Origin of the sequence: Neobacillus canaveralius (genome assembly GCF_047237705.1) — a bacterium.
Lineage (GTDB): Bacteria > Bacillota > Bacilli > Bacillales > Cytobacillaceae > Neobacillus > Neobacillus niacini_K.
The window spans coordinates 3139730-3195278 of sequence record NZ_JBDFLL010000001.1 but is presented as its reverse complement, the minus strand read 5'-3'; the positions used below and the strand labels follow the sequence as shown (position 1 = coordinate 3195278).

Here is a 55549-nt window from a genome sequence, read left to right as displayed (position 1 = left end):
GATATCCAGCGGATTGCCGAAGCAATACCCTCCCATCAGCAAACCATCCTATTGGGCAGTAGAGAATTCGTAGGATCTGTTCCATTAAAAAGTTTAATAGGTAACACCGTAACGAGAAAAATATTTTCTTTTGTTTCCGGTTATAAAATCAATGATACCCAGACGGGGCTTAGAGGTTTTTGAGTAGAGATGCTGCCATGGCTGCTTCAATTAAAGGGAAATAGGTATGAATATGAAATGAATCAGCTTTTAGAAGCTAAATCTTCTGGGTATGATGTTTGTAGTATTCCGATCAAAACGATCTATGAAAATAATAATAAAGGCAGTCATTTCCGCCCAATCTTAGATTCGATTCGAATCTATCTTCCAATTATAAAATTTAGTTTGTCTTCCGTCTCTTGTGGGATCATGGATCTCATTGTCTTTTTTCTACTAAATTGGTTAACAGGGAATTTAATTGTTTCGGTCATAGGTGCAAGAATCATTAGTTCCGTCAGTAACTACCTGATGAATAAGAATCTTGTATTTAAAGCCAAGAACTATCTACAATCAAAAACGTTAGTAAAATATTATGGTTTAGCTGCTCTAATCATCATTAGTAATTATTTCTTACTTGAGTTCTTTACTAATACAAGCAATTTATCACTCTTTACGAGCAAAATTTTCACTGAAGGAATCCTTTTTATTTTTAGTTTTTATACTCAGCGACATTATATTTTTTAAAACAAAGTAGGTTCCTAGTTTTTATGTAGAATATACGAATATATGTTCTTGTTTTATGTGGTTTTGTGATATACTAGAAAGGCATAGAATAGGGGTCTCAATGGTGCCGGCATGCTCCCAATAGGAAGGGGGTGTTGCTGTTTGACAATTTTTGAAACGTTGATGATTATGTTCGGCTTTGCTAGTTTAGTCATTGCCATTCTGACGTTTAATCAAAAAAAATAACCCACCCATGAGTTTGGAAGCCTCGGGTGGATTATTTATACTCATACTAGCCGATCCTATTGAGAGACCGTCTATTGCAGGACCGACATGTTGCACCATGTTCGGTCTTTTTAGTTTATGTTCATGTCTATCTATATTATAACGAAAAATAGGAAAAAAGAAACATATAAGATAGGTAATCTAATAAACAAATAATAGTAGTAAGCGTTTACATTCTAATCAAGAAATAATACCCCTTCTAAAAAGTTCACTTACTGCATGAGAACGATTATGTGCACCAAGCTTTTTGATCGCTGACTTCACATATTGCTTTACTGTTAATTCACTTATATCCATCGCAGCAGCCATTTCCTTCATGCTTTCTCCCCAAGAAATCTTCCTCATTACCTCTAATTCCCGTTTACTTAAGTTTGGTGTTTCATCTAGGTTGTTGGTCTTTTCCATGTACTTTCCAACTATTCGCCCGTAATCAGTAAGAGAAGAAAGCGTCCGTTCATCAATTACAGCAGTATCGGAGAATTCAGTTGTACATATGTAGCCAATAACCACTTTATCAAAGCAAATCGGGATCACAGCCATAGAATTTACGTTGGAAGTAACGATATATTTGCTGCTTGTTTGTTTTAAGAATTCAATTCCAGAGCAGTACTTGGCTCTTCTTTCTAAGATGGCGGAGTAAATGAAGGGCAGGGTGCGAACATTGTCGCGGATTTCGTTTATGTAGACGATGCCAGTTGAATTTAACATGATGATTCCTTCACCTAAATAACCTAAAGGTGAAAAACGGAATAAATACGAATTCCGTACAGGGTAGATTGACATGTATACCTCTAAAATTTTATACAGTTTCTCCTCATGACTAGACGTTTCCTCTAGCTGTACAATCTTTTCCATCAAGGTACGCTGTGATGCCAAATTATCATCTCCTTTTGGGGGATTTAGTATATATAAAATTGGGAATATTCAAATTATACAAAATATTTTACTATTTAGATAGTACTTACTATGCATATACAGAAAAAGGTGAAAAACTTTTATTACGAAAGGAAGATGACAATGGCAAATTTAAAACCACAATCACTAATCTATCTAGAGGCATTTAAGCAAATGCCGCCAATCGCTTCATTAGAGCCGCAAACAGTAAGAGATATGTTTGCGATGGCACCGCCAGTAGAGGTAGAACTTGCTCCACTTGCAAAGATTGAAGATCGTCTTGTACCTGTTCAAGATGGAGAAATTAATGTCAGAATTTATACACCAGAAGGTCAAGGTCCTTTCCCGGTATTTGTATATTACCACGGCGGCGGCTGGGTATTAGGCGATATTCCTACATCTGATGCCAGCTGCAGAATGCTAGCAAATAAGACACAAAGAATAGTTGTCTCAGTTGATTATCGACTGGCTCCTGAGTATAAATTTCCTGTACCGGTGGAAGATTCTTATGCTGCTTTACAATGGGTAAGTGAAAATGCTGCGCCGCTAAATGCAAACGCTTCCAATATTGTCGTAGGCGGTGATAGTGCCGGGGGCAATCTGGCTGCTGCCATGACCTTAAAGTCACGCGAGGAAAACGGACCTGCTATCGCTGGTCAAGTCCTGATTTACCCTGTAACAGCCTTAAGCTATGATACTCCATCCTATGATCAATTTAAAGAAGGATTTGGGTTGGACCGAGACCTGATGATATGGTTCGGTAATTATTATATCCGCAATGACGAGGATGCGAAAAATGTACTCGTTGCACCAATTCTCGAAGAAAATTTACGCAACCTTCCGCCAGCCTATGTACTGACAGCAGAGTATGATGTGCTGCGAGATGAAGGTGAAGCCTATGCAGAACGGCTTAGAGACGCTGGAGTTTATGTAGAAACCTCAAGGGAAGAAGGCTTAATCCATGGTTTCTTCACGAATATGGCGGTCTTCCCTGAAGATATTAAAGGGGCAATTGACAAATTTGCTTCTTTTTTAGCAAAGGTAGATCAAGAAGTAAGTAGAGTCTAATTAGTATAGAAGCTATATCTGAACCTAATTTTAGGGAGGGAAATGCTAATGGCAACGAAAAAAGAGGGAAATCAAACAAGTTTTGATGCGGTTGTAATTGGTGCAGGCTTTTCAGGTATGTATATGCTTTATCGCTTACGTGAGGCAGGTTTATCGACTCGAGTATACGAGGCTGCCGATGGTGTTGGAGGTACATGGTACTGGAACCGTTATCCTGGGGCACGCTGTGACTCAGAAAGTATCTACTATAACTATACCTTTTCAGAGGAGCTTTATCGTGAGTGGACTTGGTCTTCTCGCTATCCGGAGCAGCCTGAGATATTAAAATATCTTAACTTTGTTGCTGATAAATTCAATTTGAGACCTGATATTCAATTTGAAACCCGGGTACAGTCAGCACAATATGATGAAGAGAAAAAGCAGTGGCAAATCTCTCTAAACGATGGTACTTGTGTTTCAGCGAAGTATTTTATCACGGGTGTCGGTTGTCTTTCCGCTTCAAACCTTCCTAAATTTAATGGCTTAGAAAACTTTAAGGGTGATTGGTACCACACTGGTCATTGGCCGCACACAAAGGTTGATTTTACAGGAAAACGAGTAGGAATTGTTGGGACTGGATCGAGCGGCGTTCAGGCGATTCCTGTCATTGCTGCAGAAGCAGATCAGCTGACCGTTTTCCAACGAACACCGCAATATAGTGCACCAGCAAGAAATCACCCTTATGATCCTGAATATATCCGAAATGCCAAGGAGAATTTTCACGAAATTAAGCGCCAAATTCGTGAATCCTCAGGCGGTGCACCTGGAGAAGTGCCGACGAAATCCGCGCTCGAGGTAACGCCTGAAGAACGCTTGGCTAAATTTGAGGAAGCATGGGAGGTTGGTGGTCAAGGTATATTCACCTCGTACTATGACATTACCATTAATCCAGAGGCAAATGAGCTGGCAGCCGAATTCATCCGTTCTAAAATCCGCTCCATTGTGACAAAACCAGAAGTCGCCGAAACGCTTCTGCCTTCCTATTTTTACGGAACGAAGCGCCCAATTATCGACACCGATTACTATGAGACCTATAACCGGGATAATGTTTCGTTAGTCGATGTGAAGAAAAATCCAATTGTAGAAATTACGGAGAAGGGAATCCGTACTACTGAGGGAGAATTTGAGCTTGATGCCATTGTGTTCGCAACCGGCTTTGATGGCATGACTGGCCCACTGTTAAAAATGGATATTCGCGGTAAAGATGGTGTGTCATTGAAGGAAAAATGGAATGGGGGAGAAAATACACGAACCTACCTCGGCGTTGCGAATGCCGGATTCCCTAATTTCTTCATGATAACTGGACCAGAAAGTCCATCGGTTCTTAGTAATATGCCGGCATCCATTGAGCAGCATGTAGAATGGGTCTCGGATTGCATCGAATATATGGAGGCAAATCACTTAGAGACGGTTGAAGCAAATCTGGATGCGGAAGAAGCATGGAGCAAGCATTGCGGTGAAGTTGCGGATGCCACATTGTTTACAAAAGCAGACTCCTGGTACACTGGTGCCAATATTCCTGGGAAAACGCGCAGATTTTTAATCTATCTAGGCGGTGTCGGAGCATACCGTCAAAAATGTACAGAAATTGCTGAGAATGGATATGAAGGATTTACGTTTGAAAAGTCAACAGCGCCTATTCAGGGTAGTATAAAATAAATCGTTTTTACGCAAATTGTCCCTAGACATTCGTCTAGGGACTTTTGTATAGAACGAGCAAAATGGAAAAGTGGGGTCATGGAGCCTAAAATCATCAGTAATTTTAGAAAAGTGGTATCATGAAGGGTTCATGAAGCCCGAAAGTATCAATGATTTTATTATTTTAATTTACTTCCGTAACTCCACCTTCATAAAAAATCTCAAAATATCGATTAACACTATTGCCGGATTCATTAGTGGCGGTTATTCGATATGAGCGATAATTTGGAGTTGATCCATCAAAATGAATAATTTTTTCAAATGAACTTGGTAACTGTTCTGTAATCTCCTCGTCTGTAAAAATGATACTAGTGGCATCCGAGCATCCTTTAAAAGTTACATCATGTTCTCCTGCAGGTAAGTGTGTAACAAGCTGGGTAGGGCTTTCAATATTTAGTTTTGGGAGTGTAGTATCAGGAGCTTCCTTAAACGTAAGGCCATTTAAGATAAAATCATAGGAAAGCAGGGACGGGTCTTCCGGTGATTCTGCTGGATTAGAGGTTATCACTAGCATATAATCACCTGCTGGCAAAACATCGCCATTTCCATACATGGCCGACCAGTTTTTATCAGTGATGATATAATCGGATCCAAGTGTATCGGGTCCCCAACTGATGTCAATGGTACCTTTCTTTGAGGTTGAAAATAGGTAATAATGTGTTTCAAGATCACGATAAATCCTGCCTTTATATTCAACCGGCATTTTGACTTTTTCCTTTTGTTTTTTCTCTGTTTTCACCTGTTCTGCAGATACATGGTCTGGTAATGGAGAAAACACTCTTGGTGTAAATAACAGAAGGAACACCAAAAATCCGACCCATAAATACTGTAATTTCTTTGATTGAAACATAACAATCATCCTTTCTTGATAACAATTAAATTATTGAATTTAGACCAGTGCTTGATTGTATGCTGCAACTCTTATCTCTATAAAGTAGACGATATCATATGAGTATGGTTACACTTGTTTCTGAGAAGATAAGGATTATTTTCAATTTTGATCGGCCCATTTTTAACAAAGGTTTCATGGAGAATTTTTAATCCGTTTGTATTGTTCCCATCCTTATAAACTAATAATATGGTTATATACAAATCTAAACATTTTTTACATTCATTGTTAGAAACGGAGTTGGTTTGAACATGTTGTGGGATAAACCAAAATGTATGGTTTGTGAGAAACAATTTAAGGAAGATGAGATCGTCTTTGTGAAAATGAAATATCCTAAACGTAAAGGTTTTACGGAAATCAAAGCCTATTTAAGAAACGAAGGAAAATTTGTTTGTAAAGACTGCATTACACTTAAAAAATAGGAATAGTAAGTCCAGTAAAATATAATCTATGAGGTGTGGTCGATGTTAAAAAATAAAATGACACAGCTATTAAAAATTGAGTATCCGATCATTCAAGCTCCCATGGCGGGAGGAATAACGACTTCAAACTTAGTAGCGGAGGTTTCTAATGCTGGTGGCCTTGGAATGATTGGCGCTGGCTATATGACTCCAAATCAAATCAGAGAACAAATCAAGGAAATAAAGCAGTACACATCCAAGCCCTTTGGAATAAATTTATTTATCCCAAACGAATTTGCTTATACAGATAGTGAAGTGAAATTAGCCAATCAGGTATTAAAGCCCATTCGTAATCAATTACATATAAACGAAGATCCTAACCTAGACATCCCAACTTGTGATCAAGTATTTGAAACATTTAACGAACAAATCAAAGTTATCATAGAAGAACGAATCCCAGTTTGTTCCTTTACATTTGGTATTCCTTCTGAGGCAGTTATTTCGGAATTAAAACAAAATAATATTTTTGTGATTGGAACAGCTACAACAGTGGAAGAAGCCGTTGAAGTTGAAAAATCAGGTATGGATATAGTTGTGGTGCAAGGTAGTGAAGCAGGGGGGCACCGCGGTAACTTTATCAGTCCATCACAAGATAGTTTAATAGGGTTAATGTCACTGATTCCACAAGTTGTCGATCATGTCAGTATTCCAGTTATTGCTGCTGGAGGAATAATGGATGCTAGAGGTTTAATGGCTTCTTTATGCTTAGGTGCATTGGGAGTACAAATGGGCACTGCTTTCTTAACATGTATCGAAAGCGGTGCACAAAAGGTATACAAAGAAGCGATTATGCATGCGAAAGAAGACCAAATTGTTTTAACTCGGGCGTTTTCCGGAAAATGGGCGAGAGGAATTAAAAATAAATTTATAGCAGAAATGGAGAAACACGAAGATTTATTACCAGATTTCCCAGTTCAAAATGCACTTACTCAACCTTTAAGAAAAGCTTCCTCTGCTCAACAAAACGCAGATTACCTCTCACTTTGGTCCGGTCAAAGTCCCAGATTAGCAAAAAATCAAACAGTGGAATCGTTAATGAAAAGTATTATAACTGAAGCAAAAAATATCAATAACTCTTTTTTTAGATATTAGAGACCAGTAATAAGAGAATAAATCATCTATAAAATAAATCAAAACCCTGCCTAAATTCAGTTTGGCAGGGTTTTGATTTATCTTACTGGTTCAAAGCAGTTTGAATGACATCTATATTTTTTCTCATGATGCTTAAGTAGTCTTCCTGCTCCTTAATATTTTCGTCTGTTAAAGCCTCTAGATTGTGTAGTGTCAGCGATTTTGCGCCAATTTCTTTCTGAATAATTTCTGATACTCTAGGTGAGACATTTTGTTCAAAGATCACATATTTAATTCCGTGTTCGGTTGATTCTTCAATAATTTCCGCTAATTCTTTTTGAGAAGGTTCCTGTGTAGGGGAAAGTCCATTTATCGCAATGGTTTCCAGACCATATCGTTTCTCCCAATAGCCGTAGGCATCATGAGAGACTAACAGGTGTTTGGTTGTTGAGTTGTCAACGACTGTCTTAAACTCTTGATCTAGTTTTTCTAAGTCACCTTTCAGCTGGAGAAAATTTGTTTCAAATTCATCTGCGTGCTCTGGCTTTAAATCCGTTAATGCTAGTTTAATATTATTAGCCAAGTCAATTGCTAATACAGGATCCATCCAAACATGCGGATCAACATCTCCATGGTCATGCTCTTCATCCTCATGTGCATTTTCTTCGGCAAGTTCATGCTCTTCATCTTCATGAGCAGTTTCTTCGGCAGACTCATGCTCATGACTATGGGAGGATTCTAACAGTTCTATTCCGTCAACTGCCTCCACTATGGTGACGTCTTCTTTTTCTAAGGTTTCAACAGCTTTATCAGCAAAACCCTCGATTCCCGCTCCGGTGTATATGAATAAATCAGATTCAGCAAGAGAGATCATGTCCTTTGTAGTAGGTTCAAATGTATGGGCATCGACACCAGGAGGGTAAATACTCTGCACTTCAACAAAGTTACCGCCGATTTTTTTTGCAAAATCCTCAAGAGGGTAAATGGTAGTGGAAACTTTTAACACATCATTCTTTGTTGTTTCATCGCTTGTTTGAGTTTCTTTTGCGCCGCAGGCGGTTAACAATAGAACAGAAATCATAATGGTTGAAAAAATAAATTTAGTTATTTTCATTTCTAAACTCCAATCAAATATTTATTTTGTGTAAATCGTAGTTATTACGTTTTGTATTATATTATTAAATTATGATTCTGTAAATGATTTTAGGAATCATTTCGAATTAGAAATTAAGAATACTTATTTTTTCTGGAGAAAACCATGGATATCAATTTAATTATCTTTTAATTTATAGGGGAGTTATTCTAAGAAGAAAAAGAAGAATTTACAAACATAGGTAGCGTATAATGGGTACTACATATTACTGCAAAAAAACGGGAGGATATATGGCGATCAAGAAAATTGTATTTACCGGCGGGGGTTCAGCAGGGCATGTAACGCCAAATATAGCTATTATTAATGAGCTTAGCAACGATTGGGATGTTTTCTATATTGGCTCTAAAAAAGGAATTGAAAAAGAATTAATTCAAAAAATAAACATTCCTTACTTTGGTATAAACAGTGGGAAACTTAGAAGATATATAGACTTTGAGAATTTCGTGGATATATTTCGAGTAGTAAAAGGATGTTTTGAAGCAAGAAGGATTCTAAAACAATTGAAACCCGATTTAATCTTTTCTAAAGGTGGATTTGTTTCAGTGCCTGTTATTTTAGCGGCAAAGTCCTTAAGAATCCCTATTTTTATACATGAAAGTGATTTGACACCAGGATTAGCGAATAAAATTTCTCAAAGATTTTCAACAAAGATTTTTACTTCGTTTGAAGAAACAAAAAAATTCTTCCCTGAGCATAAAACAACCGTCATCGGTTCTCCGATTAGAAAAGAAATAATGAACGGGTCCACAGAAAAGGGGAGAAAGTTACTTGGATTTGATAAGCATACTCCAATTTTAACGATAATGGGTGGAAGTTTAGGAGCAAAAAAAATAAATGAGGTTGTCCGAGAAACGCTAGAACAACTAACTTTACATTACCAGATTGTTCATATTTGCGGGAAAAATAACATGGATCCTCATTTGTTTAACCGACCAAAGTATAAGCAATATGAATATGTTTATGATGAGTTATCAGACATTTTAGCTGCTACGGATATCGTAATTACTAGGGGTGGCTCAAATGCCATTTTTGAATTTCTTGCCTTAAATATACCAATGCTTATTATCCCACTAGGTTTAAATCAGAGCAGAGGGGACCAAATTTTAAATGCGAAAGTTTTCCAAAATAAAGGCTATTCACTTACCCTAGAGGAAGAAAACCTCACTAGTAAAACGTTGATGGAAAATTTAAATACTGTCTATAAAAACAGGGAAATGTACCAGAAAAACATGAAAGAATCTTATAATGGTGACGCCTTACAAACTCTTGTAATAGAAATTAATAATGTGAATACCAGCAGATAAAACTTTGTAGGATTTGGCTGCAATAAATGCGGCCTTTTAAGCAGAACCATTTATGTATCTCCACAATCTAGTAAACTATTCCAAACAATGGGATCATTTGATTGATATAACTAAGAAATAACTCGCCAATAGTAAACTCCAGCCTAATGGACTTTTTGCTATTTGGCGAGTTTTCATTTTATACAGCTAACAAATTATTACAAGAAACAATTATCAACATGCGCACCAAATTATTATTAACAGGATAAATAGCACAACAATTAAATGAAACCCAAACCCAACTTCATATTCATTACTCATTTGAAATACCTCCTTATTTCTGGGAAGAATACATCTTATGATATTCGCCTAGAGATTGACACTAAAACCGAATATTAATAAAAAAAGACAGTGACTCAAATAAACAATTTAGCGGACTTTATTTATTTAAAATGGGATAAATATAGTATGATTAAGAATAATTCCAGTCTTTTTATTTAGAGGTGACTATTGAAATGACTTTTTCAGAAAAGTATGTAAGAACTTGCCCCAATGGACACAAGTATCATAAAAGTAGTGATTGTCCAACCTGTCCGACTTGTGAGCAAGAACGGAAACCCATAAGCGGATTTCTTTCACAGCTCTCCGCACCAGCAAGACGGGCATTGGAGAACAATGGGATCACATCATTACAGGAACTATCAACCTATAGTGAAAAAGAAGTTTTGAAATTGCACGGAATGGGACCTGCTTCTTTACCTAAACTTAGGTCAGCATTATATGAAGTAGGCCTGCAGTTTAAATTATAACTACCCATATTGTTAAGCATTTTTCATGATAATGGTTTCTAATGTATTGGCTACGGACTGACAGAAGTCTGCAATGTTTTCTAGTTCTTCATAGATTTCCTTATATTGAATGATACGGATCGGGTCTTTTTCATTTACAAAAAGACTTTTTATCGATTCCCTTAAGATTCCATCACATTTGGATTCTAAATCTTTGATTTTTATTGCATGTTCTCTCATGTCCTGTAATTTCTTTGTTCCCAGAATTTCAATTGCTGTTTCAATTTCAGATGCACAACTTCTAATTGCGTCAACAAACCTAAGCATATAATCATCTGCATTTACTATCGAATACATTTCAAATAGAGCGGCTGTATGCTCTAAGCCATCTAAAACATCGTCCATACTCATCGTAAGAGTTAAAATATCCTCACGTTCAATAAAAGTAATAAAAGCATTATGTAAATCCTTAAACACTTCATGAACCATGGTATCGCCCTTTGATTCGTACTCCTTCATTTTTTCTGAAAAAATCTTAAGGTCGCTAACATTCTTTAATTTATATTCCGCAAAATAATTGGCACTTTCCTTTAAATTTGAAGCGATATTTCCCAAATAAACCGCAAATTTGTCTTTTTTCTTAGCCATGCTGATACCTCACTATTATCCAATTATTGTAGTACTAGTTATTTACTTTTACTATTTCCTGATTGGAATATCCAATACATATATCAACATAAGTGAAATGAAGGTTTCAGTAAACTAAGAAGGATTCCTTCTCTATTTGTTGAAATAGTCTTTAGAAAAAGAGGGAAAATCTAAAGGGAGAGTTTCTAATGAAAAGTTACGATATAGAGTTGGAAGGGAAAAAGGAATTGCTCAATTAAGGAAGGATATAAAAAACGTTGCAATCATTTCAATAGATGATGCCGGTCATATTATACAATGGGACCAACCAGAGGAAGTAAGTGCTGAAATTGTAAGGTGGATTCATACTAATGAAGTTAGACATCTGAAACAATGAACGTAACCCCCAAAGCATTTGCTAAGGGGGTTCTCAATTTTTAACCTTCTTCAGGATATTTAGGGCCGTTTAGGTCTAATTGATAAAAAGCCAAATCCAGCCATGTTTCGAATTTATAGCCTGCATTTTTAATTGTCCCTGAATGGACGAAGCCAAACTTCTCATGCATGGCAATGCTTTTTTCATTTGCTGCATCAATTCCTGCAATTAAGGTCTTATACTCTCGTTCATTTGCAATGGAAATTATTTCTTTTAATAAAGAAGTAGCAATTCCTTTTCTTCGATAATTGTTATCTACATAGATAGAATGTTCGATAGAATATTTGTAAGCGGGCCACGGTCTAAAGGGACCAAAAGTTGCAAAACCAACTACCTTATTATCTAACTCATATACGATAACAGGATAACCTTCATCCATTTTTTGTTTAAACCAAATTCTTCGACTTTCAAGTGTTTGTGCTTTATAGGTATATACAGCAGTAGTATGAAGGACAGCATCATTATATATATCTAAAATGTCCTGTAAATCCTTTTCTTGTGCAGATCTTATCACGTTAGACACCCCTAAAATACAATATGGCGTCTATTATAACAGTGAAAGTCTAGTATGAAAATAACTTAATACAAACTTTTGTTGGGTGCCATAGAATATTCATTATTTAATTCATATTGTAATAACAACTTTCCCTTGTGCGTGACCATGTTCAAAGTATTTGAATGCTTCGCGTACGTCACTTAGCTTATATTGTCGATCAATAACAGGTTTAACTTTGCCGGTTTCCAGAAGCTCTTTCAAGAATACGAGATCATTTTGATTGGCTCTTTGTAAGAAGGTGCCCATATTTTTACCCGAAGTCTTTGATATCCATGCTCCCACGGTCATAGCTTGGAACATTTGTGCCCCGGAACCTCCAACATGAACAAAAATACCATTTGGTTTTAATGCACTCTTATAATCTGAAAGAGGTTGGTGACCATTAACACCAAGAATTAAATCATAACTCTGATTGTTTTCGGTAAACTTTTGCTTTGAATAATCAATGACATGATCGGCCCCAAGCGTTTGCAAAATATCTACATTTCTCGTACTACACACTCCAGTTACCTCTGCTCCAAAGGATTTGGCAATCTGTACTGCGAATGTGCCAACACCCCCAGAGGCACCATTAATCAATACCTTCTGTCCCGCTTGAATCCTGCCCTTATCCCGCAGACTCTGTAAGGCGGTCACAGCTGCCATTGGAACTGCCGCAGCTTCCTCGAAGGAAAGGTTGGCTGGTTTTAAAGCTACTGTATTTTCTGGTACAGCTGCATATTCCGCATAACCACCCCAACCACATCCTGATAGATCTCCGAATACGTCATCACCTGGTTGAAATTGGGTAACATCTTTCCCCACTGCTTCTACCGTGCCAGCAATATCTCCTCCAGGTATAGAGTACCTTGGTTTAAAAAGTCCGAATGCAAATCTTGCTAAGAAAGGTTCTCCTTTTAAAAGGACGAGGTTTCCAAAATTCACGGAAGAGGCATGAACTTTTACCAATATTTCATTATCCTTAGGAATCGGTTTTTCAACTTCTGTAACTTCAAGAACATCAGGTGGACCATATTTTTTATATACTATCGCTTTCATAAATGCCCCCTATAAATGTATTTACTACTCAGAAATATCTATAAAAATAATAAACTTATAGGTAAATAGATATTCCGCTTAGAGGTTTTTCAATACTTAAATTCACTAGTATAAATGCTGTTAGTTACAATTAATAGAAAAGAAAAAGTAGTTATTATGATGAAAATAGTTAATGTTATCTGATAAAATTAAACTTATATGGAATATTTAGGAGGAGGTAGTCGAAAGCAATGAACAAGAAGATATCGCTCATTCATTCTAACCATTTAGCTCAAGTTGATTATGCATATGCTAGTCGGGTTCCAGCGGGAATGGATTTATTATTTTTAGCGGGAGCCTGCCCACTAACGAAAGAGGGAATCGTACCTGCATCAAGTGATTATGAGATACAGGCTAACCTTTGTGTGGAGAATTTGAAAGCGGCATTAAAAGAATGTGGTGCTACTTTAGAAGATATCGTTTATACAAGAATTCTCGTGGCAAGTCAAAACCGGGCTGACTTGGTCACAACATGGCAAACAATCAGAAGAGAATTCGGTAACCATGATGTCCCGAGCACCTTATCAGGGGTAACTATATTAGGCTATACTAATCAGTTAGTGGAAATCGAGGCTGTAGCTGCAGTTAATAACCATACAAAATAGTGTGAGGGGACTCAATTTTTTGAGTCTTATTTTTATTAGTGGGGTCTTTTATTTTCTAATTATTCTCTATTATTTTCCTATTCCGCCTATTTTGTAAGCGCTTTAATGTGAATAGATTCACATGTATAATAAGAATATAAGAAATCCATTAACCTTAACTGGAGGAAATCAAGATGTTTACAGAACTTTTTCTTGAATTCAAAAATTGGTGGTTTGGCGAGTCAATGTATAATGAAGAGATAGAAGAGTTTGAACGGATTGAATCCAAGCATACAAGAGTTCATCATGATGAAGATGTTTTTGAAATAATTCGAGTACATTAAACCTAAATTAATTTGCATTCCAAAGAAGACATCTAGTTGAGAAGTCTTCTTTTTTTATATTCTGAGATTGATAAAATTCATAATCTGTTTGAATTTAAACGGCTTGATGTCACTATTTCTATGCTATCCTTATTCACAAAGTACTATTTTTATGGAGGGTTACAAAATGAGCTGTGGTTGTTCATCACATATTAGAGATGGAAAAGATATCGTTGATCATGTTAAAAGTAAAGGGAAAGAAAACTTTGCACCTGCAGTGGCGCACGAAATTAGCTGTGAGTGTGGCGAAACATTTACGTTAGAAACTGTTGTTATGAATTGCCCCAAATGTGAAATGACTTATGCCGTAACACCATGTGGGTCTAGTGATATTAGTAATATCAAACTTGCAGGCATAAAATACGCTTAAGAAAAAACTATTATCCTGAAGTTAAGGTTGCTGCACGCAACCTTTTTTATTTTCAAAAAATCGAGTAGAAGGTGTGAAAAACAGAAGAACATTAATTTATTTGTTATTCTGTTTTTTTATAATTGTTAACCAATCAAAGCTAGAGGCAATGACAATTCCTGTTGTATAGCGAATTAAATCCACAGTAAGGAATCCTTTCCCTAATATCAACGCTCCCAGCAGAGTTCCTCGAATCTGATTAATCCATTCTTCTTGATACAACTGACTGAATTCGATACCGAAACTAAACAAAAAACTAAGAAACATGGCTGTCACCATGCTTTTTTTCAAAAGGAAGAACCGGAATCCGAAATAGACCATCATTGCCCATAGGACATCTCCAGCATTCTCTGCTAAAGTAGAGAATAATAGATGGCAGAATTTTCTGGATGCCAGTCCCAGAACAATTGAGATCACAACAGCTATAAAATAAGTTCTTCTTAGTTGATTATGAGATTCGTTTTTAGAAATCATTGGCATCACCTTATTTCCAAAGTATAATCATCTTTATATTAACACTATTTTGAGAATACAATCGATATCTGCATACTTACTGATATATCTTCAAATTCTACAGATAGAGGTGTTTAATGTGCTAAAAATTGAAGAAGTTAAAGACATTGAGATCTATATAGGAACACTTTCTGAACTTTTGGTACAAGTGGTAGACGACGGTGCGTCCATTGGGTTTTTACCGCCTATGAAGCTATCAGCTGCGAGACAATATTGGCAAACTGTATTAAATCCAGATGTCCTTTTATTTATTGCGAAACTAAATAATGAAATTGTTGGAACCATTCAAGTTCATTTATGTACCAAGCAGAACGGTCTCCATCGAGCTGAAATTGCAAAGCTAATGACAGGACCCAATGCTAGACGCAAAGGGGTAGCTCGTGCATTGATGAAAGTTGCGGAGGAGCGAGCTGTAAGTGAAGGAAGAACGTTACTTGTCCTTGATACAAGAGAAGGGGATCCCTCAAATCATCTCTATGAATCAATTGGTTTTATTCCCGCCGGGAAAATTCCGAACTTTGCTCTGTCTCAAACAGGTGAATTAGATACCACTGTTATTTATTATAAAAATATATAAATGAGCTGAAAGCGGGATTGTTAATGAGAGTGATAGGCATTGATTTATCGGGACCTAGTAATCATAAAGATACGGTTATGGCGGTCTTTGAATTGCTAGATGGTGAATTAAAGTTTCTCAAACTAAAGAAAAATATTCGAGACCTAGAAATTTTGGAGGAAATCCAGACTCAAAGTCAAATAGATGAAGTTGTTATTGGTATGGATGCTCCTTTGTCTTACGAGGATGGCGGAGGGGACAGGCACGGTGATAAACAACTGAGACAGTTTATTCTTTCTCTAGGGATGAAGCCTGGCTCCATCATGCCTCCTACATTTAATCGAATGGTCTATTTAACATTGAGAGGAATTAAGCTTACTAGAGAAATAGAAAATCTCCTGAGTAAAAACCCTATATCCATTGTGGAAGTACATCCTGGTGCCGTTATAGGATCAAGAATTTCTCAAAAAGACTTAGGACATGTATTGAGCTATAAGCAAGAAATAACTTCGAGAATTTTTATAAAAAAATGGCTGGGAGAGCAACAATTAATAGAGCTGCCTGCATTTATAGCAGAAGAAAGTCATACAATTGATGCGTGTGCTGCGGCACTAGGAGCTTGGCATTGGAAGGACCCATTGTTTGCTACAAAATGGCTGCTTCCTGCAAATCCTCCTCTTCATCCATATGACTATTGTTGTTAATTAAGTAAAGTAAGGAGGAAATTAAGATGAAGTATTATATTGTGGATGTGTTTGCCGAAAACAAATATGAGGGAAATCAATTGGCAGTTTTCATTCCAGAGAGAAAAATGGAAAAAAACGAATTGCAAAAAATTGCCAGAGAAATGAATTTTTCGGAAACAACCTTTATTATGTCGGGCTTACAGGATAATGGTGGTTATGATGTTAAAATATTCTCTCCTGATTCAGAATTACCTTTTGCAGGACATCCAACCCTCGGAACTGCTTATATTATTAAATTCTTATTTGACCGGTCAGAAGGTAGTGAAATTAAACTAAATCTGCCTGTTGGGCAAATACCAGTTGTTTTTGAAGATCAATACGCCTGGATGACCCAAAACCAACCTGAATTTGGCGCTAATGTGGAGATTGATAGAATTGCAGCAGTACTACAAATAAATCGAGAAGATATCAATACTAATTTTCCGCTACAAGTCGTGTCAACTGGATTACCAAGTGTAATAGTCCATTTGAATTCATTGGATGCTGTAAGTCGATGTAAAATTAATCATCGAGCCTATGCAGACCTATTGAAGGATAAGGGAGATATTAATTTACTGGTCTTTGCAACTGAAACTGCAAACCCAGAAAACGATTTAAATGTAAGATTATTCATGCCAATACCGGGATATCTAGAAGATCCAGCAACAGGAAGTGCTAATGGAAATTTAGCAGCATATTTATTGGAACATAACTTTTTTAATTCTAACGAAATAAACTATCGTGTCGAACAAGGGGCTTTTATTGGCAGACCATCGTTACTAAAAATAAATGCCAAAAAGAGTGATGACCACTATCTAATCCAAGTCGGCGGACGTGTTATTGTCATTTCAGAAGGTAAGTGGTATTAAGAATCAAGTGAAGGGAAATATACTATGCAAACATTGCCACAAACACAACCGGTAAAGAAATACATACCACTTTCATTTTTTGTGATTTTTCTAGGATACCTTGTATTTGGGTTATCAGAGAATATCAAGGGACCTGCGATTCCACAAATGCAAATCGATTATGGGATCGATGAGCTGCAGGTTGGTTTTCTATTAGCCATTAATTCGATTGGTTTTTTAATCGCTTGCAGCTTTACTGGCGTATTTTCATCTAAAGTCGGCATTAAGCTTACGAGTCTGATAGCATTTGGTGTGATGGCGTTATCTGGAGTATTTATTTATTTTTCAAGTAACTTTGCAATCTTTTCCGTTTCCTATTTCGTTATGTATTTAGGAAATGGGATGTTAGAAATTGCGTTGGCGATTTTGGCTGCAAGAATTTTTACAAAAAATACTGGCTTTATGATGAACCTATCTCATTTCTTTTATGGACTTAGTTCTACGGCTGCTCCTTTGATGGCTGCGGGCTTAATGGGCGTGACATTTTTGGGGGGTAGTGAGCTAGGCTGGCAGGGAATGTATTTAATCATGCTTTCATTATGTATCATCCCTATGATCCCAGCATTTTTCAGTACACTTCCAGTTGATAAAACAACCTCTCACGAACGCCTGCCTATTAAGATGTTCTTAAAGGATCGGGTAGCATGGTTCATTATTATCATTCTTTCTTTTGGTGTTATCGTGGAGCTTTCAATTGCTGGCTGGCTTGTTAACTTTCTAGAGAGATCTTTTCAATGGAGTTCAACAGAAGCCTCTGGTATGTTATCAATCTTTTTTCTCTGTTTTATGGTAGGAAGGTTACTTCTGGGATTTGTAACCGATAAAATTGGATTTATGATTTCTATCATTGTTTTTTCCGGTCTTGCTGGAATTACGACCATTTTGGCTACATTATTCGGACCATCAGGTGTATGGTTATATGCGGCGGCTGGATTTGGGATTGCACCCGTCTATCCAACTGTAATGGCGCTGCTTGCTAAAAGATATCCTAATGGAATCGACGCTGCGATTACCGTGACCGTAACCATTATGGGTATCGTGGTGGTTATTAGCAATTTATTCTTAGGAGCGCTCATTGAGTTTTTTAAAAGATGGTTCACAAGTCTTCTGGGAGCTGAAATCGGGCTAATGAGAGGATTTCAGGCAGGATTTATTTTTATTGGCGTCTGCGGGGTTTTATGTTCTGTTTTTAGTATTATTTTGTATCGTTATTTAAAGAAGCGTAATGAAGTTATGTAAACAAAGTGACCAATCCAAATTGAAAAATAAATTGTAAAAGCATATATCGGAATTCCGATATATGCTTTTTTGTTTTTGGCTGTGTTAAAGGAGACTGTTGATTTTAGAACCTGTTGATTGGAGCGGAGGGCGCTTGACTCCTGCGGGATGAACGAGCTTAGTGAGACCCCGCAGGTCGTACGACCGAGGAGGCTCACTAGCGAGCCCGCGGAAAGCATAGCGCCTGGAGCGCAAATCAACAGCCAAATTTAACACAGTCTTGTTTTTAAATGTGTAATTTCACTAAGTTTTCACCAACCGTGTTTATAGTAAGAGCATAAGAAGCGGAAATCACGTTGCAACTATATTAAATTCAAGATGTATTGGAGGAATTTTAGAAATGGACAAAAAAGTAAAATGGACGATAATTGCAGTAAGTACAGCAACGGCATTAGGCTTCGGGGGATTGGTATTGAATAATCAAAATCCCTCAAGTACAACGAATAGCACAGCTGAAAATAATACTAATCAAGAGAACTCAACAGCATATAATCAAACTCAAGAACAGCAAGACCGTTTTTCTCGTGGGAATCATCCGCAAGGTGATAGTGAACAAGCTTCTGTACCATCTGCTTCTAATGATGAAGGCAGCATTAGCCAAAGTTCACCTGACCAAGGATCTTCTTGGGGACAGGATCAATTCCAACAGGCTCCAAGCAGCGGGTTTGAACAAGGAAATGGAAGTTCAGGTGCAACACGATGAATAGGACAGAATTTAGAGCAATGAATTGCACGATTAAGTTAGACGGAATGGACAGGGAAGTTCAATTAGAAATCAAACAAATGATTCGTGAATTTGAGCAAACTACAAGCAGATTTATTCCTGACAATTATCTTTCCTACCTGAACAGCAGGGCACAAAATGTTCCGATTCTGTTAGATGACACATTTGCTAATCTGCTTGACCAATCGCTGACACTAACAAGGAAGACCGACTATTATGTTCATCCATTCATGGGTGATTACATGAGAGAGATTGGCTATACTTCTTCTTTCCATGAGAATTACGAACCTATTTTCGAAGAAGGGGAGTTCGCTATAAAAGAATTTAGAGAGGAACCGATTGAACGATTATCGGAAAAGTGGTTGATTAAGAAGCGGGACTTCTCCTTTGATTTTGGCGGATTTGGAAAAGGTTATATTATTGACCAAGTAAAAAAACAGCTTCTTCAAAAACGTTCTAATAATGCTCTGATCAATGCAGGAGGGGATTTAACAGTAATTGGATCTTACGAAGTTGGCATTGAACATCCGATTTTAATGGGAAAAGATATGATGAGGTTTGTCATTAAGGATTGTGCATTGGCGACTTCTGGTAAAAATTATCGGAAGTGGGAGAAGGACCAATCCTCCTATCACCACATTTTAAATGGCCGAACAGGTGAACCCGCTCAGAATGGAGTTTTACAAGCAAGCGTTATTGCTGACAACGTAATGGAGGCAGAAACGGCTGCAAAACTCTTTTGCATCCTTCCCTTTGAGGAGGCAAAAGCATTGCTATCGGTGAGGTTTCCTAAGATTGCTTATTTTATTTATTTTGAAAATAATCAAATCGCCATTGGTGGTGATAAAGGACTATATGAAAGACTGGAGGTAGCACAATGAATTGGATATGGATCATCATTAGGGTCACCGGTTTGGCTGGTTATTTTTTGCTGACATTGTCATTACTGGCGGGAATCTATCGACATATTCCACGCAAAAAGGGTAACATTCTCGCTTTTCACCAAATAATTGGTCAGGTGGCATTATTATTTATCGGCGTACATGCTTGTTTACTTTTGTATGATACGTATCAGCCTTATACGTTAAAGTCCATTCTCATACCGTTCACTTCTGCCAATGACCCAATCTTAACGGGGATTGGTACAATAGCAACTTATCTATTAATAATTGTTATTTTTACATCTGATTTCATGAAAGCATTTGGACGTTCATTATGGAAAAAAACGCATTATCTAGTTTTTCCGCTTTGGGTGCTTTCTGCGATTCATGGATTATTCCTTGGAACGGATTCACAAACAATATGGGCGGAGGTTCTTTATGTAAGTACCACGTTAATGGTTGTTTTATCGACACTATATCTTGTTATTAAGATGAATAATAAGAAACAAGGGAATGTAAGGGTTAATTAGACATATAGTCTCAGTAACTCTAATTACAGAGTAGTGTTTTAATTCCCATTAAGGATAAAAAGCACGTTGACCGGGAATCAAAGCGGACTTTTGATCCCCTTAAAGGATAAAAACCAGGTGTTACGGGAACCAAAACGGACTTTTGATTCCCCTAAAGGATAATAACCAGGTATAACGGGAACCAAAGAACTTTGCCTGTATCAAAAAGGGGAGTGACAAGTATATTATCTTTGGAGCATTTTAGATAAAAAATCCCAAGTGACTTGCCATCACTTGGGATCTTTTTTATAGATAAGGACTTTCATGCTTCGCCTTAAGCATATTCCAACGGCGATCAACCTCTTTATCAAACATCTCCAGCATGTCTTTGCTGTTTTCATTGAGCAAATGTTTCGTTTTACCCATCAGCTTCAGCCATTCGGATACAGCTAACCGTTTATTTTTCTCCTCAGGATTATAGGTAACCGTGGTAATTCCATGCTCAACCTCATAAAGAGGGAAGAAGCATGAGTTAACAGCTGCCTCTACAATTGTCTGTCCTAACTCATCCTTTGATTTCCAATTCAATGGACAGGTAATTAAGATTTTGCCATATACCAAACCTTCATTATTGGCATACCACTGTGCCTTTGCCGCTTTCTTTAATAGATCCCTATCAAAAGCTTCAGTACCGGTAAATACATATGGAATATGAGTAGCCGCCATAATTTGAGCAGTATCTTTATGATGGAACGGCTTTCCGTTTTGGAATCCTCCAATATTGGATGTACTTGTCATATGACCCATTGGAGTAGAGTAGGACAGCTGGCTGCCTGTATTCATATATCCTTCATTATCATACTCAAGGATAATCATTTTATGGTTTCTTAATGCCGTTCCAATCGCAGGACCCATACCAATGTCCATACCACCGTCACCAGTCACCATTACAAAAGTAAAGTCATCACTCAAACCAAGTTCAGCTAACTCACCACGTCTCTTTCTTTCATGGAACATTTCTACTAGACCTGAAAGGGTAGCAGAACCATTTTGGAAAAGGTTATGAATGTAGGTGGCTTTATGAGAGCTATATGGGAAACCAGTGGTTACAACCATTGCACATCCAGTGTGGAATAATGCAACGATATCACCTTCAATACCTTTAAAGAACAATTCCAACCCAGAAAAGATGCCGCAGCCTGGACATGCCCCATGACCAGATGCAAGGCGCTTTGGCTTCTTCGTTAAACTCCGCATTGGCGGGATTTTCACTTTGAGTTCGCCCGTTTTTTCATCAGGAGTTACAGTGATTAGACCGGTATTTAAGTCTTCTTTTTTCATTGGATTCAGAACACGTTTAGGAGCAAACTCAGCCTTACCAGGATTATGCCCGAAATAGTCAAACGGCTTTTCTGCAAATCCTTTTTCGGCAGCTTCTACAGCTAACTCGAAAAAGTGTTCAGCATCGTCTGCATAAAAGTCTTTTCCGCCCAATCCGTAAATTCGGTTAATAACCTTTGTATGCGCATTTCCCACCGTTTGTAGTGCAGCTCTTAATTCAAGGGCCATGTTCCCGCCATGTGCCCCGTAAGAATCAGCACGGTCACCAACTGTCACAGCTTTTACGTTTTTCAAAGCTTCCGCTATTTGTTTTTGAGGGAAGGGCCGTATCATATTCGGTGAAATGACGCCCGCTTTGATTCCTTTTGAGCGGAGGCGGTCGACCACGTCTTTACAAACCTCAGCAGCAGAATTCAACATAAATACTGCCACCTCGGCGTCCTCCATCCGATATAAATCAAGGATCGGATACTCACGTCCGGTAATTTGCGCATATTCTTTCGAAATTCGTTCGAAAACTGCCTCGGCATTGTACATCGCTTCAGATTGTTGATAGCAGTTATTAATATAGTCAGGTTCATTCATATATGGACCTATGGTAACTGGATTCTCACGGTCTAAAGCATGAGGGAAGTTCCTTGGCGGCTCACCGATAAATTTTTGGACATCACTTCTATTTTTAATCACCTGAACACGACGTTTTTGGTGGGAAGTAAAGTACCCGTCAAAAGAAACGATAACTGGCAGCCTGACTGATGGATCTTCTGCTAGTTTAATAGCAATAATGTTCATATCATAAACAATTTGAGGATCACGGGCCATCAAGATTGGCCATCCAGTATTCAACCCAAAATATAAATCAGAATGATCACCATGGATATTTAATGGACCTGAAACAGAGCGGTTGACTAAATTTAATACCATCGGGAACCGGGTTCCAGATTGAACAGGAAGCTGCTCTAACATATAAAGGAATCCATTAGCGCTAGTAGCGTTAAAAACACGGCCGCCACCAGTTGACGCCCCGTAGCAAATCCCTGCAGAACCATGTTCACCATCTGCCGGAATTAATACGATATCATGTTCACCTCGAGATTTCATTCCATCCAGGAATTGTGCTACCTCTGTTGATGGGGAAATAGGGAAGTATCCCATTACATGATAATTAATTTGGTGGGCAGCATAGGCAGCCATTTCATTACCTGATTCAAATACAAAACTTTGCTCAACTGTCCCAAGTTCGGTTTTAAGATTTTCTTGGTTTATTTCAATGGACATAAACATCCCGTCCTTTCCTTAGTTTTGAGTGACTAAATCAAAAAGTTGAGGCACACGGTTTTTGTCCGCATAGCCGTCATTATATTCACGTTCTCCTGATAGCGCTTCCACTGGACAGGCGGTTACACATTTCAAACAGCCTTTGCAATATTGGTAGTCAATGCCACTGAGAAACATTTGCGGACGACCTTTTTTGTCTGGCTTTTCCTCCCAAACAAAGCAAAAATCGGGGCAGGCTGTATCACATGCAGCGCAATTGATACATTTCTCCTCATGAAAATGAGGGAGCATACCGGCGCGTGAAATACTTAAATCTTTTAACATGCTGTTACCTGGATTTATGATCATACCGCCAATGGCCTGAGTTTCATAACCAAGAACGGGTTCTGGTCTTGAAAAAGGTTTCGGTTCAACTCCATCTTCAGGAAGATAGGTTTTAAATGCTACTTCATTAAATCCACGGTCGAATGTACGAATATTTGGATCAACCAGATGTGGATATTTTTTTTCAAAGGTCCGTCGTATTGTTTGTTTCATTGATTCTGGGTCTAAAAAGTCCAAAATTCGATAAAGCGCACCCAGCATAGCCGTGTTCGCTTTTGTTTGTTCTTCTAACGCGATACCAGTGGCATCAATGATGGCAATGGTCCCACCAGCAATTTTCATGAGATTTTTAAGTTCATCAGGGGATTTTTGTGAGTTTACTAGGATCGTGCTGTCAGGATAGATCCCGCTAGTGCAGTCGATGGTTTTAAACAGGGCATCATGGAAAATGCCGACAACATGAGGGCGTTCTATTGGTGTGGTGTCTCGAATGTTTGTTTCTGGCTCGCAAAAACGAATATGTGCTTTTACTGGTGAACCCTTTTTCTCTGAACCGTATGATGAAAAACCAACTCCATTGAGTCCGTTTCCAACAACTCCATCCTCAGAAAGCATTTTTCCAGCCAGATTTGCTCCTAACCCGCCAATAGACTCAAGGCGGATTTCAAAAAAACCTAATTCATTTGTTTTTGGCAATTTTGACAAGTATTTTCCTCCTATCTGTGAAATGGAGTTTAATATAGAATATTATAAATATTCTATAAATTAAATTATTTTAATTGTAACAGGACACCAAAACAATTACAACAGATTTTTGAAATCAGAAGTAGGAACCCGTATGCAGTTGGTTTTATCATATAGGTGAAGGGTGATTGTGATATATAACAGATAATATCATGTTATACAACAATTGAAGAGAGGCAGATATGAAATGATATGAAAAATTGTTTGTAGGTCACTTGTGCCTAGTTCATACATATAATGCTAAAGGCAAATAGTCATGAAAAATTAAATATTTATCCAAACCTGTTGTGAATACACAGTTAAGGTAAGAATTATACGAACAGGAGGGGATGTTTGTGAAATTTACTATTCAATATATACCCCTGAACAAAATTAAACCTGACGTATCATTGAAAGTAACTGAACATATTAAAAGACTTCAGAGATTGATGTGGGACTGTATGTTTGTATTGGTTGTCAGAAAAAACCGGAAGGATAACAGCTATACAATCATAAGCGGACAGGAGCGGTATGAATCCCTTCGAAAGCATACGAAAAGTATTTATGCTCCTTGTATCGTTGATAAAAGTACACCTTCTGGAACCTTATCTTGGTTTCATCGCTTTCGCAGAAAACAACCGCTGGATGATTTTCCGTTAATGCCATCAAGCTGGGCAATCGTACGCTCCTTTTTAAAACAAGAGCCTCGTTTCAAACAATTATCCCGCTCGCAACAAATTCGAGTCCTGCTTTTAGCTGCCCACTATAAAAAAACAGTCATTTATTCAATGAAAATGACTGTTGATGATATATTGAGAGACCATTAAAATTTGAGAAAGAGTTTGGAGACTTCCAAACTCTCTCTTAATTTTTTATAAGAAAAAAATAGAAAAACATATGTAATAGGAAACCAACTCAGATCATATTAAACCAATTAATTACAAATTTATTGCCCTTCGATTGAATCACGCACATTGCGACAATATTCCAGAATACCTTCGAATCACGCCATCGTTTTTTGGTCAGGCTTTCTTTTCGGTCACATTTCACCACCATTATCCAGTAACCTTACGAATGAAATCATACTTTCTACCTTAAATAATTGTTTATAAAAGGAGAGAAGAGCAGAAATTCATTTCCTGCTCTTTATTATTATTCAATCTTTACTTTTATTTGATCGATAGCATTATATCCATAACCTTTTCTATTCCAATATGGTTTGATGGGCTGAGTTTGACCATAAGAATCTGTTGCTTTTGACTTAATGGTATAAATGCCTTTTTCTGCTGCACTCCATTCATAAGACCAACAAGCCCATTTGTAGCCGGAAATTGGTTCACGTACTTTCGCGTTGGACCATGTACTTCCATTATCCGTACTGATTTCTACCTTTTTTATGTAGCCTTTACCTGTCCAGGCAATGCCTTTTATAACATGTTTACCAGAATTTAACCTAGCCATATCTAACGGTTTTTGAATCGTCGTATTAACGTTCATGGTGGAGACAGGGTGAGCATCATTGTCATTATTCTGATTTGGATAATACATATAATCAGTGTCCTGGAAAGGTCCAGTAAAATGAGAACCAATCACACTAATTTGTTTAATCCATTTGACAGACGCCATACCATACCATTGTGGAACGATTAATCTAAAAGGAAATCCATGTTTAAAGGATAATGGTTGGTTGTTAAATTTATAAGCGATAATCGTATCAGGATGTAAGGCCTTCTCTAATGGTAAACTCCTAGTATATGAGAAACTCTTATCCAAGTCCGTTCTTATTCCAACATCATATCCTTCCACAACCACTTCTTTTGCCCCTTCCATTATTCCTGAAAATTCGAGCAGGGTCACTAAGGGAACTCCTTTCCAAACGCCTTGGCTGATTGCACCCTTTTCCCATTGTTCGCCAAACACTTTAGGCTCAAATAGGCTGCGCTTATTCCCCGAACATTCAAGGACAACCTCTAAAGTTTTCGATGGTAACTGAAGGATATTTTGCATGGAAAGCAGTAAGGGGGTAGTTACTAAACCATTTATAGGAAGAAAATAGTTGGAATAAGTAAGCTTTGGGTACGAAAAGTGATTGCGCCGATAAAATAAAGAGTTATGGATTATATCATTCTCTATAAATTGAATAGGTGTTTCCTGATTCTCAGGCTGCAACCTGCGTGTTACCAAATAAGGCTTCACAACGTATTGTTTTGGATCGTCCATAATATCCTCCCTTAAAAGAAACAGTCTCTGCTAATATATGTTTTATGTGTTTGAAATAGGCAACATAACACTTCAAAAACTGCACTTAAAGGGTATTGGATAGATAAAAGGTTTAGAAAGAAAATGGAATGAAATAAATCATCATCTGTCTTAAACAAAGCCTTAAGAAAAAGATTCATTTTAATAATTGAGGACATATGTCCTAACAGAGAGCTCTCGATTTATCATTTAATTAGAATATAAATCTAGGTAAATTGGAGAGAAGAGAAATGAAAGGGAGTTTATTTGCATTTTTAGGCGGGGCTTTTATTACACTTCAGGGTGTAGCAAATACCCGTATTAGTCAAGATATTGGCACGTGGCAAACTGCAACTATTACACAATTCACGGGATTTCTTGTAAGTTTGCTGGTTGTGATGTTTGTAGGTGATAAGAATTGGAAAAAGTTAAAGAATGTAAAACCCCTATACTTGACTAGTGGTGCTTTTGCAGCAATTATTATTTTTAGTAATGTCGCATCCATTGAATACGTAGGTGTTACCCTATCCATTTCCGTCCTTTTAATAGCACAATTAAGTTTGACCTTTTTAATTGATGGTAAGGGCTGGTTCGGTATCCCAAAGCAAAAGATGAGGTTACCTCAGTTCGTAGGAATTGCGATGATGATAGTGGGTGTCGTGATATTACGGTTTTAATGAAACGAAATGGGCTATGCCGGAGGTGGAAACATGAAAGAAATAAAAGATCGACAGTTAATGCAGTCTTATTTACAGGCTCATCAAATAGAATCCATTTTTAATGAGGATATCATGCCATATTTGTCTCTATACCATTTCGAACAAGGGGAACTTATCTTATCCCAAGGTGAACCTTCCAAGTATTTGTATGTCCTGGTGAAAGGCAAAATAAAAATCTACACCACTTCAGCCGAAGGGAAAACACTTATTTTATCTTTTAAAACACCAATTGAAGTTATAGGAGATATTGAATATGTGCAGGAGATAGATACCATTAATACGGTGGAGGCAGTTTCATCGGTTTATTTGATCGGTGTACAGCATACGTTGCTAAAAAAATTCACGAATGATTTTTCACCTTTTCTGCAATTTATATTAAAAATTATTACCGAAAAGTTTTATTTGAAGAATAATTCGATGAGCTTCAATTTGATGTATCCTGTTGAAGTTCGTTTAGCAAGTTATTTATTGTCCGTTACCCAAGATGGAAATCAATCATTATTTTCCGGGCAGATGAGTACGACTAGTTTGACGGATACTGCCAATCTTATCGGGACCAGCTATCGCCACCTAAATCGGGTTATTCGGCAGTTTTGTACTGATGGTCTGGTTGAGCGCAGTAAAGGATACATTCTTATTAAGGACAGAGAAGCCTTAAAAACGTTAGCCGGAGGCAATATATATGAATAGGTAAGTCGGTGGCCAAGAACGAAGCACTTGGATTCGTTACAGCTTGCATTCCTTCATGAGCTTCTATTAAAATATTTCACATTGGAGTGTATTAGATATGATTCTAGGACTATTATTTGCTATACTGGCTGGATCTTTAGTCAGTCTGCAAAATATATTCAATAGTAAAACAGGGGAACACGCTGGTTCATGGACAACAACTACTTTAGTATTAGGGTTAGGATTTGCCGCCTCATTTACTTTAGGTTTTCTGTTCGAAGGTAAGCAACTATTTCTTTTACAAAATATGAAGATGTGGTACTGGTTCAGTGGTTTAATTGGAATTGGAGTAGTAACCTGTGTCGTGAAAGGTATAAAGTTGCTTGGTCCAACCTATGCGATTTCAATTATGCTTTCATCACAGCTGGGATTTGCATTATTGTTTGATACATTCGGCTGGATGGGAATTGAAAAGGTACCTTTTACCATTCAACAATTAATAGGTGTATTAGTCATTGTTGCTGGTATTCTTATTTTTAAAATGAGCGGGGAACCTAATTCGACTAAAATGACTACTGGCTTAAAAAGTGTCCAAGCAAAAAAAGTAATCACGGGACGGAGAGATACTTTTGAAAAAATATAAGACTTTGTTTTTTGATGTAGATGATACATTATTAGATTTTGGCGCAGCAGAAAAATTAGCATTACAACTCCTTTTCGAGGAACAGAATATTCCGCTTACTTCTCAAATGGAAGAGAAGTATAAAAGCATAAATCAAGGTCTTTGGAGGAGATTTGAAGAAGGTGAATTAAGTCGGGACGCGGTTGTCAACACACGCTTTTCTGTCCTTTTCAACCACTACGAAAAAGAAGTCGATGGGACCTTATTAGAAAAAAACTATCGATCGTTCTTAGAACAAGGACATCAATTGGTGAACGGTGCTTCTGAACTGATTACAGAACTTAATTCACAATATGACTTATATATTGTCACTAACGGTGTGTCTAGGACACAGGATAAACGATTGCATGCTTCAGGTTTATATCCATTATTTAAAGGCATCTTCGTTTCCGAAGATACAGGTTTCCAAAAGCCTATGAAGGAATTTTTCGATTATGTTTTTGCAAGAATTCCTCATTTTGACGTAAACCAAGCGCTAATTATCGGTGATTCGTTGAGTGCTGATATTAAGGGAGGAGAGCTTGCTGGATTGGATACATGCTGGTTTAATCCAAAAATGAAACCGAACTATTCTGATGTTAGTCCAACCTATCAAATCCACATGCTTGAAGAATTAAAACGAATACTAGGTGTAAGAGATAGGATAGGTGCCTTTTAATTTGACTTATAAAAGGAGTGGGGAATATGGATTTAATCTATGAAATCATTTCCGATGAAGAAATTGAAACCTGTAGAGATTTATGTAATGAACTTATGACCTTTCAAAAATCGAAAGCTCATATAACTCCCGAGTTATTTAACCATATGAATTTTGACACTCGGATGGTTCCTTCCGTAAAAAATGCTATTCGCAATTACATTGTCATTGTAAAAGATGGTGAGAAAATTATCGCCTACGTGTATTCCAATATCTCCCCGAAAGAAGCCTATTCCAATAATTTCGCCACATTCTTTGACATAGCATCGGTTCGGAAAAAGAATGTAGGTTGTCTATCGCAAATTTATATAAAAGATGAATATAGACAGTTTGGGATTGGATCTAAACTTTTTGATATGTCCATGGATTGGCTGGTCCAATTTGATGATGTGGAGGATTATTTTATCTATGTCTCAAATGGCAATGATAACGCCTTGGAATTTTATAAATATAAAGGATTTACAGTACGTCATACTATTTTGGATGGTTTTATTACTGTTTTACGAAAATAGGATGGGACCATTCATCCATAAATCACCTTGAATCCTAGACAGTCATCTACTCCTCAAGTCTTAGATGAACTTACTACTTCAGTATCTTCAGCCAAATTTAAAACTCCATTATACTATGATTACATAATATAATGGAGTGGAGAAGGATGACTGAATCAATCTTATCCCTAATTAAAGAATGGGGGATATTGGGAGTGTTATTTTCCTTATTTATTGAAGGAAGTGCTCTTCCTTTTATCGGCTCGTTCATCATGGTTACAGTGGGATTTATTTTAGATTTAACATGGTTCGAGAGGGTATGGATTTCATTAGCAGGCAGCTTCTTGTATGCGACAGGGAGTTGGATTCCTTATTTTATTGGGTATAAATTCGGAAAATCTGTAGAAGACAGGTTAAGTGAAGCAAAAAGAGAAAAATTAACAAAGGCAAAGAAGTCTTTTAGCAGGAATGGAGTTTGGAGTGTTGCCATTTCAAGCCCGCTTCATTTAGGAAATTTTGTTCCTTTTTTAGCAGGAATGTCACATATGAAACTTCGAACGTATACACTACTTACAATGGTCGGAATTGCGCCATCCACCTTACTATTTTTAAGTATTGGTCATTTTTATCCAGGTGATTTCAGAACCGTTATGAATACAATAAATGATTATCAATTATTACTGTTCATTTTGTTTGGCTTCATCACTTTGTCTTATATGGGTATAAAATTTTTCGGTTATCGCAGGCAAAAGAAATTGGTGAAACGGAATGTGCCGAGCTAGATATCCTTTTACTAAAAACACCTGATAAAGGTGTTTTTTTTATTACATGGGAGACGCCCTTTAAGGGAAACTTATACGAAAGTAAAATTAATTATGTGGATTTATTTTCGATTTCCAAGATTATTTTAACTATGTTCGGGGTATATCATCTATATGAATTTCTATTTTATCTTTATAATGGAAATTTTTATCAAAAAAAGTACAAAATAGTATTAAACCGGTATAAATATAATTTATACTATTATCATGATGTAATCATACTAGGGGGATAAAATGGAACTATCTTTGTTATTAGAGTATGGATGGGTTTTACTTATTTTGATTTTGTTAGAGGGCTTATTATCCGCGGATAATGCTTTGGTGTTAGCGATTATGGCGAAGCATTTGCCTGAAGACCAGCAAAAAAAGGCGATAAATATCGGTCTAATGCTAGCCTTCATCTTTAGGATTGGTGCTATCTTTATCATTTCGTTTTTGTTTCATGTCTGGTGGATTCAAGCAATCGGGGCTGCTTATTTAATATTCATTGCACTCAAACATTTGCTTAAAAAGGATCATGGTGGCAAAGAGAAAGCTGGAAAAAGCTACCGAGCTACTGTAGCTCAAATCGCATTAGCTGATATCGCCTTTGCAGTTGATTCAATTTTAGCTGCCGTTGCTCTTGTTATTGCTTTACCAGGTACGCCAATGGGCGAAATCGGTGGAATGGATGGCGCGCAATTTATTGTCATATTAATCGGTGCCATCGCTGGATTAATCGTGATTCGTTTTGCAGCGGGGTTCTTTGTTAAAGTACTGACAGAACGCCCTAGCCTTGAAACGGCTGCAATGTTACTTGTTGGCTGGGTCGGGGTTAAGTTGTTAATGCATACTCTTGCACATCCAGCGTTACACATTATTCCTCATGATTTTGTAGAAGGACCAATTTGGAACACAATCTTTTGGTCTGTTATGCTTCTTATTGCTTTAGGCGGCTGGTTTTTATCTGGTAAGAAAACAGAGCAATCTACGTAAGGACCATCATCATAGAGAAATGGCTTGGAATCATATCAAGCCATTTTTTTATATTGGGAAAGGAGAGTAAATATGAAATTTGCATTTGATCATTTAGTTTGGTTCCATCATAATCCTGAAAAAGCAATACAACCTCTTTTAGAAAAAGGAATCCATGTTGCCCACGGCGGCCGTCATGAAACATGGGGAACCTACAATACACTCAGTTATTTTGACTTAAGCTATATAGAATTTTTGGGGATTGAACAGCTATCAATCGCTGAACAACATGAAGAGAATCGATTAATTACTCAAATTGTTGAGCAACTCGGTATGAAAAATCGAGAAGGTCCAACTAAAATAGCGATTAGAACAGACCAAATCAATGAATTAGCTATAAAGCTCAGAGAAGACGGCCATACAGTGTACGGTCCACTTCAAGGACAACGTGTAACTGCAAGCGGGGAAGTAATACAGTGGACTCTTCTATTTATTGTGGATCATCCTAATCATTTATCACTTCCTTTTTTCATCCAATGGGAAAAAAGTGATAAGGAAAGATTATCTGCTTTCAAGGAACAAGGATTATTAGGGAGGCATAGTGGCGCAAATTCGAAATTTGACAGTGTTGGGTTTGTTGTAAGAGATTTAGAAGAGACGATAAGATCTTGGGGTAAGTTATTAAATCTAACACCAAGTGAAGAGTTTCGGGACGAAGTATTACATGCGCAATGTCGATCATTAGAATTGCCTGGCACCCATCTCTTATTCTGCACACCGCTTGGAAAAGGACCAGCAGAAAAGGTCTTACATGAAAGAGGGGAAACACCTTTTCTAGTAAGCTTGTCAAAAACAAACCAAAACAGTTTTTTTGAATTGTTGAATGGCTATTGGCGATTTCAAAAATAAAACAGGAGAGGAGATGATAACATGATCATCACAAAATTAATTTTAATAGAAGGATTACCTGGTTCGGGAAAATCCACCACAGCAGAAATGACAAATGATATTTTAAAAGAATGGAATGTCGATACAAACTTGTATCTTGAGGGAAATGTCGAACATCCAGCTGATTATGAGGGAGGCTCTTACTTCTCAAAAACTGAATTTGCCCAGTTTTTGGAACAGTATGACGAAGTGCAGCCTATTATTGGAAAACATGCGATTGAACGCTGTGATGGATTTGTATTGCCGCAATATAAGCTGAAACATGACCCTGATAAAACAATGGTTCCTGATTCCTTTTGGGATCAAATTTGGAATCACGATATCTATGAGCTGCCTTTAGAAAAGAACATAGAATTAATAACGGATAAATGGAAAAGGTTTGTTGAACAAGCGTTAGCAGGAAATCAAACATATATATTTGAATGCTGTTTTATTCAAAATCCTGTAACGATTGGAATGATCAAATATGGTGCCTCTCAGGAAGTTGTTATGAATTATGTAAAGCAGTTGGCTGATACTATCGAGCCGTTAAACCCCGTTTTAATTTATGTAGACCAACTAGATTTGTCGCGTTCCTTTAATAAGGCTGTTCAAGAAAGACCAAAAGAATGGTCTGCTGGTTTTATGTACTACTATAATAACCAAGGTTACGGGAAAATCCATGGTGCCCAAGGGATTGAAGGTACTATTGCAGTTCTGGAAGCAAGAAAACAAATAGAATCCTCAATTTTTAATGAACTAAATATAAAAAAGGTGAAGATGGATAATACACAGTTTGATATGGATTCTCACAAAAATAGAATCAGAGATTTATTCATAGATGCTGTAAGGATGTAATTCTATGATCAGAGTGCACTTTGCCTCTGATTTTTTTCGCATATAAATTATATTGTTGGATTGGTGACTAAAACAATGACACTCTTATCTAAATCAAAGTCCCAGTCGACAAAAATATCGATGATTTTGGTATTCAAAAGCGCTTCAAAATGGTTATTGTTATGAAGCAGTCCTTTTTCGAGCGTTCGCTTTGCTAACTTAAGCTGTTCCTGCATGCCTTGTCTGATTAATTGCTTTTCTATTCTCACCAATATCCCATTGCGGATTACAAGGATTGACCGGTGATTTAGTTGGCATGCATAAATCTCTTCAGGCTTCTTTTCTGATTCTGAGCTTAAATTAATAATCTCATTAATCAGTTCTGTTTTCCCTGTGAATTCTTCTTGAATGGGGAAGTCGATACTCGTTGTATCCGTGCAGATCCCTGTGAACATCGCGGATTTATTATGCAGACCCCAGTCATAGTAGAATTCTCTTATTTCCATTCCGGTCACAATCTTTATATATGCTTTCATTTCAGGAATTAGCGTCTGCATAACTAAATCCCGCATTTTTTGAACACTTTCATCTTGTTTTTGATTCATAAGTACCTTTTCTGTTGGGGAAAGGAAATTTCGAATATGAACGATTATAAAGGTTTTACCTAATGTAACATGTACGGATTCGGGACCTTTACCAAAATAATCGCGGAGGATCCTACTTATATAGCTGCTTACCTCGACTGATTGTTTATTAATTGGTGACTCCATTTGGTGAACTCCTTTTCGGTAACCAGGTATTTACCCTTTAGCATACCCTTTTTATTGGAAATAATTAGCATGGTTGTTTACTCGTAATAAAAATATAATGAAAGAAGGTGAAGGGATAGAAAGCCATTCGCTTTGAGGAGTAGGATATGTTTTCAAGCATGAGCAACAAAGTTTTAATAGACACATATTTTAATGCTGTAAAGCTAAAGCTAGATGAAGATTTTATTAAATTGTTAGATGAAGAAATCGATAGACGAGGGATACAAACAGATAAGGTAGAAAGAATGGTATAAAACCATAGCTATTTACTAAAGATGCTTTGAACCTTCTTTCAAGTGTTATAAGGTTTTAAATGTAATAAGAACAGCAGCGAATGGCTTCTTGCTCTTCACTTTTTACATTTGAAAGTGAACACCAAATAATCAGACAACTAATACTATTTAAAAAGCTAGGTCGATTGCCTAGCTTTTTTCATATAGGTATTTTAAATAAGTGGTTATTTTCCCTTATATCTGATTCAATAGTTTTGTATAATTTTAATATAATTAGAATTTTTAAATATAAACACGCATGATACTTTTGAAAAATGGAGTGCTTGAAATGTTAACCATACGTAACGTTACGATGAATGATTTACCAGATCTTATAATCATTGAACACTTATGCTTTCCAATAGAAGAAGCAGCTACGGAAAAAGCGTTTAAACAGCGTATTCAATTAATTCCAGATAGTTTTTTTGTGGCGGAAGAGTGTGGCGTGGTTGTGGGATTAGTCAATGGACCAGTGATTGCTCAGGAATTTATTACAGATGATTTATTTGAAGAGATTAAACCAAATCCTGCATCTGGTGGTCATCAAACGGTTTTAGGAGTTGCGGTGACTCCGCATTTTCAAACCCGAGGAGTTGCCACAGCGTTACTAGAACATCTTGAAAAAGAAGCAATATCAAAGAAACGCAAGAGTATTACACTTACCTGTAAAGAAGACTTAATACGATTCTATGAAAACTTAGGATACAAAAATAAAGGTGTATCGAAATCTGAGCATGGTGGAGTACTTTGGTATAACATGAATAAAAAATTGCTATAGAGGAGAGATATGCTTGTACGAATTAAAAACAAAAGAAACAGACAATAGTGTGATTGAGTTTATCGAACAGGTCGACAGCTCTAAAAAAAGAGAGGACGCATATAAATTATTAGATATCTTTACAGAAACTACTGGCTTTGAAGCAAAGATGTGGGGACCGAGTATTATTGGTTTTGGATCCTACCATTACAAATATGAATCTGGTCACGAAGGTGATGCTCCTCTCGTTGGCTTTTCCCCGAGAAAAGCCAAAATTAGCTTGTATTTTGCTCCTGGTGAAACAAAACGGCAAGAATTGTTAAAACAGTTTGGAAAACACTCAACAGGAAAAGCATGTGTGTACATTAATAAAGTTGCGGATATTGATGTTGAAGTATTAAAATCATTGATTAATGAATCTGTATCCTATTTGCAAAAAATGTACCCAGCTAAATAAAACCAGTGAGCCCCTTTTTCCAGCAATCAATTCATTTGCTGAATAAGGGGCTATTTATCAATTTTTGTTACGGCAGCAAACCTGCTATTCCTAAAAGAGATAAAACAATTTCAAAAAGAATAAGAATCACAATAATCCATTCAACAAAAAGCCCCCGAATCGAGTGACTGATAGTCGAAAATCCATCCATGATGTTATAGAGTATTTCGGTTTTGCTTTTCAATATCTTATAACGATCATTCAATTCAAAAAACTCAAGCATCCGATCATAAAACTCACCGGCTGAACTGCTTGCCCAGGTGATGTCGGGCTTATCGAGGATCATGATGTATGCAAGGGTATTATACTCATGACGGATAATTTTAGCTGTTGTCCTTGCGAGTTCCTTATTACCGATTCGCAGCTTACCTTTTTCTAACCGGTCAATCATCGTTTCGAGCTTATCATTAATTTGCCCCAGCTGTTCCTCTGTTTTTTCCAAAGCAACAGACTTTGCCAATACTGTAGAAATTAATTCAGGATAGTAATCCTCATATCCAGGCACGACCACATATTCATCTGTTAATTCAATGCTTTCGGTTTCTTTTATATGCAAGTTGTAATCATCGCTGTATCGGTCAGCATTTTTGACCTCAATGTCTGGCTCGAAGGAGTGGAGGTAGTTCAAAAAAGCAGTTATCTCATTCGGAGTTGAGTGATTAATGAAGACAATGCTGCCGAAGGAAAAAACTAGAACCATTTGTGAATTGTCCACATCTTTATAGAGGATCGATTTTAATATTTCACCCCTTAAAATTAATGGCTCCTCCCAGGTGAATTTCTTTGGTATTCCACAATGAACGGCGATTTTGTTCAGATCAATTTCATTGGTTATGGCAAAAGCTTTAAAGGTTAAGTCTCTCATATTCACCACTCATTTCTTTTTTATAGTATATGACCTCTCACGTTAAATTAATGAAGGAAAAATGAAAGAAAAGAGAATTAATACAGATGAACTAATTGGTGGGTTTTTAGAATGGTAAACTTATCCTATTTCATTTTAAAAAAAGGAATGTAATACTTTCTCCTTTTAGTTAAATAATAAAAATAAAGGAGAGATTACGATGAATAAAGAAAAGGACTATGTAGCTGCAGAATTATCATCAAATTTAGTAAGTGAAATCAAATCACTAGAAGAAAAATTAAGTGAACAAGCCAATAAACAAGTTGTGGTTATTGCTTACGAAAAAGACGAATAAAAAAGCAAAAAAAGAGCCGTTATTCACGGCTCTTACCTTTATTTTGCAAATACATGATTTCCAATTGTCTTAACTACTTCACGTGTCGTAATCCAAGTATCAGTTGCAATTTCTGGATTATAAAAATATATGCTATCGTTTAAACGATCTTGTCGTGTTAAAGCTTCTTCCACTGCGCGAATGGCTTCATCAGATGCCGGCTTATTAATCTCTCCATTTTGTACTGGTGAAAAGGCGTATGCATCGCCAACAACTTCCTTAATAACACCTGTTACTGTATCTGGAAATTCAGGAGAGTCAACGCGGTTTAATACAACCGTTGCAACCGCAACTTTTCCTTCATATGATTCGCCTTTTGCTTCTGCTTCTACTAATCTCGCAAATAAGTCTTTCTCTTGAGTGGAAATAGTAACGGCAGGTGCAGCTGGTTCAGCTGCTGGTTCTGGAGTAACCATTTCCGGTTCAGCTGTTTCTGGCTCCGATGAAGCAGGTACTTCAACCTGCGTTTCGGCAGATTGCTCTTCTACTAAATCAGGTTTATTTAAAATGATTTCCTTTTCGTCATCATTTTGATTATTTTCTTGATTCATTTCATTCATAATTGGACCATAGGCTTGTCCAATGTCAACAAGGCTATCTACATTTACAACTTCATATTGAGTTATCGCTTCAACTGTCGAGTTGTGTATCCCGATAAATGCAAATGTAGCTACACAAGCTACCGCAACTTTTTTAAAATAAGTGTTTTTCATGTGTGCTACCTCCTGATGTTTTGTATGATATAACACTAACATGGGGAGGCAGACGATATACAGAACGATAAGGTTACATTTCTTTATGGTTTGATGAACAACATTACAGCAACGATGGAAATATGACATTATGCCTATGATTCTGTCATAATCAAACCATTTTTACGGTATAGAGGAATATTTTGTATGTAAAATGTAGGATTAGGAAAATATTTCTGAAATCTAATATTTCGGAAATGAAAATAAATGGTGGTTATGCTACTATTACAATATTAAAATTATCAATAATATTGGAGATGGATTTGCGTGCTTATTTGGAAGCGTAATTTGTGGGTACTATGGGTAGGCGTTTTCTTCGTATCAGCAAGTTTTTCCATGGTCATCCCGTTTTTGCCTATTTTCCTGCTTCAAATTGGTGTGCATGATCACACGGAAGTATGGGCGGGTTTGTTATTTAGTGCTGCATTTTTTGCAGGTGCGATTGCTTCACCATTTTGGGGGAGGGTGGCAGATAAATATGGAAGAAAACCTTTGTTAATCCGAGCAGGGTTTGCACTGTTTCTCGTCTATACGCTAACTGCCTTTGTTACCAACCCCTATCAGTTGTTAGGACTACGAATAATGCAAGGTTTGTTGAGTGGATTCATCCCTGGTTCAATCGCATTAGTCGGTACCAATACACCAAGCAATAAAGTAGGGTACGCTCTTTCGATGATATCCTCTGCTTCGGCTTCAGGGGGTATTGTTGGACCGCTCCTGGGCGGGGGGATTGCTTCGTTAGTAGGAAATCGTGTGGCATTTGGAAGTGCTGGAATGTTCTCGCTTATTTCGACATTACTTGTAATATTTTTCGTAACGGAGGAAAATTTCACTCCGAGTAAGGAGAAAGGATCCATTCGAAATGATTTTAAATTGGCACTTTCAAACCGTTCTTTAATGATGGTTCTTGGATTAACAAGTCTTACATCTGCTTCTATAATGACGATTGAACCGGTTCTTCCATTATATATAGTGGAGCTTGGAGGTTCATCCCAGCATGCATCGTTACTAGCGGGTATTGTTTTTTCTCTTCCAGGTATTGCAAGTGTTATTTTTGCCCCTATGTGGGGGAAATGGGCGGACAAAGTTGGTTTCCAAAAAATTCTCTTTATCGGACTAATGGGTGGAGGAATCGGAACTATCGCCCAAATTGTTTTCAGTAATATTTGGGGATTCTCGATTACACGGTTTATTTTCGGTGTCTTTTTCTGTGCCGTATTCCCGGCGTTAAATGGACTAGTAGTAAGGTCAACAAAAAGCGATTTCCGTGGGCGAGCGTTTGGTTTACACCAGACCTCCAATCAAATTGGGGGAATGATTGGCCCAATTATAGGAGGGATTCTTGGCGGCATTTTCCCTGTATATACTGTGTTTGTTGTAACAGGTATCTTACTTCTAGCCGCTACCGGTATGACTTATTGGCACTCAAATGACTTAAATCGTGAGCTTAAAACAAAAGCTACATGAAATATTAAAAAGGATATAAATAATATGTAATAATGCCAACAATAATTCCAGTTACGGCCCCAAAAAAGACCTCAGTTGGTTGATGACCTAATAATTCTTTTAATTTTTCTCTAGACTCCGGTTTCTTTAAATTGGGGTCTTTTAGCGTTTCAATCAGACTGTTAAAGTCGGCTAAAAGCGTATTCAGTATTTCCGCATGATAACCTGCATGCCTTCGAACTCCCATCGCATCATGCATAACAATTGCAGCTACTACAACGCAAATAGCAAACTCATTTGATTGGAACCCTGTCATTAATCCGATAACTGTAGTCAATGATACAATCATTGCAGTATGCGAACTAGGCATGCCGCCAGTGCTAAACATTAAATTCCATTTCAATTCCTTTGAAGCTAAAAAGTGAATCGGTACTTTTACGAATTGTGCGAAGAACATTCCCAAAAATGCAGCTAAAATCGGACAGGATAAAAACATAATAACCTCCTGAGTTGTTGTATGTAATTATCATATCAAAAAGAATCCTTATTTACCCGGAAGAATTATCAAGACTATCGAAGAATTATGATGATTTTTTTTAAAAACATGAGAAAAACAAAGAAGTAAGAGTGGCTATTTGATCACTCTTACTTCTTTTGTTAAATGGATTTAATTAAGTGATTGTATTGTTTCCACTAATTTTTTAAGTGCTTCGTGATCGTCAGAACCAGATGCTTCTAAACTGATTTCTGCATTATTTGGGATGGCTAGTGATAAAACACCCATTATAGATTTACAATTAACTTTATGCCCATTGTAAGTCAGGTAGATATCTGATTCAAATTGGGATGTTACCTGAACCAGCTGGTTAATTGCGCGACTGTCTAAACCAGCCTTTCGATTAAGTTGAATTGTCTTTAGTACCATTTGAGGAAACCCCCTTAAGATTCAAGTTAAATTACACTCTTTTATGTATGATAGTTAAAATTTAAATATGATTTATTTAGCCATTTAATCTAGTTTCCTAACACGATTGTATGTAAGATAATTGAACAAGAGCGACCTAAATCAAAATACAAAACAAAAAGCGGTCACTCCGATTTGGAATGACCGCATTTATATGTTCTATTTATAATCCCAGAAGTTCCGCTAATTTCTCTTGGTTAAAGCCAAAAACAACCTCTATACCATTTTCATTCTCAACTACAGTTGCTGGGGTGGCAGATGCACCTAATTCAACAATTTCATCTAGATATTTAGGGTTTTCTCTAATATTTTTTTCATCAAACTCAATTCCATTATCCTTTAACCATAACTTTTCAGCTGTACATGGACCACAGCTTTCTTGTGTATAAATAACTACCTTACGCATAGTACATTCCTCCTTCAGTTCATTTTATTACAATTATAAAAAAAAGTCCCATCACTTGACTCCTTCATTAATTACATTTTTACAAACCAAAAGATATATGCTGAAGTTTCATGTCATCTCTCTATCTAATTAAGGTTCATATTATCGTTTGCTTAACATACATATACAGTATGATGACAAGCTGTTCCGTCAAGGAAAATCCATGAAAAGGAGATAAGTGCTAGGAGATGGAGTTCTTACAAGAAATCATCGCGAATTATGGATCGTTTTTATCACTGGAAGCTTTGGGAAAAGTATTAACAGATCCTGCTAGTTGGGGAGTTATTGGAACCTTAGTCATTTTAGAAGGATTACTATCGGCTGATAATGCGTTAGTTCTAGCTGTATTGGTTAAGCACCTGCCCGAGAAGCAACGAAAGAAGGCACTCTTCTATGGAATAATAGGAGCCTATCTTTTCCGTATTGTGGCAATTGGAGTTGGTGTTTCCTTAGTTAATATTGGCTGGATTAAAATAATAGGCGGTCACTATCTTTTATGGATTGTCATTCAAAACTTCATTAAGAAAAAGGATGGGGAGGAAGAGGTTCAAACGAAGACCGTTGGTTTTTGGAGTACAGTGTTAACGGTAGAGCTGATGGACATCGCATTTAGTATTGATAGTGTCATTGCCGCTTTTGGTGTATCCAATCAGGTCTGGGTACTCTTTTTAGGAGGTATCCTGGGAATCCTAATGATGAGGGGCGTAGCACAACTATTCTTAGCTCTGATCGAACGGGTCCCTGAGTTCGAAACTACTGTATTTATATTAATCGGCATGATTGGATTAAGAATGATAGGTGCAGCTTTTGGCTTCCAAATGCACGAAGTAATCTTCTTTAGTCTTTTAATCGGTATCTTCCTTGGAACATTCCTTGTGCATTTTTTTAAAGCGAAAGTGGTAACAAAATAGAAATTTACAGAGGCCATGATCTGGTCTCTTTTTCATTAGATGAAAAATTTTTCAATTATTCTAAGATAAGCTACTATTAAATAGTCATTTATTTTTATTTTAAAAGGGGGAAATTTCATGCATGAAGAGGGAAACATAGAGGTTTCAGGCGGGAGAGTCTGGTATCAAATATTCAATAAAGATTCTAAAGCAACCCCAGTCATCGTATTACATGGTGGTCCTGGTTCTTCAAGTTATTCATTAGAAGGATTACAAGCACTTGAAAAAGATAGACCGGTTATTTTATACGATCAATTAGGCTGCGGCAGGTCAGACCGTCCAAGCGACACTTCTCTTTGGCAGCTTGATCGTTTTGTCGAAGAATTTGCTCAGATACGAGAAGCTTTAAAATTGGATGAAGTTCATATTTTAGGCCATTCATGGGGTACAACCCTTGCGGCTGCCTATTGTTTAACAAACCCTGATGGCGTGAAAAGTGTTATCTTTTCAAGTCCATGTCTAAGCGCACCGCGTTGGGAACAGGACCAGGCAGAGAATTTAAAAAAGCTTCCTATTGATATTCAGGAAACCATTACTCGATGTGAAGAAGAGGGAACAACGGATTCCGAGGAATTCAAAGCGGCCATTCTGGAATTTAACAAAGTGTTTGTTTGTAGAGTGCAGGAAGAACCAGATCCTGAGTGGGCTAAAAAAGGATCAGGTTATCGAAACCCTGAGATTTACAACATTATGTGGGGTCCATCTGAATTCAGTGTAAAGGGAAATTTAAAGTATTTTGATTGTACTTCTCGATTGAATGAAATCAGTTGCCCTACCTTATTTACTTGTGGAAGATATGATGAGGCAACACCTGAATCTACTGAATACTTTAGCAGCCTCGTACCAAATGGGAGATTTCATGTCTACGAAAACAGTGCTCATATGGCATATTTTGAAGAGAAGGAAGAGTTTTTACAAGTAGTAGGAAACTTCCTAAAAACAATTGATTCCAAATGATTATAAAACCTAAAAAGGACAGCCACGAGGTTGTCCTTTTTAGAAAAATACCAAAAGTTATGGGTTTATAGGTAATCATTTAATGCAATTTGCCAACGAGAAAGGAGAATCATAATATCGTATGTTCTCCTTTACTAAATATGGCGTTTATTATTATAGAACGTCTAATTTAGCAACGATTGCTACAAGGATTTGAAGAAGTGCTTGGATATTTACAGAAACTTGAGTGTCAGTTGTAGTAACTTTGATATTTTTAGAACCGTGAATAACTGTTTTTTGAGAGTTCTTTTGTTTGTTTTTAAATAATTGTTTAAGGTCCTGAACAACTGCCTTACTTTTTTCTTTATCGCCAATTGTAATGCTAATTACAATCGCGATGGCAACCTGGATTGCTGCTTGTAAGGACAGAGCAATTTGAGTATCAGTAGTGTGTACATCAATTCCTTCAGAATCCTTAATGATAATCCATTCAAAAGATTGTTGTTTGTTAGAAACAAATTGATCTGCTTCTTGCATAACATCAGCTTCGTTACCTTTGTCGTTACAAGAGTCTAATGCTTTCCATTTCTTTTCTGTCATTTTATTTTCACCTCTTATTTATATATTTTTTATGCAATATCAACTTTAGCAACTAATGTGAGTAGTACTTGTAATAAAGCTTGGATGTTTGCAGCTACGTCAGTGTCAGTTGTTGTAATGTTGATATCTTTAGAATTTACGATGCTAATTTTTTGGAAGTTATTTTGTTCGGAATCGAAATATTGAAGAAGATCTTCTGCTACGTTTTGACCTTGATCAGAATCAAGGATAGTAACGCGAAGGACTAATGCGATAGCAAGCTGTAGTGCAATTTGCAGGGAAACAGCTGCTTGCGTATTTGTAGTATGAACGCAGATATTGCAAGAATCTTTAATGAAAATTAATTCCTCGGAATCTTGTTCCATTAATGAAACTTGATTTGCATCTTGGAATACATCTGCATCATGAGAATCCTTAGAGTGATGCTCTGGTTCTTGGTGTGTTTGTGCGTCTTCAAAAACCGCTGGATCATGATAAACATAAGCAAATTGCGGTGCTTCCTCGTAAGTTTGTTCTGCAACTGGCTTGTCCTCATGGAACATATCTGAAGATTCTTCCTTCTGATACTTTTTATCCTTTTTCTCCTTTTTGTTGTTGGATGGCATTGTTTTTTACACTCCTTTGTTGTAGTTTGTTTTCAATATAATATATGGAGTTGTCCAATAATGTGTTTGTGTGTATTAGATGAATTTAGTTGTTTTATAAAAAATGAAAAGAACGCCTAATCAAGCGTTCTTTAAAATTTATTATTCCGTGTCTTCGGCATTCTTTGCAGGATTCTCTTTCTGAACGAAGGCATCGACCTGTTGGGAAAGGTCATTCACTAAATCCTTTATTAATTGTTTTTGTTCTGGGGATAAATTTGCCTTCCCTTTATCTAAATTGATACCATTTTTTTTAAACAGATCACTAACAAGTAAATCAATAATTTTACCTGTAAGTAATGGGTTTTGATTTGAATCACTCACCACTAATCGCTCCTTTAATCGTTTTTCCATTAACAGGATATGCATTTCACCAATGATATTCCTGCACTTATCGTCCAAAATCAGACAAAAATAAGGCGAAAAAGAAAAATATGGTATAATTTTCGATATTATATAAAGGTTTTTAAAAGCTGGACCTCGGGAAGGAAAATGACTAGGTGAAATTACTTGAGTCTCTTTTTAATACTCTAATGTTAAGTGTAGTAGAATTATTTCTCCTGTTAGGATTCATAATGGGTGTTGGTTTCTTATTAGGCGTGTTAGAAAAATACTCGAATAAGTTTTTATTCAAAGCATTTGGACCACGGGGAGTATTGGCTACTGCCTGGATTGGTACACCAATTCATGAATTCGGTCACCTGATTCAGTGTTTCATTTGGGGACATCGTGTCAAAAGAGTTAAATTCTTACAATTAAACAATCCTAATGGTGTTCTCGGATATGTAGAGCACCAATATAATCCGGGTAGTATGTATCAGCAGATTGGAAATTTTTTCATTGGAATGGGACCTATTTTCAGTGGAATTGGTGCATTGATACTGGGGATGTATGTATTGGTACCTGAATCCTATCAGACTTTTAGTGAATATATTCAAACCCGTGTTTCTCCAGATCTTCATAATAGCGATTATTTAATCGTAATCGGAGATGCAATACTTGTCATTACTAAAAGTCTCTTTACATTTGAAAATTTACTCAATCCGTTATTTTGGATTTTTCTATTGTTTACTATCAGTATTTCCTCACATATAGCGTTAAGTAAAGCCGACATTAATGGGTCGGCAAGAGGATTACTCATGATATTTTTCGGCCTGGTTATTACAAACCTTGTCACTGGATTCTTCGATATAAATACATATAGATTTATTGTCAAAGTAACACAATATAATACCTATGTACTAGCATTTTCTAGTATTGCGCTCCTTTTTTCATTTATTACACTTTTGATCTCCTATGTTTTGTATAAAATAAAATCTGGCTGGTGAATAAATCAGGATAAAACTTCTCGAATTAAGTATGGTATTTTTGTGAAAGAAGGCTGAATGCATTGAAATTAATTTCTGTGATGCTTGGAGGATTTTTTGGAGCAATAACTAGATATGCGATAGGAGAATGGGTAAACATAGATAATGGATTTCCTCTGGGTACCTTATTGATAAACCTCACAGGTTGTTTTTTCCTCGGATGGTTTCTAACATTCATTACTATCAAGAGAAATATAAAACCGGAAGTTACTTTATTAATTGGAACGGGTTTTACCGGGTCATTTACTACTTTTTCAACCTTTTCTGTAGAGACGATTCTTTTATTTCGAAATGGACTAGCTGGTTATGGAACGATATATGTATTATTTAGCATTATTTTGGGATTAACCCTGGCATATTTAGGTCTAAAATTAGCATTAATTACTGAGAGAAAAGGTGAAACACATTGATTTGGTTAATTGGAATAGGAGGCTCCCTAGGCGCAGCAGGTAGATATTTATTAGGCAATTTTATAAATAACAAAAAGAAACCTGGAAATTTTCCATTGGGAACTTGGGTAATAAATATTACCGGATCCTTTCTCTTAGGGATTCTGTATAAGCTTCATTTGACAAATGAAATAAGTGATTGGATGTGGTTTTTTGTTGGAGTTGGCTTTTGCGGAGCTTATACCACATTCTCGACATTTGGTTATGAAACAATAACCTTATTGCAATCAAATAAAAAAATTTTAGCAGGTCTATACGTTTTTTCTTCAGTAATCGTAAGTATTGTAACGGCTGCAATGGGTTTTATTATTTAGCATTACGTAATCCTGAATATATCGATGATTAAATTTAATAAAACAATACAAAATAAGAGGGGAAAATACTGATTTTATAGGAGGATTTAAATGTCTAAGAAAAAGTATTCCCCTTCATCAGAAGTAGATCAAAAACAATTACTGAATGATAAAGTTGAAAATGCTCGTAAAAACAATTTCGAAGAAGATCATGTACGCAGAGTGACACCAAACGGCGGGCAAGGACAGTAATTAAACATCAGGGGTTGTTGCTTAGGCAGCAGCTCCTTTTCTCTGGCTTATTTGCAGCCTTTAAAATAATAAATATTTGGTTTACCGTGTGAATATAATTCATCGACATACTTATTTTTATTGAAAGTAGGTATTTGAAGATGAAGAGTAAAATACATCGGTGTAATTGCAGGAAAGTATGGTCGATTCAAAACCGTAAATTTAAAATTACAGTCCAATCTATTCTTCTTAATGGTGAATGGTTTGCCGAATTAAAACCCGAAAGAAAATGTGAACCAAAAGGTTTTGTAACAACGAAGAAGAGTCAGGAAATCATCTACAATCCAACTAGTAAATATTTGGAAAAATTTATAATAAGTGATAAACTAATTTATGATAAAAAAAACGTCAACTTCAATATAAAAAAAGGGAACTGCTTATTATTTGCTGAAGATGGCACCTGTTATATCCTTAAAAAAGTAATCTAAAAGAAATGCCGGTTTGATATGTTAAATGTAGAGCCTGTTTTTTTCCAAACATCTTTTCCACCTAGCCTAAAAGCATGGTGTTTTTTTGTATTATTTACAAGTTTAATTTCAATAAAGTAACTGAAAATAAGAAAGGTGAAAAACAGATATATCAATGGGGGTAACGCGGTGAATTCAAAATATGCACCATTATTTGAAACATTAACATTTAAGAATGGAATCCAATTGAAAAACCGAATTGTGATGGCACCAATGACAAATTGGTCATCCAATCATGATGGAACTGTTACGGAGGCAGAGGTAGAATATTATGCAAGACGCTCTAATGAAGTTGGGATGGTTATTACCGCTTGTACCTACGTTACTGCCAATGGAAAGGGATTTCATGGAGAATTTGGCGGGGATCGGGATGAATTAATCCCTAGCTTACAAAAGCTGGCCACAGCTATTAAAGAGCAAGGAGCTAAGGCAATATTACAAATTTTCCATGGTGGCAGGCAGGTGCCGCCTGAATTAGTACCGGATGGTGATGTTGTTAGTGCCAGCAATATCCCGGTAGAAGGTAATGGGAAGCCGGTACCACGAGAATTATCTGACCAAGAAGTTAGTTCCATTATTCGCGATTTTGGTGAAACAACACGCCGTGCAATCGAAGCAGGTTATGATGGAGTAGAAATCCATGGTGCAAACGGCTATCTCATTCAACAGTTTTTCTCTCCACATTCAAACCGTCGTAACGATCGTTGGGGAGGCAGTTTAGAAAAACGGTTAACTTTTCCCATGGCTGTTGTGGATGAAGTTAAGAGAGTGGTGGCTGAGAAAGCCAAGGGTTCGTTTATAGTCGGATACCGTTTTTCTCCAGAAGAGGCTGAAACACCTGGCATTACCATGGCTGATACACTTGTCTTGATTGATGAACTAGCCAAAAAGGATCTAGATTATCTGCATGTCTCACTGCAGGATTTCTGGTCAACTCCAAGAAGAGGTGTGGACGATACGCGTTCACGGATCGAAATTATTCATGAACGCGTTGGAGATAGAGTACCTGTGATTGGAGTTGGTTCCATTTATACTCCAGATGAGGCTTTAAAAGCTTTCCATACAGGGGTCCCACTGATTGCCCTTGGACGTGAGCTCATCATTGATCCAGATTGGGTTCAGAAAGTAAAAGAGGGTAAAGAAAATGAGATTAATACGGAGATTAAAAAGAATAACCAGGATCAGCTTGTGATTCCAGATCCATTATGGCAAGCGATTATACACACACCAGGGTGGTTTCCGGGAATCCACTAAAGCAAAAGAGTCCATCCGCAAATCCGGGATGAACTCTTTATTCCTAATACTCTGCGTACAGCATTATCAAAGTAAAGGTTTCCAGTTGTTGAATAAAATATCTTCACAGATAAATAATAGACCTAGTGTTATTGGATAACACTAAACTACAGTGTGGAGGGATATACTTTGAATATACTTTTTAGCTTAATAAGTTCGTTAATGCTTCTTGGGATCAGGTTGACGTATATCCTTAATAATCTTCAATGTAAGTTGAATATTTTGTTAAGGAAGCCCCTAAGACTAAGCACAGTGTATTCATAAAGTATAGTCGTTTCGCATTGCAGGGACAAAAGGTGAGCATAGTATTATGCTTGCCTTTTTCAAGTGTTACTTATTTCAATATTTCTCTATATTCTTTTCCTTTTTTCACATAGTTATCACTGGAATATTTGAGCATTTGCAGGTCTTTTTCATTTAATTCACGGACTACTTTCCCTGGCGAACCTAGAACGAGTGATCGAGGAGGGATTTTAATTCCACCTGCTAAAAGCGTGTTTGCACCAATAATACATTCTTCCCCAACTTCCACATTATCTAGTAAAGTTGACCCCATTCCAATAATCGAATTTCTGCCAATCTTACAGCCATGCAAAACAACATTATGTCCAATCGTAACATCGTCTCCAATTTCTACCGGAGAACCTTCATAAAGATGAATCGTGGAGTTATCTTGAATACTACATCTTTTCCCAACCAGGATAGGGCCATCATCTCCCCGCAGCACAGCATTAAACCAAACGGTCGATTCTTCTCCAATCGTAACATCTCCAATAATATAAGCGCCAGGTGCGACAAATACACTTTCATGCACGGTAGGTGTGGTACCTTTGTATGGTATATTCATAGTTAACACTCTCCTTATATTCAGAATTGTTTTACATTTAGAGAAAATTATACCATTGTAACTCTACTAGGGGAAAGATATTGATTTGTGAAGAACTTTTCAATGAAAGCGCTTTAAAAATTAACAAAATAATTAAAATAGTCAAAAAACATTGACTCTGTCGCTTTACAGTGATAATCTTATTAATAATTTAAAACGAATTGATGACGAGAACAGTAGGTTAAGCACATTGTCCAAAGAGAGTCGACATACGCTGAAAGTCGATGGCAACGCTTATCTGAAAATCATCTCCGAGATGTGTAGCTGAAAATGAACAGTAAGCTAAACCGGAATAATCCGCCGTTAAAGGGAACACGTATCATTAAGATACGTTTATCGAGAGCCACAGCCTTGTATTTTTTGCTGTGGAAGTAGGGTGGTAACGCGAGTTAAACTCGTCCCTATACAAGGGGCGGGTTTTTTGTTGTTTTTAAAAATATGAATGCCTTATAAGGGCGATTTAGCTGGATCAAAAAAAGAGGAGGAAAGTGAAATGAATCAACAAGTAGACCAAAAAGAAAAAACTGTTCAAGTAGAGGATATCATCATTGCCAGCCACACCATTAAGGATGTGATTTCGCCAACTCCCTTGCAATATAATCACTTATTATCTGAGCGATATGACTGTCATATCTATTTAAAAAGAGAGGACATGCAAAGTGTTCGTTCTTTTAAAATCCGTGGTGCTTATAATCGTATTAAAAAGCTAACACCTGAGGAATTAGAAAATGGAATTATTTGTGCAAGTGCCGGAAATCATGCGCAAGGGGTGGCCTATTCTTGCAATCATTTAAAAATTAACGGAAAAGTTTTTATGCCAAGTACTACTCCAAAACAAAAGGTGAATCAGGTAAAATTTTGGGGTAAGGAAAATGTAGAGATTGTTTTAGTAGGGGACACCTTTGACGACGCATATGAAAAAGCGATGGAATGCAGCAAAGTAGAAAATAGAACGTTTATCCATCCGTTTGATGATAGAGACGTGATTGCTGGCCAAGGTACTGTTGCAGTTGAGCTGCTGAATGATTGTCCTGAAAAAATTGATTATCTATTTGGAGCTATTGGTGGAGGCGGACTTCTTTCCGGGGTCGGTACCTATATGAAACACTTTTCACCAGATACCCAATTAATTGGTGTAGAACCACAAGGTGCGGCAGGGATGAAGGAGTCAATTTTTAATGGAGAGGTTACCTCTCTGAAAGAAATTGACCCGTTTGTCGATGGAGCAGCAGTGAAAACCGTCGGTTCAATGACTTTTGAGATTTGTAAAGATGTTGTTGATGATATTGTAGTGGTACCTGAAGGAAAAGTCTGCACTACACTTTTATCTCTCTACAATGAAAATGCAATTGTGGTTGAACCAACAGGTGCACTCTCGATTGCCGCGCTGGATCAGTTTACAGATGAAATTAAAGGCAAAACGGTTGTTTGCATCGTAAGTGGTGGAAATAACGATATCGGTCGGATGCAGGAAATCAAAGAACGCTCCAAGTTATATGAGGGGCTTCAGCATTACTTTATTGTTCAATTCCCACAACGACCAGGTGCTTTACGCGAATTCTTAGATGATGTCCTTGGGCCAAATGATGATATCAGCCATTTTGAATATACGAAAAAGAATAACCGTGAAACAGGACCAGCTTTAGTAGGAATTGAGCTAAAGTGCAAAGATGATTACTTTCCATTGATTGAACGTATTAAGGTAAAGGGATTTGTTTACCGTGAAGTAAATAAAGACAGCACCTTGTTCCAAATGCTAGTTTAGAAAAATCGAAGAGCCCAATTTGGGCTCTTTTCTATTGTGACCGTAACTCCGGCACAAAGAAAATAAGATAGCAATTCTTTCCCTGAAATTGTATTTTCATTTATAATAACATCAAGATTATATTAAAGTACAAGGTGGGGGCTAAGTGTCTAAGACAATTTATACAAATGGTGTCATTTATACCCTTGATTCCAACCAGCCAGTGGTGGAGTCGGTGGTCATTGAGAATGGCAGGATACTAGATTTAGGTTCACATCACGAGATGAGCTTACAATGGGGAAGAGCGGGGGCAAGAATAATTGACCTGCAGGGGAAAATGGTTACACCCGGACTCATTGACAGCCACTTACACATGTCAGGTGTGGCATTTAATTTTTTAGACTTAGATTTAACAGGGGTAACATCTAAAACTGAAATGCTCGATAAAATAAAGCAAAAAGCGGATACCGTTGCTCCAGGTAAATGGCTGATTGGGATGGGCTGGGATGAGAATCTGTTTACAGAAGGATCAATTCCAACAATCGATGAATTAGATCACGTTGCACCGCATTGTCCGATTTACCTTAAAAGGATTTGCTATCATGCATTTTTAGTCAATAGTAAAGCACTTGAAATGAGCCACTATCATCCAACGATCGAGGTACCGCAGGGTGGAAGGGTGGCTCTCGATCCACAAACAAAAAAGCCAACAGGGCTGTTGTTGGAGTCGGCTTCCCAATTAGTTAGTAAACATATCCCCGATAAAACATATGATGAGTTAAAAAATGGTTTGGGACAAGCCATGAAATTCGCGATAAAAAAAGGTTTAACCAGTGTACATACTAATGACCCGGCATATTTAGGCGGCCTACAGCAAACGTATCGGATGTATGATGAGCTGCTCAATCAGGAACAAAAAGGGTTACGCTGCAACCTTTTGATTGATTATCCATACCTCCCAGCTTTAAAGGAAAATGGAATGTTTGCTGGTTTTGGGAATAATAAACTGCAAATCGGCGCTATTAAAATATTTGCAGATGGAGCTTTTGGAAGAAGAACAGCATTGCTTTCGAAACCATATCATGATGAACCTGGTCAATTTGGTGAAGCCATGCAAACAGAAGAAGTTCTTTTTAACATTGTAAAAGACGCCCGTGCGCAATCCATGCCTATAGCCGTCCATACGATAGGTGATCAGGCATTGGAGAATGTTCTCGATATCTTAGATCAATTTCCAAAAGTGAACTATCGTGATCGGATTATCCATACTTCATTAGTAAGAGAAGATTTAATCGCCCGATTAGCCGACCCAAGCATCGTGGCAGATATCCAGCCCAGGTTTGTTGTCGGAGATTATCCATGGGTAATTGAACGGATTGGTAAGGAGCGTGAATCCTATTTATATGCCTGGAAATCATTACTATCTAATGGGGTTATCTGTGCAGGAGGATCTGATGCCCCAGTTGAACCTGTTGATCCATTGCTTGGCATTCATGCTGCTGTTACTCGAAAAACTCCTGGCAAGGATGAGTGCTGGAATGAGAGTCAGAAAATCTCGATGGTTGAAGCAGTTAAGCTTTTTACAGTTGGCGGGGCTTACGCAACAAACGAAGAAACACTAAAAGGGACGTTTTCAAGAGGGAAATTAGCGGATATGACGGTGTATTCTAAGAATCTATTTGAGTTGGAAAATCCTGATGAGCTATTAAGTACAAATATTGAAATGACTATTATTGACGGTGAGATCCAGGAAGTATAAATAAGTAAAAGAGCATCGATAAAAAAGATGCTCTTTTATTTATTTAGCTAATTTGCAAAATGGAGTGATCGGATGGATACTTAAAATATTGTCTAACTGTTAGAGAGATACCTTTAGCAATGGCCGCAGCCATGGTGTAAACAAGATGAAGATCTGTACATAGAAGTGAATTTTTCAAAGCAGGGTCATTTTCGAGAATTACACCTTTAATACTACAATCTCCAATAGGAGGGAGTATATTACCAAGCCCAATGCCAGGAACCATTGATCCACCATTAACAACAATGGAGTTCACCATCTCTTCACTCCCAAAGACACTATCCACCGCAAGAACAAAACTATTTCTTCTAAAAGTGATGGGAGTTACCTCCTGGACTAGTGTTGTAGCATCTAATGGGAATTGCAGATTTCCCAGGACAGTTAAGCGTTCAGTGAAACAGTTGTTTAGCATTGTTCCTACAAAAGGGCCAAGGCTATCACCATTAATTCGACTAGAGCCAATCCCCACTACATAAATATGCTCTGTTCCGTCCGGTATAAAAGAATAAAGTGCTTGTCGGATGTATAGAGGTGCTAATCTATGATTATAGGGAATAACTTGATTTATTTGTGATTGTAAACTAGTAGTAACAGAGCTGATACCCATGTTTTTAACACCCCACCGTCAGTTATACTATCAATTTCTTCATTTTTATTCTATTATCCTTCTAATTTTTAAAATTCTTTTGCAATGGCACGGCCTGCCTGTCTGCCAGTAAATAGACAACCGCCGAGGAAGGTCCCTTCTAGAGCTCGGTATCCGTGGACACCGCCGCCTCCGAATCCACAAACTTCTCCAGCTGCATATAAGCCGGGCACAGGATTACCCGCTGAATCAAGTACCCGGCCAGATAAATCTGTTTGTAGACCGCCCAATGTCTTTCGACTAACAATATGAAGTCGCACCGCAATCAATGGACCATTTTTAGGCTCTAATAATTTATGAGGAGAGGCGACACGAATCAACTTATCACCAACATAATTGCGTGCTCCGCGAATGGCAGTCACCTGCAGATCCTTTGTAAACTTATTATCCATCTCACGGTCTCTAGCAGCGATCTGCCGCTCAATCTCATTTAAGGTTAGAAGGTTATCACCCGTAAGCTTATTCATTCCCTGCACAAGCTCCGTTAAATTATCTGCAATGACCAAATCTTCGCCTTTATCCATAAATGCCTTAACCGGCGCTGTAGGTCCGGGAAGAACACGGGACAATACTTTTTTTATACTCTTTCCAGTAAGGTCAGGGTTTTGTTCAGAACCTGAAAGTGCAAACTCTTTTTCTATTATTTTCTGAGTTAAAATAAACCAGGAATAATCATATCCCGTTTTCTGAATAGCTTCTAGTGTACCTAACGTGTCGAAACCCGGGAAATTCGGCGCTTGAAAACGTTCCCCTTTTGCATCAAGCCAAATAGACGAAGGTCCTGGAAGGATACGTATACCGTGATAACTCCATATCGGATTCCAGTTTTTAATTCCTTCTGTATAATGCCACATACGATCGCGGTTTACGATTCTGCCACCAGCATTTTCGGTAATTGATAGCATTCTGCCATCAACATGATCAGGAACACCTGAAATCATGTTTTTTGGTGCTTTCCCCAGCCGCTGCGGCCAATTTTTTCGAATCAAATCATGATTACCCCCGATTCCGCCACTTGTTACAAGGACCGCTTGTGCGTGGAATTCAAAGTCACCAATTACTTCACGGGAACTTGCTTCGCCACGGGCCGCTGAGCTAGAGATGAGGATTGAACCATTCACTCCAACGACAGCACCATTTTCTATCAGCAATTCATTGACACGATGCCGAGGTCGATAGTCTACAAGACCTGACGACATGGCATTACGGACCTTTTTCACAAAAGGTTCAACAATACCAGGACCGGTACCCCATACAATATGAAACCGCGGAACAGAATTTCCGTGTCCATCAGCTAAATATCCTCCTCGTTCAGCCCAGCCTACTACAGGGAAGAAACGGACTCCCATTTTATATAACCATTCACGTTTTTCTCTGGCAGCGAAGTCTACATATGCCTCAGCCCATTTTTTACCCCAAAGTCTTCGTCATCTTCTCTGTCAAAGCCTGCTGAACCGAGCCAATCTTGCCAGGCCAGTTCACGTGAATCTTTTATTCCCATTCTCCGTTGTTCAGGTGAATCAACTAGAAACAATCCTCCAAAGGACCACCAGGCCTGTCCGCCCATGGAAGCCTCTGGTTCTTGATCAAGTAGAAGCACTTTCTTACCTGCCTCCATAAGCTCAGCTGTTGCCACTAATCCAGCTAGCCCAGCACCTACAACAATCACATCAAACTTCATACTTTACCCCCAGAACATTAGATACTTCGATGGTATTTTAAATATTCCGAAAAGTCAATTTGTGTTTTATTAATAGGAATATAATAGGTGTAAATCGAATAAAAAAAGTAAGAATCAGAATATTAGACACCAGTTAGCAAAGATAATAAGATAAAGAAAGAATATTCGGGCTAGAAAAACTATTTAGATAGGTAAGCAACTCATCGTAAAAAAGAAGGGATGTTGAGAAATGGACGATCGTTTTTTTCGAAATGCAATGGGGAAATTTGCAACGGGTATCACCGTTGTATCAACTGAAGTAGAAGGTGAAGCACATGGGATGACAGCGAATGCATTTGTTTCTGTCTCATTAAATCCTAAATTAATTCTTGTATCCATCGATAAAAGAGCAAGAATGCTACCTTTAATTCAAAAATCCAAGAAATTTGCAGTTAGCTTTTTATCTGACAATCAACAACCAGAATCGATGCGTTTCGCAGGTCAAATAAAAGAGGATACTCCCTATAACTTTGAGCAATTTGGTGGTCAGCCGGTTATCCAAGGTGCTCTTGCGAACATGACCTGTGATCTTTTTAACGAGGTGGAGGCAGGAGATCACGTTTTATTTATTGGTGAAGTTACTGACCTTAAGGTAAATGAAGGGGATCCACTGTTATATTTCGGTGGTCAATACCGCAAATTATCAGAATAACTTTCTTGTTAAAAGCTGTCACTTGGCGGCTTTTTCCTTTTGTGGTTCTACTTTTGTATTGTACAATTGGAACAGGAGGGGTTTACCTTGTTAAAGAAAATAAGAATTATATTAGGAATAGTTGTTATAGTATTAGCGGGATATGGATTAATAACGAAAAATTTTGTGGCACAGCCTATCATGATGTTGAGTTTAAGCGCATTTATTTTAGCGGGAGGTTTGGATGAGCTTAAACAAGGGATAAAACGCCGTGGATATATCAGTATTTTTCTTGCAATATTCGTATTAGCGGTTGCAATACAAACGTTCCTGCATAGTCCCAAATAAAAACGGAGAAATCTTATGATTTCTTCGTTTTTTTGTCTACATTTTTTTGATTTGATCTTAATCCTCTTCTTTTTAGAAAGCGTTTACATCTAATATTATTTCCCAACTT

Annotated in this window: 68 protein-coding genes, 1 pseudogene and 1 other annotated feature (1 of these 70 only partly in view); of the genes and pseudogenes, 46 read left to right on the top strand and 23 right to left on the bottom strand. The window is 37.3% G+C overall.

Annotated elements, in window-relative coordinates:
- The 3 genes from ABC255_RS16060 to ABC255_RS16050 all read left to right on the top strand — a co-directional run.
- Positions 1-183: the 3' portion of a glycosyltransferase family 2 protein gene (locus ABC255_RS16060; RefSeq protein ID WP_412994987.1), read on the top strand. 288 nt of this gene lie to the left of the window's left edge; only the last 183 of its 471 coding nucleotides appear in the window; its start codon lies off the left edge, out of view; the stop codon is at positions 181-183.
- Between the two features lie 54 nt (positions 184-237).
- Positions 238-723 (top strand): GtrA family protein, encoded by a 486-nt coding sequence (locus tag ABC255_RS16055; protein WP_412994985.1) that lies wholly within the window; start codon positions 238-240, stop codon positions 721-723.
- A 111-nt stretch (positions 724-834) separates the two neighbouring features.
- Positions 835-948, top strand: coding sequence for a putative holin-like toxin (locus ABC255_RS16050; RefSeq protein ID WP_412994983.1), 114 nt, complete (start codon positions 835-837; stop codon positions 946-948).
- A gap of 219 nt (positions 949-1167) precedes the next feature.
- Here ABC255_RS16050 and ABC255_RS16045 read toward each other — a convergent pair whose 3' ends face one another.
- Complete coding sequence (locus ABC255_RS16045) at positions 1168-1863, bottom strand: helix-turn-helix transcriptional regulator (RefSeq protein WP_412994981.1); 696 nt, start codon at positions 1861-1863, stop codon at positions 1168-1170.
- Positions 1864-2004: 141 nt separating this feature from the next.
- Between ABC255_RS16045 and ABC255_RS16040 the strand changes: the two genes are divergently transcribed.
- Both ABC255_RS16040 and ABC255_RS16035 read left to right on the top strand, forming a co-directional pair.
- On the top strand, positions 2005-2949 hold the full coding sequence (locus ABC255_RS16040; protein ID WP_412994979.1) for an alpha/beta hydrolase: 945 nt from the start codon (positions 2005-2007) through the stop codon (positions 2947-2949).
- A 48-nt stretch (positions 2950-2997) separates the two neighbouring features.
- A complete protein-coding gene (locus ABC255_RS16035) occupies positions 2998-4647 on the top strand; it encodes a flavin-containing monooxygenase (RefSeq protein WP_412994977.1) in 1650 nt (549 codons plus the stop codon).
- Positions 4648-4810: 163 nt separating this feature from the next.
- On the opposite strand, the gene ABC255_RS16030 is transcribed toward ABC255_RS16035, so the two are convergent.
- Entirely contained in the window at positions 4811-5536 is a 726-nt protein-coding gene (locus ABC255_RS16030) for a hypothetical protein (protein WP_412994976.1), read from the bottom strand.
- 290 nt (positions 5537-5826) lie between these two features.
- On the opposite strand from ABC255_RS16030, the gene ABC255_RS16025 reads away from it, so the two are divergent.
- Both ABC255_RS16025 and ABC255_RS16020 read left to right on the top strand, forming a co-directional pair.
- The gene (locus tag ABC255_RS16025; protein WP_412994974.1) at positions 5827-5997 is read left to right on the top strand and encodes a Fe3+ hydroxamate ABC transporter substrate-binding protein; all 171 of its coding nucleotides are present in this window, start codon (positions 5827-5829) and stop codon (positions 5995-5997) included.
- A 42-nt stretch (positions 5998-6039) separates the two neighbouring features.
- Positions 6040-7128 (top strand): NAD(P)H-dependent flavin oxidoreductase, encoded by a 1089-nt coding sequence (locus tag ABC255_RS16020; RefSeq protein ID WP_412994972.1) that lies wholly within the window; start codon positions 6040-6042, stop codon positions 7126-7128.
- Between the two features lie 82 nt (positions 7129-7210).
- Here the strand turns inward: ABC255_RS16020 and ABC255_RS16015 are convergent, their stop codons facing one another.
- Entirely contained in the window at positions 7211-8221 is a 1011-nt protein-coding gene (locus ABC255_RS16015) for a metal ABC transporter solute-binding protein, Zn/Mn family (protein WP_412994970.1), read from the bottom strand.
- Between the two features lie 269 nt (positions 8222-8490).
- Here ABC255_RS16015 and ABC255_RS16010 point away from each other — a divergent pair, with 269 nt between their 5' ends.
- The gene (locus ABC255_RS16010; protein WP_412994969.1) at positions 8491-9564 is read left to right on the top strand and encodes an undecaprenyldiphospho-muramoylpentapeptide beta-N-acetylglucosaminyltransferase; all 1074 of its coding nucleotides are present in this window, start codon (positions 8491-8493) and stop codon (positions 9562-9564) included.
- 213 nt (positions 9565-9777) lie between these two features.
- On the opposite strand, the gene ABC255_RS16005 is transcribed toward ABC255_RS16010, so the two are convergent.
- A complete protein-coding gene (locus ABC255_RS16005) occupies positions 9778-9864 on the bottom strand; it encodes a YjcZ family sporulation protein (RefSeq protein ID WP_412998571.1) in 87 nt (28 codons plus the stop codon).
- A 194-nt stretch (positions 9865-10058) separates the two neighbouring features.
- Between ABC255_RS16005 and ABC255_RS16000 the strand changes: the two genes are divergently transcribed.
- The gene (locus tag ABC255_RS16000) at positions 10059-10352 is read left to right on the top strand and encodes an RNA polymerase alpha subunit C-terminal domain-containing protein (RefSeq protein WP_412994967.1); all 294 of its coding nucleotides are present in this window, start codon (positions 10059-10061) and stop codon (positions 10350-10352) included.
- A 12-nt stretch (positions 10353-10364) separates the two neighbouring features.
- On the opposite strand, the gene ABC255_RS15995 is transcribed toward ABC255_RS16000, so the two are convergent.
- The 3 genes from ABC255_RS15995 to ABC255_RS15985 all read right to left on the bottom strand — a co-directional run bounded on the left by ABC255_RS15995 (position 10365) and on the right by ABC255_RS15985 (position 12988).
- Positions 10365-10979 (bottom strand): DUF47 domain-containing protein, encoded by a 615-nt coding sequence (locus ABC255_RS15995; protein ID WP_412994965.1) that lies wholly within the window; start codon positions 10977-10979, stop codon positions 10365-10367.
- Positions 10980-11395: 416 nt separating this feature from the next.
- Positions 11396-11908 (bottom strand): GNAT family N-acetyltransferase, encoded by a 513-nt coding sequence (locus ABC255_RS15990; protein WP_412994963.1) that lies wholly within the window; start codon positions 11906-11908, stop codon positions 11396-11398.
- Positions 11909-12019: 111 nt separating this feature from the next.
- Entirely contained in the window at positions 12020-12988 is a 969-nt protein-coding gene (locus ABC255_RS15985; protein ID WP_412994962.1) for an NAD(P)-dependent alcohol dehydrogenase, read from the bottom strand.
- A 230-nt stretch (positions 12989-13218) separates the two neighbouring features.
- Here ABC255_RS15985 and ABC255_RS15980 point away from each other — a divergent pair, with 230 nt between their 5' ends.
- The 3 genes from ABC255_RS15980 to ABC255_RS15970 all read left to right on the top strand — a co-directional run bounded on the left by ABC255_RS15980 (position 13219) and on the right by ABC255_RS15970 (position 14364).
- Positions 13219-13632: a RidA family protein gene (locus ABC255_RS15980; RefSeq protein WP_412994960.1), complete on the top strand. Its 414-nt coding sequence runs from the start codon at positions 13219-13221 to the stop codon at positions 13630-13632.
- A gap of 173 nt (positions 13633-13805) precedes the next feature.
- Complete coding sequence (locus tag ABC255_RS15975; protein WP_179600548.1) at positions 13806-13955, top strand: hypothetical protein; 150 nt, start codon at positions 13806-13808, stop codon at positions 13953-13955.
- A 166-nt stretch (positions 13956-14121) separates the two neighbouring features.
- Positions 14122-14364: a hypothetical protein gene (locus ABC255_RS15970; RefSeq protein WP_412994958.1), complete on the top strand. Its 243-nt coding sequence runs from the start codon at positions 14122-14124 to the stop codon at positions 14362-14364.
- Between the two features lie 96 nt (positions 14365-14460).
- Here the strand turns inward: ABC255_RS15970 and ABC255_RS15965 are convergent, their stop codons facing one another.
- Complete coding sequence (locus ABC255_RS15965) at positions 14461-14877, bottom strand: ribosomal maturation YjgA family protein (RefSeq protein ID WP_412994956.1); 417 nt, start codon at positions 14875-14877, stop codon at positions 14461-14463.
- Positions 14878-14995: 118 nt separating this feature from the next.
- Here ABC255_RS15965 and ABC255_RS15960 point away from each other — a divergent pair, with 118 nt between their 5' ends.
- From ABC255_RS15960 to ABC255_RS15930, 7 genes are all read left to right on the top strand, one after another.
- On the top strand, positions 14996-15493 hold the full coding sequence (locus ABC255_RS15960; RefSeq protein ID WP_412994954.1) for a GNAT family N-acetyltransferase: 498 nt from the start codon (positions 14996-14998) through the stop codon (positions 15491-15493).
- A gap of 23 nt (positions 15494-15516) precedes the next feature.
- Positions 15517-16176, top strand: a complete 660-nt coding sequence (locus ABC255_RS15955) for a DUF429 domain-containing protein (RefSeq protein ID WP_412994952.1) — start codon at positions 15517-15519, stop codon at positions 16174-16176.
- Positions 16177-16202: 26 nt separating this feature from the next.
- A complete protein-coding gene (locus ABC255_RS15950) occupies positions 16203-17066 on the top strand; it encodes a PhzF family phenazine biosynthesis protein (RefSeq protein ID WP_412994951.1) in 864 nt (287 codons plus the stop codon).
- Positions 17067-17090: 24 nt separating this feature from the next.
- On the top strand, positions 17091-18344 hold the full coding sequence (locus ABC255_RS15945; protein ID WP_412994950.1) for an MFS transporter: 1254 nt from the start codon (positions 17091-17093) through the stop codon (positions 18342-18344).
- A gap of 379 nt (positions 18345-18723) precedes the next feature.
- Positions 18724-19086, top strand: a complete 363-nt coding sequence (locus tag ABC255_RS15940; RefSeq protein WP_412994948.1) for a hypothetical protein — start codon at positions 18724-18726, stop codon at positions 19084-19086.
- Positions 19083-19988: an FAD:protein FMN transferase gene (locus ABC255_RS15935; protein WP_412994946.1), complete on the top strand. Its 906-nt coding sequence runs from the start codon at positions 19083-19085 to the stop codon at positions 19986-19988. Before ABC255_RS15940 ends, ABC255_RS15935 begins: the two co-directional genes overlap by 4 nt.
- The gene (locus ABC255_RS15930) at positions 19985-20518 is read left to right on the top strand and encodes a ferric reductase-like transmembrane domain-containing protein (protein ID WP_412994944.1); all 534 of its coding nucleotides are present in this window, start codon (positions 19985-19987) and stop codon (positions 20516-20518) included. Before ABC255_RS15935 ends, ABC255_RS15930 begins: the two co-directional genes overlap by 4 nt.
- Positions 20519-20803: 285 nt before the next feature.
- On the opposite strand, the gene ABC255_RS15925 is transcribed toward ABC255_RS15930, so the two are convergent.
- Positions 20804-23116: a thiamine pyrophosphate-dependent enzyme gene (locus ABC255_RS15925; RefSeq protein ID WP_412994942.1), complete on the bottom strand. Its 2313-nt coding sequence runs from the start codon at positions 23114-23116 to the stop codon at positions 20804-20806.
- 18 nt (positions 23117-23134) lie between these two features.
- Positions 23135-24145 carry a 2-oxoacid:acceptor oxidoreductase family protein gene (locus ABC255_RS15920; RefSeq protein WP_412994940.1) on the bottom strand — a complete coding sequence of 337 codons (1011 nt, stop codon included), beginning with the start codon at positions 24143-24145 and terminating at the stop codon, positions 23135-23137.
- Positions 24146-24519: 374 nt separating this feature from the next.
- Between ABC255_RS15920 and ABC255_RS15915 the strand changes: the two genes are divergently transcribed.
- Positions 24520-24990 carry a hypothetical protein gene (locus ABC255_RS15915; RefSeq protein ID WP_412994939.1) on the top strand — a complete coding sequence of 157 codons (471 nt, stop codon included), beginning with the start codon at positions 24520-24522 and terminating at the stop codon, positions 24988-24990.
- Between the two features lie 325 nt (positions 24991-25315).
- Here the strand turns inward: ABC255_RS15915 and ABC255_RS15910 are convergent, their stop codons facing one another.
- Positions 25316-26383 (bottom strand): sulfite oxidase, encoded by a 1068-nt coding sequence (locus tag ABC255_RS15910; RefSeq protein WP_412994937.1) that lies wholly within the window; start codon positions 26381-26383, stop codon positions 25316-25318.
- A 269-nt stretch (positions 26384-26652) separates the two neighbouring features.
- Here ABC255_RS15910 and ABC255_RS15905 point away from each other — a divergent pair, with 269 nt between their 5' ends.
- From ABC255_RS15905 to ABC255_RS15865, 9 genes are all read left to right on the top strand, one after another.
- Positions 26653-27078: a DMT family transporter gene (locus ABC255_RS15905; protein WP_412994935.1), complete on the top strand. Its 426-nt coding sequence runs from the start codon at positions 26653-26655 to the stop codon at positions 27076-27078.
- A 33-nt stretch (positions 27079-27111) separates the two neighbouring features.
- On the top strand, positions 27112-27810 hold the full coding sequence (locus tag ABC255_RS15900; RefSeq protein ID WP_412994934.1) for a Crp/Fnr family transcriptional regulator: 699 nt from the start codon (positions 27112-27114) through the stop codon (positions 27808-27810).
- 97 nt (positions 27811-27907) lie between these two features.
- Entirely contained in the window at positions 27908-28432 is a 525-nt protein-coding gene (locus tag ABC255_RS15895; RefSeq protein WP_412994932.1) for a DMT family transporter, read from the top strand.
- Positions 28419-29129, top strand: coding sequence for a YjjG family noncanonical pyrimidine nucleotidase (locus ABC255_RS15890; protein ID WP_412994930.1), 711 nt, complete (start codon positions 28419-28421; stop codon positions 29127-29129). The genes ABC255_RS15895 and ABC255_RS15890 overlap by 14 nt, the downstream gene beginning before the upstream one ends.
- A gap of 26 nt (positions 29130-29155) precedes the next feature.
- Positions 29156-29680, top strand: a complete 525-nt coding sequence (locus tag ABC255_RS15885; protein WP_412994928.1) for a GNAT family N-acetyltransferase — start codon at positions 29156-29158, stop codon at positions 29678-29680.
- Positions 29681-29826: 146 nt separating this feature from the next.
- Positions 29827-30441 carry a DedA family protein gene (locus tag ABC255_RS15880; RefSeq protein WP_412994927.1) on the top strand — a complete coding sequence of 205 codons (615 nt, stop codon included), beginning with the start codon at positions 29827-29829 and terminating at the stop codon, positions 30439-30441.
- A 273-nt stretch (positions 30442-30714) separates the two neighbouring features.
- Positions 30715-31455, top strand: coding sequence for a TerC family protein (locus tag ABC255_RS15875; RefSeq protein ID WP_412994925.1), 741 nt, complete (start codon positions 30715-30717; stop codon positions 31453-31455).
- Positions 31456-31527: 72 nt separating this feature from the next.
- Positions 31528-32343, top strand: a complete 816-nt coding sequence (locus ABC255_RS15870; protein WP_412994924.1) for a VOC family protein — start codon at positions 31528-31530, stop codon at positions 32341-32343.
- Between the two features lie 24 nt (positions 32344-32367).
- Complete coding sequence (locus ABC255_RS15865; RefSeq protein ID WP_412998570.1) at positions 32368-33219, top strand: P-loop NTPase family protein; 852 nt, start codon at positions 32368-32370, stop codon at positions 33217-33219.
- Between the two features lie 47 nt (positions 33220-33266).
- Here the strand turns inward: ABC255_RS15865 and ABC255_RS15860 are convergent, their stop codons facing one another.
- Positions 33267-33968, bottom strand: coding sequence for a Na-translocating system protein MpsC family protein (locus ABC255_RS15860; RefSeq protein WP_412994923.1), 702 nt, complete (start codon positions 33966-33968; stop codon positions 33267-33269).
- A 158-nt stretch (positions 33969-34126) separates the two neighbouring features.
- Here ABC255_RS15860 and sda point away from each other — a divergent pair, with 158 nt between their 5' ends.
- The 3 genes from sda (at position 34127) to ABC255_RS15845 (ending at position 35493) form a co-directional block, all read left to right on the top strand.
- The gene (sda, locus tag ABC255_RS15855; protein ID WP_412994921.1) at positions 34127-34261 is read left to right on the top strand and encodes a sporulation histidine kinase inhibitor Sda; all 135 of its coding nucleotides are present in this window, start codon (positions 34127-34129) and stop codon (positions 34259-34261) included.
- Between the two features lie 307 nt (positions 34262-34568).
- Positions 34569-35057, top strand: coding sequence for a GNAT family N-acetyltransferase (locus tag ABC255_RS15850; protein WP_412994919.1), 489 nt, complete (start codon positions 34569-34571; stop codon positions 35055-35057).
- A gap of 13 nt (positions 35058-35070) precedes the next feature.
- On the top strand, positions 35071-35493 hold the full coding sequence (locus ABC255_RS15845) for a DUF1801 domain-containing protein (RefSeq protein WP_412994917.1): 423 nt from the start codon (positions 35071-35073) through the stop codon (positions 35491-35493).
- A gap of 67 nt (positions 35494-35560) precedes the next feature.
- On the opposite strand, the gene ABC255_RS15840 is transcribed toward ABC255_RS15845, so the two are convergent.
- Positions 35561-36397 carry an RMD1 family protein gene (locus ABC255_RS15840; protein WP_412998569.1) on the bottom strand — a complete coding sequence of 279 codons (837 nt, stop codon included), beginning with the start codon at positions 36395-36397 and terminating at the stop codon, positions 35561-35563.
- Positions 36398-36596: 199 nt separating this feature from the next.
- Between ABC255_RS15840 and ABC255_RS15835 the strand changes: the two genes are divergently transcribed.
- Positions 36597-36731 (top strand): hypothetical protein, encoded by a 135-nt coding sequence (locus ABC255_RS15835; protein WP_412994915.1) that lies wholly within the window; start codon positions 36597-36599, stop codon positions 36729-36731.
- A gap of 38 nt (positions 36732-36769) precedes the next feature.
- Here ABC255_RS15835 and ABC255_RS15830 read toward each other — a convergent pair whose 3' ends face one another.
- Entirely contained in the window at positions 36770-37483 is a 714-nt protein-coding gene (locus ABC255_RS15830; RefSeq protein WP_412994913.1) for a cell wall hydrolase, read from the bottom strand.
- A gap of 306 nt (positions 37484-37789) precedes the next feature.
- Between ABC255_RS15830 and ABC255_RS15825 the strand changes: the two genes are divergently transcribed.
- Entirely contained in the window at positions 37790-38989 is a 1200-nt protein-coding gene (locus tag ABC255_RS15825) for an MFS transporter (RefSeq protein WP_412994911.1), read from the top strand.
- A gap of 4 nt (positions 38990-38993) precedes the next feature.
- Here ABC255_RS15825 and ABC255_RS15820 read toward each other — a convergent pair whose 3' ends face one another.
- The 3 genes from ABC255_RS15820 to ABC255_RS15810 form a co-directional block, all read right to left on the bottom strand.
- Positions 38994-39464 (bottom strand): divergent PAP2 family protein, encoded by a 471-nt coding sequence (locus ABC255_RS15820; RefSeq protein WP_307301024.1) that lies wholly within the window; start codon positions 39462-39464, stop codon positions 38994-38996.
- 171 nt (positions 39465-39635) lie between these two features.
- Complete coding sequence (locus ABC255_RS15815) at positions 39636-39893, bottom strand: HPr family phosphocarrier protein (protein ID WP_412994909.1); 258 nt, start codon at positions 39891-39893, stop codon at positions 39636-39638.
- A 202-nt stretch (positions 39894-40095) separates the two neighbouring features.
- Positions 40096-40338 carry a glutaredoxin family protein gene (locus tag ABC255_RS15810; RefSeq protein ID WP_412994907.1) on the bottom strand — a complete coding sequence of 81 codons (243 nt, stop codon included), beginning with the start codon at positions 40336-40338 and terminating at the stop codon, positions 40096-40098.
- Between the two features lie 227 nt (positions 40339-40565).
- Between ABC255_RS15810 and ABC255_RS15805 the strand changes: the two genes are divergently transcribed.
- Positions 40566-41288, top strand: a complete 723-nt coding sequence (locus ABC255_RS15805; protein ID WP_412994905.1) for a TerC family protein — start codon at positions 40566-40568, stop codon at positions 41286-41288.
- 117 nt (positions 41289-41405) lie between these two features.
- Entirely contained in the window at positions 41406-42284 is an 879-nt protein-coding gene (locus ABC255_RS15800) for a proline iminopeptidase-family hydrolase (RefSeq protein WP_412994904.1), read from the top strand.
- A 153-nt stretch (positions 42285-42437) separates the two neighbouring features.
- On the opposite strand, the gene ABC255_RS15795 is transcribed toward ABC255_RS15800, so the two are convergent.
- The 3 genes from ABC255_RS15795 to ABC255_RS15785 all read right to left on the bottom strand — a co-directional run bounded on the left by ABC255_RS15795 (position 42438) and on the right by ABC255_RS15785 (position 43831).
- A complete protein-coding gene (locus tag ABC255_RS15795; RefSeq protein WP_412994902.1) occupies positions 42438-42863 on the bottom strand; it encodes a spore coat protein in 426 nt (141 codons plus the stop codon).
- Positions 42864-42892: 29 nt separating this feature from the next.
- Positions 42893-43468 (bottom strand): spore coat protein, encoded by a 576-nt coding sequence (locus ABC255_RS15790; RefSeq protein WP_412994900.1) that lies wholly within the window; start codon positions 43466-43468, stop codon positions 42893-42895.
- Positions 43469-43609: 141 nt separating this feature from the next.
- A complete protein-coding gene (locus ABC255_RS15785) occupies positions 43610-43831 on the bottom strand; it encodes a spore coat protein (protein WP_412994899.1) in 222 nt (73 codons plus the stop codon).
- A gap of 209 nt (positions 43832-44040) precedes the next feature.
- Here ABC255_RS15785 and ABC255_RS15780 point away from each other — a divergent pair, with 209 nt between their 5' ends.
- From ABC255_RS15780 to ABC255_RS15755, 6 genes are all read left to right on the top strand, one after another.
- Positions 44041-44835, top strand: coding sequence for a hypothetical protein (locus tag ABC255_RS15780; protein ID WP_412994897.1), 795 nt, complete (start codon positions 44041-44043; stop codon positions 44833-44835).
- 62 nt (positions 44836-44897) lie between these two features.
- Entirely contained in the window at positions 44898-45284 is a 387-nt protein-coding gene (gene crcB / locus ABC255_RS15775) for a fluoride efflux transporter CrcB (protein WP_412994895.1), read from the top strand.
- Complete coding sequence (crcB, locus tag ABC255_RS15770; protein ID WP_412994893.1) at positions 45281-45637, top strand: fluoride efflux transporter CrcB; 357 nt, start codon at positions 45281-45283, stop codon at positions 45635-45637. The genes crcB (ABC255_RS15775) and crcB (ABC255_RS15770) overlap by 4 nt, the downstream gene beginning before the upstream one ends.
- A 90-nt stretch (positions 45638-45727) precedes the next feature.
- A complete protein-coding gene (locus ABC255_RS15765) occupies positions 45728-45868 on the top strand; it encodes a hypothetical protein (RefSeq protein ID WP_412994892.1) in 141 nt (46 codons plus the stop codon).
- A gap of 140 nt (positions 45869-46008) precedes the next feature.
- A complete protein-coding gene (locus tag ABC255_RS15760) occupies positions 46009-46335 on the top strand; it encodes a hypothetical protein (protein ID WP_412994890.1) in 327 nt (108 codons plus the stop codon).
- A gap of 168 nt (positions 46336-46503) precedes the next feature.
- Entirely contained in the window at positions 46504-47628 is a 1125-nt protein-coding gene (locus ABC255_RS15755) for an NADH-dependent flavin oxidoreductase (protein ID WP_412994888.1), read from the top strand.
- A 373-nt stretch (positions 47629-48001) separates the two neighbouring features.
- Here ABC255_RS15755 and ABC255_RS15750 read toward each other — a convergent pair whose 3' ends face one another.
- Positions 48002-48514, bottom strand: coding sequence for a gamma carbonic anhydrase family protein (locus ABC255_RS15750; protein ID WP_412994887.1), 513 nt, complete (start codon positions 48512-48514; stop codon positions 48002-48004).
- A gap of 194 nt (positions 48515-48708) precedes the next feature.
- Positions 48709-48959: a binding site (T-box leader), on the top strand.
- An 87-nt stretch (positions 48960-49046) separates the two neighbouring features.
- Here ABC255_RS15750 and ilvA point away from each other — a divergent pair.
- Positions 49047-50318, top strand: coding sequence for a threonine ammonia-lyase IlvA (gene ilvA, locus ABC255_RS15745; RefSeq protein WP_412994886.1), 1272 nt, complete (start codon positions 49047-49049; stop codon positions 50316-50318).
- Between the two features lie 145 nt (positions 50319-50463).
- A complete protein-coding gene (locus ABC255_RS15740) occupies positions 50464-52056 on the top strand; it encodes an amidohydrolase (protein WP_412994884.1) in 1593 nt (530 codons plus the stop codon).
- A gap of 43 nt (positions 52057-52099) precedes the next feature.
- Here ABC255_RS15740 and yyaC read toward each other — a convergent pair whose 3' ends face one another.
- Entirely contained in the window at positions 52100-52702 is a 603-nt protein-coding gene (gene yyaC / locus ABC255_RS15735) for a spore protease YyaC (protein ID WP_412994882.1), read from the bottom strand.
- A gap of 68 nt (positions 52703-52770) precedes the next feature.
- Positions 52771-54422 (bottom strand): annotated as a pseudogene (locus ABC255_RS15730) (FAD-binding dehydrogenase).
- A gap of 229 nt (positions 54423-54651) precedes the next feature.
- On the opposite strand from ABC255_RS15730, the gene ABC255_RS15725 reads away from it, so the two are divergent.
- Positions 54652-55113, top strand: coding sequence for a flavin reductase family protein (locus ABC255_RS15725; RefSeq protein ID WP_412994880.1), 462 nt, complete (start codon positions 54652-54654; stop codon positions 55111-55113).
- Between the two features lie 87 nt (positions 55114-55200).
- Entirely contained in the window at positions 55201-55440 is a 240-nt protein-coding gene (locus tag ABC255_RS15720) for a hypothetical protein (RefSeq protein WP_412994879.1), read from the top strand.
- Positions 55441-55549 lie beyond the last annotated feature (109 nt).

Bases quoted from the DNA above. Each gene is read 5' to 3' on its own strand.
- ABC255_RS15830 (WP_412994913.1), bottom strand. From the start codon at position 37,483: ATGAAAAACACTTATTTTAAAAAAGTTGCGGTAGCTTGTGTAGCTACA.
- ABC255_RS15885 (WP_412994928.1), top strand. From the start codon at position 29,156: ATGGATTTAATCTATGAAATCATTTCCGATGAAGAAATTGAAACCTGT.
- ABC255_RS16050 (WP_412994983.1), top strand. From the start codon at position 835: ATGCTCCCAATAGGAAGGGGGTGTTGCTGTTTGACAATTTTTGAAACG.
- ABC255_RS15910 (WP_412994937.1), bottom strand. From the start codon at position 26,383: ATGGACGATCCAAAACAATACGTTGTGAAGCCTTATTTGGTAACACGC.
- ABC255_RS16010 (WP_412994969.1), top strand. From the start codon at position 8,491: ATGGCGATCAAGAAAATTGTATTTACCGGCGGGGGTTCAGCAGGGCAT.
- ABC255_RS15765 (WP_412994892.1), top strand. From the start codon at position 45,728: ATGTCTAAGAAAAAGTATTCCCCTTCATCAGAAGTAGATCAAAAACAA.
- ABC255_RS15950 (WP_412994951.1), top strand. From the start codon at position 16,203: ATGAAGTATTATATTGTGGATGTGTTTGCCGAAAACAAATATGAGGGA.
- ABC255_RS16030 (WP_412994976.1), bottom strand. From the start codon at position 5,536: ATGTTTCAATCAAAGAAATTACAGTATTTATGGGTCGGATTTTTGGTG.
- ABC255_RS15795 (WP_412994902.1), bottom strand. From the start codon at position 42,863: ATGACAGAAAAGAAATGGAAAGCATTAGACTCTTGTAACGACAAAGGT.
- ABC255_RS15835 (WP_412994915.1), top strand. From the start codon at position 36,597: ATGAATAAAGAAAAGGACTATGTAGCTGCAGAATTATCATCAAATTTA.
- ABC255_RS15935 (WP_412994946.1), top strand. From the start codon at position 19,083: ATGAATAGGACAGAATTTAGAGCAATGAATTGCACGATTAAGTTAGAC.
- ABC255_RS15905 (WP_412994935.1), top strand. From the start codon at position 26,653: ATGAAAGGGAGTTTATTTGCATTTTTAGGCGGGGCTTTTATTACACTT.
- ABC255_RS15930 (WP_412994944.1), top strand. From the start codon at position 19,985: ATGAATTGGATATGGATCATCATTAGGGTCACCGGTTTGGCTGGTTAT.
- ABC255_RS16025 (WP_412994974.1), top strand. From the start codon at position 5,827: ATGTTGTGGGATAAACCAAAATGTATGGTTTGTGAGAAACAATTTAAG.
- ABC255_RS16055 (WP_412994985.1), top strand. From the start codon at position 238: ATGAATCAGCTTTTAGAAGCTAAATCTTCTGGGTATGATGTTTGTAGT.
- ABC255_RS15805 (WP_412994905.1), top strand. From the start codon at position 40,566: ATGGAGTTCTTACAAGAAATCATCGCGAATTATGGATCGTTTTTATCA.
- ABC255_RS15955 (WP_412994952.1), top strand. From the start codon at position 15,517: ATGAGAGTGATAGGCATTGATTTATCGGGACCTAGTAATCATAAAGAT.
- ABC255_RS15760 (WP_412994890.1), top strand. From the start codon at position 46,009: ATGAAGAGTAAAATACATCGGTGTAATTGCAGGAAAGTATGGTCGATT.
- ABC255_RS15880 (WP_412994927.1), top strand. From the start codon at position 29,827: ATGACTGAATCAATCTTATCCCTAATTAAAGAATGGGGGATATTGGGA.
- ABC255_RS15940 (WP_412994948.1), top strand. From the start codon at position 18,724: ATGGACAAAAAAGTAAAATGGACGATAATTGCAGTAAGTACAGCAACG.
- ABC255_RS15975 (WP_179600548.1), top strand. From the start codon at position 13,806: ATGTTTACAGAACTTTTTCTTGAATTCAAAAATTGGTGGTTTGGCGAG.
- ABC255_RS16005 (WP_412998571.1), bottom strand. From the start codon at position 9,864: ATGAGTAATGAATATGAAGTTGGGTTTGGGTTTCATTTAATTGTTGTG.
- ABC255_RS15780 (WP_412994897.1), top strand. From the start codon at position 44,041: ATGTTAAGTGTAGTAGAATTATTTCTCCTGTTAGGATTCATAATGGGT.
- ABC255_RS16000 (WP_412994967.1), top strand. From the start codon at position 10,059: ATGACTTTTTCAGAAAAGTATGTAAGAACTTGCCCCAATGGACACAAG.
- ABC255_RS15850 (WP_412994919.1), top strand. From the start codon at position 34,569: ATGTTAACCATACGTAACGTTACGATGAATGATTTACCAGATCTTATA.
- ABC255_RS15725 (WP_412994880.1), top strand. From the start codon at position 54,652: ATGGACGATCGTTTTTTTCGAAATGCAATGGGGAAATTTGCAACGGGT.
- ABC255_RS15750 (WP_412994887.1), bottom strand. From the start codon at position 48,514: ATGAATATACCATACAAAGGTACCACACCTACCGTGCATGAAAGTGTA.
- ABC255_RS15980 (WP_412994960.1), top strand. From the start codon at position 13,219: ATGAACAAGAAGATATCGCTCATTCATTCTAACCATTTAGCTCAAGTT.
- ABC255_RS16035 (WP_412994977.1), top strand. From the start codon at position 2,998: ATGGCAACGAAAAAAGAGGGAAATCAAACAAGTTTTGATGCGGTTGTA.
- ABC255_RS15875 (WP_412994925.1), top strand. From the start codon at position 30,715: ATGGAACTATCTTTGTTATTAGAGTATGGATGGGTTTTACTTATTTTG.
- ABC255_RS15895 (WP_412994932.1), top strand. From the start codon at position 27,908: ATGATTCTAGGACTATTATTTGCTATACTGGCTGGATCTTTAGTCAGT.
- yyaC (WP_412994882.1), bottom strand. From the start codon at position 52,702: ATGGGTATCAGCTCTGTTACTACTAGTTTACAATCACAAATAAATCAA.
- ABC255_RS16040 (WP_412994979.1), top strand. From the start codon at position 2,005: ATGGCAAATTTAAAACCACAATCACTAATCTATCTAGAGGCATTTAAG.
- ABC255_RS15945 (WP_412994950.1), top strand. From the start codon at position 17,091: ATGCAAACATTGCCACAAACACAACCGGTAAAGAAATACATACCACTT.
- ABC255_RS15985 (WP_412994962.1), bottom strand. From the start codon at position 12,988: ATGAAAGCGATAGTATATAAAAAATATGGTCCACCTGATGTTCTTGAA.
- ABC255_RS15970 (WP_412994958.1), top strand. From the start codon at position 14,122: ATGAGCTGTGGTTGTTCATCACATATTAGAGATGGAAAAGATATCGTT.
- ABC255_RS15815 (WP_412994909.1), bottom strand. From the start codon at position 39,893: ATGGTACTAAAGACAATTCAACTTAATCGAAAGGCTGGTTTAGACAGT.
- ABC255_RS15810 (WP_412994907.1), bottom strand. From the start codon at position 40,338: ATGCGTAAGGTAGTTATTTATACACAAGAAAGCTGTGGTCCATGTACA.
- sda (WP_412994921.1), top strand. From the start codon at position 34,127: ATGAGCAACAAAGTTTTAATAGACACATATTTTAATGCTGTAAAGCTA.
- ABC255_RS15965 (WP_412994956.1), bottom strand. From the start codon at position 14,877: ATGATTTCTAAAAACGAATCTCATAATCAACTAAGAAGAACTTATTTT.
- ABC255_RS16020 (WP_412994972.1), top strand. From the start codon at position 6,040: ATGTTAAAAAATAAAATGACACAGCTATTAAAAATTGAGTATCCGATC.
- ABC255_RS15870 (WP_412994924.1), top strand. From the start codon at position 31,528: ATGAAATTTGCATTTGATCATTTAGTTTGGTTCCATCATAATCCTGAA.
- ABC255_RS16015 (WP_412994970.1), bottom strand. From the start codon at position 8,221: ATGAAAATAACTAAATTTATTTTTTCAACCATTATGATTTCTGTTCTA.
- ABC255_RS15860 (WP_412994923.1), bottom strand. From the start codon at position 33,968: ATGGAGTCACCAATTAATAAACAATCAGTCGAGGTAAGCAGCTATATA.
- ABC255_RS15790 (WP_412994900.1), bottom strand. From the start codon at position 43,468: ATGCCATCCAACAACAAAAAGGAGAAAAAGGATAAAAAGTATCAGAAG.
- ABC255_RS15840 (WP_412998569.1), bottom strand. From the start codon at position 36,397: ATGAGAGACTTAACCTTTAAAGCTTTTGCCATAACCAATGAAATTGAT.
- ABC255_RS15995 (WP_412994965.1), bottom strand. From the start codon at position 10,979: ATGGCTAAGAAAAAAGACAAATTTGCGGTTTATTTGGGAAATATCGCT.
- ABC255_RS15900 (WP_412994934.1), top strand. From the start codon at position 27,112: ATGAAAGAAATAAAAGATCGACAGTTAATGCAGTCTTATTTACAGGCT.
- ABC255_RS15820 (WP_307301024.1), bottom strand. From the start codon at position 39,464: ATGTTTTTATCCTGTCCGATTTTAGCTGCATTTTTGGGAATGTTCTTC.
- ABC255_RS15800 (WP_412994904.1), top strand. From the start codon at position 41,406: ATGCATGAAGAGGGAAACATAGAGGTTTCAGGCGGGAGAGTCTGGTAT.
- ilvA (WP_412994886.1), top strand. From the start codon at position 49,047: ATGAATCAACAAGTAGACCAAAAAGAAAAAACTGTTCAAGTAGAGGAT.
- ABC255_RS15925 (WP_412994942.1), bottom strand. From the start codon at position 23,116: ATGTCCATTGAAATAAACCAAGAAAATCTTAAAACCGAACTTGGGACA.